The 53701-nt window shown below is 57.6% G+C and carries 48 protein-coding genes and 1 pseudogene; 29 read left to right on the forward strand and 20 right to left on the reverse strand.

Going from position 1 to position 53701, the window contains the following annotated elements; all coding sequences use genetic code 11:
• From ABF824_RS03170 to ABF824_RS03195, 6 genes and pseudogenes are all read right to left on the reverse strand, one after another.
• Positions 1-349, reverse strand: a pseudogene (locus ABF824_RS03170) (hypothetical protein); the annotation flags it as partial.
• 161 nt (positions 350-510) lie between these two features.
• A complete protein-coding gene (locus ABF824_RS03175) occupies positions 511-1308 on the reverse strand; it encodes a CHAP domain-containing protein (RefSeq protein ID WP_415486391.1) in 798 nt (265 codons plus the stop codon).
• A 267-nt stretch (positions 1309-1575) separates the two neighbouring features.
• A complete protein-coding gene (locus tag ABF824_RS03180) occupies positions 1576-2556 on the reverse strand; it encodes an NAD-dependent epimerase/dehydratase family protein (RefSeq protein ID WP_415486392.1) in 981 nt (326 codons plus the stop codon).
• Between the two features lie 50 nt (positions 2557-2606).
• The gene (locus ABF824_RS03185; protein ID WP_415486393.1) at positions 2607-3158 is read right to left on the reverse strand and encodes a DUF192 domain-containing protein; all 552 of its coding nucleotides are present in this window, start codon (positions 3156-3158) and stop codon (positions 2607-2609) included.
• A 48-nt stretch (positions 3159-3206) separates the two neighbouring features.
• A complete protein-coding gene (locus ABF824_RS03190) occupies positions 3207-3872 on the reverse strand; it encodes an MBL fold metallo-hydrolase (RefSeq protein ID WP_415486394.1) in 666 nt (221 codons plus the stop codon).
• Positions 3873-3902: 30 nt separating this feature from the next.
• Positions 3903-4313 (reverse strand): host attachment protein, encoded by a 411-nt coding sequence (locus ABF824_RS03195; RefSeq protein ID WP_415486395.1) that lies wholly within the window; start codon positions 4311-4313, stop codon positions 3903-3905.
• 150 nt (positions 4314-4463) lie between these two features.
• Here ABF824_RS03195 and ABF824_RS03200 point away from each other — a divergent pair, with 150 nt between their 5' ends.
• The 3 genes from ABF824_RS03200 to ABF824_RS03210 all read left to right on the forward strand — a co-directional run bounded on the left by ABF824_RS03200 (position 4464) and on the right by ABF824_RS03210 (position 7737).
• Positions 4464-5579: an XdhC family protein gene (locus ABF824_RS03200; protein WP_415486396.1), complete on the forward strand. Its 1116-nt coding sequence runs from the start codon at positions 4464-4466 to the stop codon at positions 5577-5579.
• Positions 5549-6178: a nucleotidyltransferase family protein gene (locus tag ABF824_RS03205; RefSeq protein ID WP_415486397.1), complete on the forward strand. Its 630-nt coding sequence runs from the start codon at positions 5549-5551 to the stop codon at positions 6176-6178. Before ABF824_RS03200 ends, ABF824_RS03205 begins: the two co-directional genes overlap by 31 nt.
• Positions 6179-6333: 155 nt before the next feature.
• On the forward strand, positions 6334-7737 hold the full coding sequence (locus tag ABF824_RS03210; RefSeq protein ID WP_415486398.1) for a pilus assembly protein TadG-related protein: 1404 nt from the start codon (positions 6334-6336) through the stop codon (positions 7735-7737).
• A gap of 64 nt (positions 7738-7801) precedes the next feature.
• Here the strand turns inward: ABF824_RS03210 and ABF824_RS03215 are convergent, their stop codons facing one another.
• Entirely contained in the window at positions 7802-8470 is a 669-nt protein-coding gene (locus tag ABF824_RS03215) for a glutathione S-transferase family protein (RefSeq protein ID WP_415486399.1), read from the reverse strand.
• A 182-nt stretch (positions 8471-8652) separates the two neighbouring features.
• Here ABF824_RS03215 and minC point away from each other — a divergent pair, with 182 nt between their 5' ends.
• From minC to minE, 3 genes are all read left to right on the forward strand, one after another.
• The gene (gene minC, locus ABF824_RS03220; protein ID WP_415486401.1) at positions 8653-9369 is read left to right on the forward strand and encodes a septum site-determining protein MinC; all 717 of its coding nucleotides are present in this window, start codon (positions 8653-8655) and stop codon (positions 9367-9369) included.
• Positions 9370-9481: 112 nt separating this feature from the next.
• A complete protein-coding gene (gene minD, locus ABF824_RS03225) occupies positions 9482-10297 on the forward strand; it encodes a septum site-determining protein MinD (protein ID WP_415486402.1) in 816 nt (271 codons plus the stop codon).
• Entirely contained in the window at positions 10294-10593 is a 300-nt protein-coding gene (minE, locus tag ABF824_RS03230) for a cell division topological specificity factor MinE (protein WP_415486403.1), read from the forward strand. Before minD ends, minE begins: the two co-directional genes overlap by 4 nt.
• Positions 10594-10666: 73 nt before the next feature.
• Here minE and ABF824_RS03235 read toward each other — a convergent pair whose 3' ends face one another.
• A complete protein-coding gene (locus ABF824_RS03235) occupies positions 10667-12163 on the reverse strand; it encodes a malate:quinone oxidoreductase (RefSeq protein WP_415486404.1) in 1497 nt (498 codons plus the stop codon).
• Positions 12164-12507: 344 nt separating this feature from the next.
• On the opposite strand from ABF824_RS03235, the gene ABF824_RS03240 reads away from it, so the two are divergent.
• Positions 12508-12939 (forward strand): OsmC family protein, encoded by a 432-nt coding sequence (locus tag ABF824_RS03240; protein WP_415486405.1) that lies wholly within the window; start codon positions 12508-12510, stop codon positions 12937-12939.
• A 50-nt stretch (positions 12940-12989) separates the two neighbouring features.
• Here the strand turns inward: ABF824_RS03240 and bioB are convergent, their stop codons facing one another.
• The gene (gene bioB / locus ABF824_RS03245; RefSeq protein WP_415486406.1) at positions 12990-13997 is read right to left on the reverse strand and encodes a biotin synthase BioB; all 1008 of its coding nucleotides are present in this window, start codon (positions 13995-13997) and stop codon (positions 12990-12992) included.
• 230 nt (positions 13998-14227) lie between these two features.
• Between bioB and ABF824_RS03250 the strand changes: the two genes are divergently transcribed.
• From ABF824_RS03250 to ABF824_RS03305, 12 genes are all read left to right on the forward strand, one after another.
• Positions 14228-15964 carry an EAL domain-containing protein gene (locus tag ABF824_RS03250; RefSeq protein WP_415486407.1) on the forward strand — a complete coding sequence of 579 codons (1737 nt, stop codon included), beginning with the start codon at positions 14228-14230 and terminating at the stop codon, positions 15962-15964.
• 116 nt (positions 15965-16080) lie between these two features.
• A complete protein-coding gene (locus ABF824_RS03255) occupies positions 16081-16911 on the forward strand; it encodes an acyl-ACP desaturase (RefSeq protein WP_415486408.1) in 831 nt (276 codons plus the stop codon).
• Between the two features lie 106 nt (positions 16912-17017).
• Positions 17018-19078: a M13 family metallopeptidase gene (locus ABF824_RS03260; RefSeq protein WP_415486409.1), complete on the forward strand. Its 2061-nt coding sequence runs from the start codon at positions 17018-17020 to the stop codon at positions 19076-19078.
• Between the two features lie 64 nt (positions 19079-19142).
• Positions 19143-19898 carry a glycine betaine ABC transporter substrate-binding protein gene (locus tag ABF824_RS03265; RefSeq protein WP_415486410.1) on the forward strand — a complete coding sequence of 252 codons (756 nt, stop codon included), beginning with the start codon at positions 19143-19145 and terminating at the stop codon, positions 19896-19898.
• A gap of 3 nt (positions 19899-19901) precedes the next feature.
• Positions 19902-20210, forward strand: coding sequence for a hypothetical protein (locus ABF824_RS03270; RefSeq protein ID WP_415486411.1), 309 nt, complete (start codon positions 19902-19904; stop codon positions 20208-20210).
• Positions 20211-20217: 7 nt separating this feature from the next.
• Entirely contained in the window at positions 20218-20724 is a 507-nt protein-coding gene (locus tag ABF824_RS03275) for a YdcF family protein (RefSeq protein WP_415486412.1), read from the forward strand.
• A 246-nt stretch (positions 20725-20970) separates the two neighbouring features.
• Positions 20971-21942 (forward strand): ACP S-malonyltransferase, encoded by a 972-nt coding sequence (gene fabD, locus ABF824_RS03280; RefSeq protein ID WP_415486413.1) that lies wholly within the window; start codon positions 20971-20973, stop codon positions 21940-21942.
• Positions 21943-21975: 33 nt separating this feature from the next.
• Positions 21976-22719 (forward strand): 3-oxoacyl-[acyl-carrier-protein] reductase, encoded by a 744-nt coding sequence (gene fabG / locus ABF824_RS03285; protein WP_415486414.1) that lies wholly within the window; start codon positions 21976-21978, stop codon positions 22717-22719.
• 262 nt (positions 22720-22981) lie between these two features.
• Positions 22982-23221, forward strand: coding sequence for an acyl carrier protein (locus tag ABF824_RS03290; RefSeq protein WP_173569948.1), 240 nt, complete (start codon positions 22982-22984; stop codon positions 23219-23221).
• A 101-nt stretch (positions 23222-23322) separates the two neighbouring features.
• On the forward strand, positions 23323-24585 hold the full coding sequence (gene fabF / locus ABF824_RS03295; RefSeq protein WP_415486415.1) for a beta-ketoacyl-ACP synthase II: 1263 nt from the start codon (positions 23323-23325) through the stop codon (positions 24583-24585).
• A gap of 90 nt (positions 24586-24675) precedes the next feature.
• Complete coding sequence (locus ABF824_RS03300) at positions 24676-24921, forward strand: DUF3297 family protein (protein WP_415486416.1); 246 nt, start codon at positions 24676-24678, stop codon at positions 24919-24921.
• Positions 24922-24943: 22 nt separating this feature from the next.
• Positions 24944-25336: a hypothetical protein gene (locus tag ABF824_RS03305; RefSeq protein ID WP_415486417.1), complete on the forward strand. Its 393-nt coding sequence runs from the start codon at positions 24944-24946 to the stop codon at positions 25334-25336.
• A 94-nt stretch (positions 25337-25430) separates the two neighbouring features.
• Here the strand turns inward: ABF824_RS03305 and ABF824_RS03310 are convergent, their stop codons facing one another.
• The 5 genes from ABF824_RS03310 to ABF824_RS03330 are packed head-to-tail and all read right to left on the reverse strand — an operon-like array spanning position 25431 to position 31283.
• Positions 25431-26783 carry a nitrate/sulfonate/bicarbonate ABC transporter ATP-binding protein gene (locus ABF824_RS03310; protein ID WP_415486418.1) on the reverse strand — a complete coding sequence of 451 codons (1353 nt, stop codon included), beginning with the start codon at positions 26781-26783 and terminating at the stop codon, positions 25431-25433.
• A gap of 37 nt (positions 26784-26820) precedes the next feature.
• Complete coding sequence (locus ABF824_RS03315) at positions 26821-28560, reverse strand: ABC transporter permease subunit (protein ID WP_415486419.1); 1740 nt, start codon at positions 28558-28560, stop codon at positions 26821-26823.
• A gap of 57 nt (positions 28561-28617) precedes the next feature.
• Positions 28618-29073, reverse strand: coding sequence for a dUTP diphosphatase (gene dut, locus ABF824_RS03320; protein ID WP_415486420.1), 456 nt, complete (start codon positions 29071-29073; stop codon positions 28618-28620).
• Positions 29070-30458 carry a bifunctional phosphopantothenoylcysteine decarboxylase/phosphopantothenate synthase gene (locus tag ABF824_RS03325; protein WP_415486435.1) on the reverse strand — a complete coding sequence of 463 codons (1389 nt, stop codon included), beginning with the start codon at positions 30456-30458 and terminating at the stop codon, positions 29070-29072. Before ABF824_RS03325 ends, dut begins: the two co-directional genes overlap by 4 nt.
• Positions 30459-30476: 18 nt before the next feature.
• A complete protein-coding gene (locus ABF824_RS03330) occupies positions 30477-31283 on the reverse strand; it encodes a class I SAM-dependent methyltransferase (RefSeq protein WP_415486421.1) in 807 nt (268 codons plus the stop codon).
• A gap of 28 nt (positions 31284-31311) precedes the next feature.
• Here ABF824_RS03330 and mutM point away from each other — a divergent pair, with 28 nt between their 5' ends.
• From mutM to ABF824_RS03365, 7 genes are all read left to right on the forward strand, one after another.
• On the forward strand, positions 31312-32235 hold the full coding sequence (gene mutM, locus ABF824_RS03335; RefSeq protein WP_415486437.1) for a bifunctional DNA-formamidopyrimidine glycosylase/DNA-(apurinic or apyrimidinic site) lyase: 924 nt from the start codon (positions 31312-31314) through the stop codon (positions 32233-32235).
• Between the two features lie 105 nt (positions 32236-32340).
• Complete coding sequence (rpsT, locus tag ABF824_RS03340) at positions 32341-32610, forward strand: 30S ribosomal protein S20 (RefSeq protein ID WP_415486422.1); 270 nt, start codon at positions 32341-32343, stop codon at positions 32608-32610.
• A 356-nt stretch (positions 32611-32966) separates the two neighbouring features.
• Positions 32967-34439, forward strand: coding sequence for a chromosomal replication initiator protein DnaA (dnaA, locus tag ABF824_RS03345; RefSeq protein WP_415486423.1), 1473 nt, complete (start codon positions 32967-32969; stop codon positions 34437-34439).
• Between the two features lie 136 nt (positions 34440-34575).
• Positions 34576-35700 (forward strand): DNA polymerase III subunit beta, encoded by a 1125-nt coding sequence (gene dnaN, locus ABF824_RS03350; protein WP_415486424.1) that lies wholly within the window; start codon positions 34576-34578, stop codon positions 35698-35700.
• A 2-nt stretch (positions 35701-35702) separates the two neighbouring features.
• Positions 35703-36848, forward strand: a complete 1146-nt coding sequence (recF, locus tag ABF824_RS03355; protein WP_415486438.1) for a DNA replication/repair protein RecF — start codon at positions 35703-35705, stop codon at positions 36846-36848.
• Positions 36849-36987: 139 nt separating this feature from the next.
• The gene (gene gyrB / locus ABF824_RS03360; protein ID WP_415486426.1) at positions 36988-39426 is read left to right on the forward strand and encodes a DNA topoisomerase (ATP-hydrolyzing) subunit B; all 2439 of its coding nucleotides are present in this window, start codon (positions 36988-36990) and stop codon (positions 39424-39426) included.
• 45 nt (positions 39427-39471) lie between these two features.
• Complete coding sequence (locus ABF824_RS03365; protein WP_415486439.1) at positions 39472-39813, forward strand: hypothetical protein; 342 nt, start codon at positions 39472-39474, stop codon at positions 39811-39813.
• A gap of 6 nt (positions 39814-39819) precedes the next feature.
• Here ABF824_RS03365 and ABF824_RS03370 read toward each other — a convergent pair whose 3' ends face one another.
• Positions 39820-40809: a glycosyltransferase family 87 protein gene (locus ABF824_RS03370; protein WP_415486427.1), complete on the reverse strand. Its 990-nt coding sequence runs from the start codon at positions 40807-40809 to the stop codon at positions 39820-39822.
• Between the two features lie 408 nt (positions 40810-41217).
• On the opposite strand from ABF824_RS03370, the gene ABF824_RS03375 reads away from it, so the two are divergent.
• Positions 41218-41889, forward strand: coding sequence for a hypothetical protein (locus ABF824_RS03375; RefSeq protein WP_415486428.1), 672 nt, complete (start codon positions 41218-41220; stop codon positions 41887-41889).
• Between the two features lie 54 nt (positions 41890-41943).
• Here the strand turns inward: ABF824_RS03375 and ABF824_RS03380 are convergent, their stop codons facing one another.
• The 5 genes from ABF824_RS03380 to ABF824_RS03400 form a co-directional block, all read right to left on the reverse strand.
• Positions 41944-42885, reverse strand: coding sequence for a hemolysin family protein (locus tag ABF824_RS03380; RefSeq protein WP_415486429.1), 942 nt, complete (start codon positions 42883-42885; stop codon positions 41944-41946).
• The gene (gene ybeY, locus ABF824_RS03385) at positions 42882-43475 is read right to left on the reverse strand and encodes an rRNA maturation RNase YbeY (protein WP_415486430.1); all 594 of its coding nucleotides are present in this window, start codon (positions 43473-43475) and stop codon (positions 42882-42884) included. The genes ABF824_RS03380 and ybeY overlap by 4 nt, the downstream gene beginning before the upstream one ends.
• Complete coding sequence (locus ABF824_RS03390) at positions 43456-44532, reverse strand: PhoH family protein (RefSeq protein ID WP_415486440.1); 1077 nt, start codon at positions 44530-44532, stop codon at positions 43456-43458. The genes ybeY and ABF824_RS03390 overlap by 20 nt, the downstream gene beginning before the upstream one ends.
• Before the next feature lie 68 nt (positions 44533-44600).
• Complete coding sequence (gene miaB / locus ABF824_RS03395) at positions 44601-45941, reverse strand: tRNA (N6-isopentenyl adenosine(37)-C2)-methylthiotransferase MiaB (RefSeq protein ID WP_415486441.1); 1341 nt, start codon at positions 45939-45941, stop codon at positions 44601-44603.
• 287 nt (positions 45942-46228) lie between these two features.
• Entirely contained in the window at positions 46229-47320 is a 1092-nt protein-coding gene (locus ABF824_RS03400; protein ID WP_415486431.1) for a lysophospholipid acyltransferase family protein, read from the reverse strand.
• Between the two features lie 295 nt (positions 47321-47615).
• On the opposite strand from ABF824_RS03400, the gene ABF824_RS03405 reads away from it, so the two are divergent.
• Positions 47616-49547, forward strand: a complete 1932-nt coding sequence (locus ABF824_RS03405; RefSeq protein WP_415486432.1) for an autotransporter assembly complex protein TamA — start codon at positions 47616-47618, stop codon at positions 49545-49547.
• Positions 49547-53701: translocation/assembly module TamB domain-containing protein (locus ABF824_RS03410; protein WP_415486433.1), on the forward strand; the 4155-nt coding region annotated here is incomplete at its 3' end. The genes ABF824_RS03405 and ABF824_RS03410, both read left to right, overlap by 1 nt.

Here is a 53701-nt window from a genome sequence, read left to right on the forward strand (position 1 = left end):
GGATTGTAAAGATATCGTATAACGTATCATCTTCGTAATAATGAGATAGATGGTTTTTTACATATCCAAGAAAACGAGGAGCAGGCATTTCAAGAATGCTTCTTGGGCAGAAGTCAAAACTCCACCATCTCGACATTTTCACAAGATGAAAAGCTAGAGCGTCTCTGAGAGACAAAAGTGTTTCTGGTCGATTGGCATGATCGCAGAGAAACTGCACGTCACGAAATCTGGTGATAAGGCGGTTGATCTGACCAACAAAGGGATGCGCCAGATCGAGATAAGACAACAGACATTCCGGTCGAGAATGTGTGAGGTGCCATTCCGCAGTGAATTCGGTCGTCTTGTTCATGTGGAGGAAAACCTTTGTCAGCCGAAACCGGACGAAAGGTATTGCAAATGAGAATTGTTCGCAAATTAATTATTGGGGAGATTGAAGCCTGTGAAATTTTAGACATAAAAAAAGGAGAGGCCTACCGACCTCTCCTTCTTCAGAACCTGAAACTTGATGCTTTAGCGATGCTTGGGATGTGACACATGTTTTGTGTGTCGGAAAAGATGGTGCGCAGCACGGCGGGGCGCACGATAATTCTGCTCGATCGTCCCGACGTCTTCTGGTGCTTCTGCGACCTGAGATGCGTTGTCAGCATCGATGGTCATACGTTCCGCTGCGGCAGTCATGACAGGGGCGGCATTTTCGGCGCGCGGGTAGATGAATCCGAAGGTTGGATAGATCGAACCAAAAGCTCCCTGCCGACCGTTCAGTTCGACGCGGACCGCAGACCAGTCATTATTGGCTGACACGTCAACCACGCGAACGTTTCTGCTGATTCCGTTCTGCGCCCAGTGAGACTGATCAATGGTGATAACACGATTGTTGACCGAGCCTGTTACAACAGCGACATGGCCAAGGGGCATGCGGCGGATCGGACGGAAATTGAGAACGCTACCCACTTCCGGGGCGGACCCACGTGCATACCGTCCGGCAGCGTTATACCACCAGTCGCGGGCATTGCCGGATAGACCAACAGCTGATTCTGCCTTGGCGAAAGCAACGCACTGGATGACATGTCCGCTGGCGTGGGCGCGACTACGATGGCCCCACTGCGCATAATAGGCGGGAATGAAATGGTTGTGGTAACCGTGCCCGACGACGTTGAATGAAATGCTGTGAACATGAGAACGGTGAGCTTTGTAGCCCGTGTATTTCGTCCGCGCTTCACCTGAGCTGGAGTAGGCGGTGTTCGCTGCAGTAACTGTAAGTGTCGCTAAAAGAAGACGACGGAAACCAGACTTCCGCAGCAGAACCATTGTCTATCACCCTGTTTTGCTTCTCTTTAAAGTGGGTAGCAAGGCCTGTTCCGGTCTGACAAGAGGGTGAACGGCAGTTCATTGGCGAGAAAGTGAGATCGTAACGAAACTGATATTAAGAGTGTGTGTTTTAGGAATAAAATCCTAAACCATTTAACTTCCCAGTCATTTTGTGCCTTATTCCCGCCTGAATTTTACAGCTTTCGACAACAGCCTGTCACGAATCAGCACAACTCGCTGCTGGTGCTTTTCTGGACGCACCAATAATTAAATTGCAGTTACTTTTGTCTCATATTCAAGAAACCAGCGCGTAAAGAGATCGACGCCGGAAGGGAGGTCTGTCCTTGGGGACCAGTCGATCAGAGTCTGCACTTTTTCAATGGAAGCCCATGTGTACTCCACATCGGCTTCTGGACGGGCTGTCAGATGAATGTTGGCTGTTCTGTTAAGCGATTGTTCAAGAAGACCGACCAGGCGCGACACCGATTCCGGGGCATTGTTGCCGATATTGAGAAGGCGAGCTTTTCCAGTAGGCGGAATCTGCATGATCTTGCAGATGGCGTCCACGACATCGGTGATGAATGTAAAGTCACGCGCAAGACAGTTGCCTTCATAAAGCGTCACCGGTTCACCACTCATGATCGCTTTTGCGAATTTGTAATATGCCATGTCCGGTCTTCCCCACGGGCCATATACGGTGAAAAACCGCAGCCCCGTCAGAGGAAGGTCATACAGGTGCTGGTAGCATTCGGCGGCAAGCTCACCAGATCTCTTGGAAACGGCATAAAACGAGCCGGGCTGGTCCACTCGGTCGCTTTCCCGAAAAGGGAGCGCCTGATTGCGACCATACACCGAGGATGATGAGGCATAGACCATGTGCTTCAGAGCAGGCAGATGGCGCGCGAACTCAAGCATCGCTACCTGTCCGCGGACATTGGCATCCGCAAACGCTAGAGGCGCCTCTATGGAGTGCCGGACGCCCGCCTGTGCGGCGAAGTGGAGAATTTCGGTGATCTCCCCGCGCACGGACGCCGGGATAGCCGCTTCCATATCTGTCGTGGCGATATCCAGATAATGGAAGGAGAAATGTGGAAACTGTTGTAATCGGGCAAGACGGGCGCGTTTAAGAGCGGGTTCGTAATAACTGTTCAGCACATCAACGCCGACGATACGCACACCTGCTTCAAGAAGTCTTTCGCACACACTGAAGCCGATGAAGCCCGCGGCGCCTGTTACCAGCACTGTCACAAAAACTCTCCGCTTTCAGCCGATTGAGCCGATGTCATAAACACTTCAGCTCAAGGCGCCTTCACGGACAGATCGGCGGCAGAAGCCGCCTGCTTCGGCTTTTTCGCATCAAGTGAGCTGGACGTCACACGATCGCCCACGACAATGCCGAGCTTCTCTGTAATGCCCGCCTGAAGCTCCAGTGTCGCGAGCACCGGCCCATGACTGCTGATACGGGCAAGGCTCTGCGGGACCGCGTTCTCCGTGATGGAACTGATCCGGCCGTCCGTGCCAATGAACACGATATCCAGTGGAGCGAATGTGTTTTTCATCCACATGTCGCTTTCTTGCGGAGCATTCCAGACGAACAGCATGCCCTGATCCGCCGGGACGCTCGGGCGGAACATTTCCCCTGTGATCTGTTGCGCAGGTGTCTCGGCTTTTTCGACTGTGAACGGATGAGCGCCATTCGCGGACTGTATCGTCAGCTTTTCCTGAGGAAGCGTCGGCTGGGCTGCTGTGGGCTCACTTTCCGCAAAAGCGGGAAGGGCGATTGTTGCGGTCAGGCCACCGGAAGCGACACAGAGTAAAAGAAGAAATTTGCCGATAGTCTGACGTGTCACCGGGATTGAGCCTCTGTTGTTCGTTCTGCGAAAGGATTAAATGGACGTTTACTGAAGAAACTGGTTTCGGGTGCGCTCAATGCCGATTTTGGTGGGTGCGCCGTGACCCGGCAGAACCGTCACATCATCACCGAGCGGGAGCAGTTTTTCACGGATGGCCGTGACCAACTGGCGACTGTTTCCGTAGGAGAAGTCCGTGCGTCCAATGGTACCACGGAAAAGCGTATCTCCTGCGAACAGAACCTGATCTTTCGAATCGAAGAAGACGACATGTCCGGGCGTATGTCCGGGCACATGCAGCACTTCAAAACGATGGCCTAGAAATTCCAACGTCTCTCCATCCGTCGTGAAACGGTCGGGACTCACGCTGTGCAGATCGGTCAAGCCGAAATGCCGACATTGCTCTTCCACCGATTGCAGCAGGAACTCGTCATGCGTTGTCGGTCCGACAATTTCCGGGGCAGCGGCTTGCGTGCGCATTAGCAGTGTGCGCAGTTTCGCCGCGCCGCCCACATGGTCCAGATGACCATGGGTCAGCAGCAGCGCAACGACGTTGAGACCCTCTTCCTGCATCCGGGCGTGAATCGCGTCTGCGTCTCCACCCGGATCGACAACGATCGCCTCATGCGTCGTCGGATTCCAGACGAGCGAACAGTTCTGATGAAACGGCGTGACAGGCATCCGTTCTATGGTCAGGTGTTCTGTATCGCTCATCGGGAAGTCTCCTTATGGGGAGAGTGTGACTCAGGCGGTCTTCCAGCCGGTTTCCGGGATATCGAAGTGGGAAGCAAGCTCAGCCGTCGGGATGTTGATCAGATCTTTGTCGATGGACTTGATCAGCTTGGCCTGGGCGGCTTTCGTCAAGTGCTCACGGATGACGTGCAGAACCTTGGCAGGTGCGGCGAGCACGAAACCGTCCGGCTGGCTGCTGCCCTGAAACTGCGTGTCGATCCATTTGGCGACGTGCTTGCCGAACTCTTCCTTGTGATGGTCGGAAACCGAGAAGTCACCGCGACCATTGTCAGAGGAACCTGCGATTTCGGCAGCTGCGAAATGGGAGGTTTCCTGAATGTGGCCGTCCCTGTGATGCAGGACACGGGCTTTGCCGCCATCGGCGACGATGTAGATGACTTGTCCGTCGAAGCTGTTTGGCATCGGAGTGCTCCATAGCTGGCGCGTTATGTCCGAAAACCCGCAAAAGCCGGATTCGGACCTGATGACGGAGATAGAGCCCTGATTTCGGTCAGGAGCAACCCCCCAATGCATCGCAACGGGCTGGAGTACTGTCTCCTACGCTTTATAGTCATGCATATGTCATCTGTCCCGCCCTCTTCCGAAGCCCGGAATCCTTTTCAACTTGCCGACGACTGGCTTGCGGCAGGCCAGCAGGTGGCTTTTGCGACCGTTGTCGGAACTGGTGGCCGTTCTCCTCGTCCACTCGGCAGCGTCATGGTCATGTCAGGCAGCGGTCGCGTCGAAGGGTCGGTGAGTGGGGGCTGCGTCGAAGGAGACGTGATTTCCACGGCGGGCGATGTTTTCGCGGGCGCCGTTCCCTGTATGCGCAGTTATGGCGGCGAGGACATGGGGCTGTGGTCCGTTGGACTGGCCTGTGGTGGGCGGCTGGACGTGTTTGTCGAAGCAGTAAAGTCTTCGCAGTCACCCTCCGGCACATTTCCTTCCGAATTTCTCCCGCGCATCAATGCCTGTCGCGAGGCGCAGGAACCGGTTGTCATTGCGTTCGCTCTGGACGGCTCCTCCCATGCGCTTCTTCTGCCGAAAGGGGAACTTCTGACGGCAGGAGATCAACCGCCTGCCGAGATCGTTGCCCGCATGAAACAGCACAGGGCGGCGGGAGAAACGGGAGTCGTGGCGCCGGATACAACGCCGGGCTGGTTCGTGCAGACGCTGGCCCCTCCACCGAGGCTGATCATTGTCGGAGCCGTGCATATCGCTCAGGCCCTTTCAGGGATGGCGGCCCGGATCGGTTATGCCGTCACCATCATTGATCCCCGGACCATGCTGGCGACACCGGCCCGTTTTCCCGGGGTGCGCCTGATGGATGGATGGCCAGACGAGGCGCTCATCAGAGAGCAGCCTGATCGCAATACCGCCATCGTCACCCTGACGCATGATAGCAAGCTGGACGATCCGGCGCTTCTGACCGCGCTGGGAACGCCAGCCTTCTATATAGGCGCGCTCGGTTCCAGAAAGACTCATGCTTCCCGCCTTGACCGGTTGCGCGGGGAGGGAGTGGATGAAATGGCGCTGCGGCGGATTCGGGGGCCGGTGGGACTGCCGATCGGTGGGATCGAAGTTGAAGAGATCGCGGTTTCCATCATCGCCGACATTATTGCTGTGAGACGACATGCCCCTCTGGCGCAGGAAATGGCGTGGTGGTCGCGCCCCGTGACGACGGCGTGACAGCGACTGTCATTGCCATTGTCTTGGCGGCAGGTCGTTCGTCACGAACAGGTCTTCAGCATAAGCTGTTGGCAAAGGATGCCGCCGGACGGTCCATGATAGCGCGCACACTGGGGGCGGTGACGGCCAGTAAGGTTTGTTCGGTTGCTGTTATTCTGTCCCCGGATCGGGACGATATTGTTTGTGCCGTGGAGGCCTGTCGCCTGCCGGTTACCCAGCTGTTTTCGCCAGATTTCAAACTCGGTTTATCTGCGTCTTTGCGGGTTGGGCTGGCGTGGGCTGAGGCGCAGAAAGCAGAGGGAGCGCTCATCTGCTTGGGTGATATGCCGTTGGTGAGCACCGATGTCATTAATGCGCTTATTGAAGAATTTTATCGCACGACAGTCGATGTTGTCCTGCCAGAATATCAAGGGCGGATCGGGAATCCGGTTTTGTGGAATTCCCGCTGTTTTGCTGCCCTGAGCACACTATCCGGAGATCGCGGAGGTCGAGCCCTGCTCTCCAGTCCTGCCCTGCAGAAAGCGATGGTGCAGTCGGAAGAAACTGTGTTGGTGGACTTCGATACGCCGGAAATGCTGCAATGGTTCGCAACCCTATAGACAGCAATGAAAGTGGTTACTGGCCGAAAATCAAAGGAAATTTTATAAAAGAAGCGTAGGAAAAATTCCGCAGGTAAATGATTTGAAGTAATTATAAAAATATTCATACATAAAAGTTAACATGAATCCGTGCATCGCTTTGAGTCACTACATAAATGCCGGATAAACACACACACAGAAAAAATCAGTGTCGTGGGCTCTGTTTTCTCGTTTTCAGATTGTTTTCGAGATTTAAAAGGGATCGAGACGGCAATGTTGCAATAATCGTTGCCTTTGCGTCTGTGCCTATACTGATAGGAATCGCTGTTTCCTACAATATAGGGCAGACTATTGCGGCACGTACGGAATTGCAGGATGCCGCCGATGCGGCAGCACTTGCAGCAGCAAAGGGGGTTAATAACGCTCTTGTGGAAGGTGCAGGCACTTCGTCCCAGACTGACATGGAGGCGGTGGCGGGCACATTGGTGCAACAATCCCTTGCCGCAAACAGATCTACATTCACAACAGCTCCGGAAAGCAGTTTTTCCGTAAACACTCTTAGCCAGTATACGGTGAGTGTGACGGTCAATTTGACCACGCAGGTTTCGTCTGTAATGTCTTCTTTTCTTGGGGGTGGAAATAATATCATTTCCGTTGCCTCAACAGCCACCATGTCACCGGGTTCGGCTTATTTCCAGATTTTGTTTGTCGTTGACGTATCAAACTCGATGGGAGTTGGTGGTGATGAGGACAATATCAATCAACTGATAAACTATCAGCAGTGCGCTTTTGCCTGTCATGACCCCAATGGCTATTCACATAAAACAACATCCTGTGTGCCGTCCGGGTCAGGGTGGAAGTCCTGTGACAGACGCACGGTGGCAAAGCAGTATGGAATCAAGCTGAAGATAGATTATGTGAACCAAGCTGTACAATCATTCTTATCCAAACTTCAGGACTATTCCAGTGACACCAGAATGAATTCCACTATTGGAATATATACATTCGGGTACAGTTTTAACCAATTACTACCACCGACGTCCGATCTGACAGCGGCTCTGGCCGCAGCGACTTCCATTGATATAGAAAATGTCACTGACTGGCGTGCCAGCATGGGGCCATCCTATAATTATGGTTATACTTACACGACCAAAAGCCTTACTTCGATCCTGAATGCGTTGTCGGATGTTGGTGATGGTTCATCGACAACGTCGAAGAAGACATTTGTTGTCTTTTTGTCAGATGGTCTTGAGGATGTGCCGGGAAGCAGCGCATGGGGGCGGGCGACTGGCACAGATTACGCCACTGTCTGCACGGCTATCAAAAACGCAGGCGCTCGCGTTTTTTCAATTCTCGCACCTTATTATCCCATCTTGAGTGGCAGCGAGGCACCCCAATATCAGGCTCTCGTCGCGCCATTTGCAAGCACTGGGAGCGGATCGATGCAGTATGCGATGCAGAATTGCGCTTCGAGCGATGGAGACTTTTTTCTGGCCTCTGATGGAGACGATATTCAAAGCGCTTTCCAGCAGGCGCTTGGTGTCATTGTCGCTGATGTCGGTCTGCGTTTACTGAAATAAATATTAAATGCTTCCGACAGGTGCCCACCCTTTCATTAAGCAGAGCACCTGGTGCATGTACGCCTTAAAAATCCAGATTGGCGTAATAGTCTGGTGGGGTCATGCCGGGAATGCGATCGTTCAATAAAGGGCGGAAGCAGGGACGTGATTTGACGCGCGCATACCATTCACGGGCTGCGGGCGCTTTGTTCCAGTCAATGTCCCCGATGAAATCGAGGCAGGAAACGTGAGCAGCTGCAGCGAAATCGGCAAGTGACAGAGTGCCTCCGGCAAGCCACGTACGCGTTTCAGCCAGCTGTCCGATATAATCGAGGTGAGGGCGGATATTTGCGTAGCCTTCCCGAAGAGCGGTTCCGTCGGGGTTGCCGCGACCACTCAGGCGCTTGAAGATTTTCTCGCCAAGCAATTTGCGCGTTACGTCTCGGGCAAAGACATTATCAAACCACGCTACAAGGCGGCGTACCTCCACCCGTTCGGCCAACGTGCGGCCAAGCAGGCACGGGTCTGGATACGCTTCCTCCAGATATTCGCAGATCACGGACGAGTCCGGCACGATCAGTCCGTTGTCCTCGACCAGCACAGGGACTTCCTGCGCTGGATTCAGGCGTGCGAATTCGGGGCGCTTCTCCCACGGCCGCTCCGTAAGCGGCTCGAAAGGAAGGCGCTTTTCGCCCAACATGAGCCGAACCTTGCGGCTGTAAGGCGACAGGGAGAAATGATGAAGGATACGCATGCCACACGATTTAGGCGATCGGTGATCGCTACGCCAGATGCTTCCGCGCGCGCTCTGCCGGGAATTACGTGATAACGCAATCTCGACAGCCGCTTTGCCGCGATGTTACCACGGAAAAACTTTTACGATGTCCGGTGCAAGACCCTGTCCGGACGGTTTTCAGACCAGACGAGCGCCTGATCGTGACTTCGCCCTCAGCTTCCATCGACCCTGCGAGCCTGCCGCGAATCCGCGCGGGTGGACGTTCCTTTCTGGCTCTGGTGTTGACCCCGGAAGCTCCGCTTGATGTGTGGCTGGCCGCTCTGGATCATCAGATCAGCCGGTCGGCGGGATTTTTTGCCGGCAAACCGATCATTCTTGATCTGACGCTCGTACCGCTGGATACGCCGGATCTGTCTGATCTGCTGCCAGCACTTGAAGAACGCAACATTCGTGTCATCGGCATTGAAGGGGCGGATCGGGACGAGCCTGTTTTCGCGGGGTGGAACTGGCCGGAAGGATTGAATGGTGGCCGCTCGACGCCCGCCGAAGAGATTCCGGCCGACGAAACAGAAGAGCCGGAGTTGCCTCCCGGTACGCTGATCGTCGAGGAGCCGGTGCGGTCCGGCCAGCAGATCATCTGGGCGGATGGCGATGTGGTCATCTTGGGATCAGTCGCTTCAGGGGCCGAGGTTTCCGCTGGCGGTTCGATCCATGTTTATGGGACACTGCGGGGGCGTGCGATTGCCGGAATCGTCGGACGCCCTACGGCGCGTATCTTCGCGCGGGTGATGGAGCCGGAGCTTCTGGCCATTGACGGTTTTTACGCAATTGCCGAAGAAATGCCGCAGGCATTGATCGGAAAGACGGCTCAGGCAGTGCTTGTTGACGAAGTGCTTACTCTTAAGCCGCTAACCTGAGCGATATTCAGGTTATACATTCAATGGCCATCCGGCCCTGATTTCGACACACATTCGATCCATTGAGAAAATTCGAAACTGGATCGAAAATAGAGACAAGGACAGAAAGTTTATGGCGCAGGTTCTCGTCGTCACATCCGGCAAGGGCGGCGTCGGTAAGACCACCACCACCGCGGCTCTTGGAGCGGCGCTCGCAAAAACGGGAAAATCCGTTGTGGTGGTCGATTTCGACGTCGGTCTACGGAACCTCGATCTGGTGATGGGGGCTGAACGCCGCGTGGTGTTTGACCTTGTCAATGTGATTCAGGGCGACGCCAAGCTGGCTCAGGCGCTTATCAAGGACAAGCGCCTTGATACACTTTCGCTGCTGCCCGCTTCCCAGACACGGGACAAGGATGCGCTGACGGCGGAAGGCGTGGCCAAGGTCATGGCCGAGCTGAAAGAAAAGTTTGACTGGGTCGTCTGTGACAGCCCGGCGGGTATCGAACGTGGCGCGCAGCTCGCGATGTCGCATGCGGATCAGGCCGTGATCGTCACCAACCCGGAAGTTTCTTCGGTTCGTGACAGTGATCGCATCATCGGCATGCTGGACAGCACGACGGAGAAGGCGAAGGCAGGTGAGAAGATGCCGAAGCATCTGCTCCTGACCCGTTATGACCCGGCTCGTGCCGCGCGCGGTGAAATGCTCAGCGTTGATGACGTTTTGGAAATTCTGTCGATTCCGCTGATCGGCATTATTCCGGAAAGTCAGGATGTGCTACGCTCTTCCAATCTTGGGGCGCCAGTGACGTTGGCAGCGCCGGAAAGCGCGCCAGCCCGCGCGTATTTTGAGGCAGCGCGTCGTCTTGGCGGTGAAAAGGTGGAAATAAGCGTTCCCACCGAAAAGAAAGGCCTGTTTGACTGGCTCTTCAAGCGGGGTGCCGCATGAGTTTTTTGACCAATCTTTTCAGTCGCCGTTCCTCCGCCCCGGTCGCCCGCGACCGTCTTCAGATTCTGCTCGCCCATGAACGCGCGAGTCTGGGAGAGGGAAAGTCCGATCTTCTGGTGCAACTCCAGAAGGAAATCATGGAAGTGATCAGCAGACACGTGGCTGTGGATCAGGACAAGGTGCAGGTGAAGCTGGACCGTGGGTCTGGCTGTTCAATGCTGGAAATCGATATCGAAGTTCCGGGTATCGAGGACGCAAAAACACGTGGGACCCAGCAGCAAGCGCGGCCTGCCTGAGGCCTATGGCTTTCCTGATGAAGCAGATCATGCAAACGGCGGCTTTCAGGCCGCCGTTTGCATATCCGCATTCTCACATTTCCAGATTGAGAACTTCCGTCGTTTCTTTCTGAAGCTGCTCACAGAGCGCTGCGTTGTCAGATAGCTTCTGACCGAAAGAGGGCACCATTTCCTTCAGTTTGGCTTCCCACTGAGGAAGCTGAGACGCGAAACATTTGCGGATGACGTTCAGCATGATGGGGGCAGCAGTCGACGCACCCGGTGATGCGCCAAGCAGAGCCGCGACTGATCCATCCGCCGAACTGATGATTTCCGTGCCAAACTGCAGAACACCGCCCTTTTTCGGGTCTGCCTTGATGACCTGCACACGCTGCCCGGCAACGATCAGTTCCCAGTCCTCATCGCGTGCATCCGGAACGAACTCGCGGAGTGCCTTCATACGGTCGGCATTGCTCTGAAGAACCTGCTGGATGAGATATTTCGTCAGGGGCCAGTTGTCCCGCGCGACAGCCAGTATCGCGCCGATATTATTGCCGCGAATGGACCGGGGTAGGTCGAGCAGAGAGCCTTTTTTCAGGAAGCGCGTTGAGAAGCCCGCATAGGGACCAAAGAGCAGGGATGCCTTGCCATCGATCATACGCGTGTCGAGATGAGGCACCGACATGGGCGGTGCTCCCACGGATGCCTTGCCATAGACCTTGGCGCGATGGGCGGCAATCACATCCGGGTTCTTGCAGCGCAGGAACTGGCCGCTCACGGGGAACCCACCCACACCGTGAGATTCAGGAATTCCGGTTTTCTGTAGCAGCGGCAACGCCGCGCCGCCGGCACCGATGAACAGAAAACGGGTGTTTACGATGTGGGATTGTCCCGTGCGCAACGATTTTACATGCACGTTCCACGTTTTGTCTGCGCAGCGCTTGATACCTTCCACTTCCTGACCGGTATGGATGCCGACACCGGGCTTTTCTTCCAGTGCCTTGAACAGCAGGCGCGACAATGCACCGAAGTTCACATCCGTGCCGGTGGCGATCCACGTGGCAGCCATCTTCTGCCCAGCGGGACGATTGTTCATCACCAGCGGCATCCACTGACGAAGCTGCTCCGGATCTTCCGAGTAGCGCATGCCCGCGAAGAGAGGGTGATCTTTCAGGGTAGCGTAACGACGACGGAGAAAATCGACATTGATGTCCCCCCACACAAAACTCATGTGTGGGACCGGCGTAATGAAATCGCGGGGATTGCTGATCTGTCCCGATTTGACCAGATAGCTCCAGAACTGACGGGAGACCTGAAACTGTTCGTTGACGTTCAGGGCTTTGCTGATGTCGATGCTGCCATCGGCATTCTCTGACGTGTAGTTCAGCTCACAGAGCGCCGAATGACCTGTCCCGGCGTTGTTCCAGGCATTGGAACTTTCCAGCGCGACATTGTCCAGACGCTCGAAAATGCCGATCGTCCAGTCTGGCTGCAACGTGTTGAGAAAAGTGCCGAGCGTTGCGCTCATGACACCGCCACCAATCAGGAGAACATCCGTGGAGGTACGGATTTCAGTTGTTGCAGCACTCATAAAACTCTCCGGCAGATGATGCGGGATACCCCGCAGGATACGCTCCTGGCGCGCCAAGGATGGCGCGATTGGAGCCGCATGGAAAGGCGCGCACGCGCGAAAAAGCCTTCGGACAACCGTCCGGGGCCATAAGACGCGAGGCATGGTTGATCCAAGACATGGATTTTCTATGCACGGGATTTCGTCAGGAACAGCATCATCTCTTTGCGAGCATGGCTGCCCGGCATGGAGAAACCGGCTCGCCACTGAATGCGTTGGGGTAGTCTGAAGACGTAGTCACGACGTTGCCAGCGGCTCTGCTGATGTCGCCGCGTCGTCTGCTCATATCGGGAAGGATAGAACTCATGGCCATCAAAAAATATGGAACCGCGCATTGGGAAGGCGGCATCAAGGACGGCAAGGGCCTGATATCGACGGAAAGTGGTGCGCTGAAAGATCAGCCATACGGTTTCAATACCCGCTTTGAAGACAAGCCTGGATCAAATCCCGAGGAACTGATTGGCGCAGCCCATGCTTCCTGTTTCACGATGGCGCTTTCCCTGATTCTGGGAGAGGCGGGTTACACTGCAACCGGGCTCGACACGAAAGCCGTTGTTTCGCTTGAGAAGCAGGGAGATGGGTTCGCTATTACCACCATCCAGTTGACGCTTGAGGGGAATGTTCCGGGCATCGAGCAGGCGGAATTTGTCGAACTGGCAGAGAAGGCGAAAGCAAACTGTCCGGTGTCGAAGCTCTTTACCGCCAACATCACGTTGGATGCGTCCCTTAAGGCGTAAGCTGATGGATAGGATAGGGCGCTCAGTCGAGAACGCCCTGTCCAGTTTGCTCAGTTGGACGTGACGCTGGTGCGCATACCGAGACGATCAAGCAGCTGACGGTCCCGCGTTGCCGCCGGATTGGGGGTCGTCAGCAGGCGCTCGCCATAGAAAATGGAATTTGCGCCAGCAAGGAAACACAGCGCCTGCGTCTCTTCCGACATGTTTTCACGTCCAGCGGCCAGACGTACATGGCTTGAGGGCATCGTCACCCGCGCAGCGGCAATCACCCGGACAAAGTCGAGAGGATCGACATCTTCCGCGGTTGAAAGCGGCGTCCCGGCCACTTTCACCAGCAGATTGATCGGCACGCTTTCCGGGTGCTTCGGCATGCTGGCGAGAGCGGCGATCATGCCTGCGCGATCCGATTCGCCTTCGCCCATCCCGACAATGCCACCACAACAGACATTAATGCCCGCTTCGCGCACGTTGGACAGCGTATCAAGCCGGTCCTGATAGGTGCGGGTTGAAATGATCTCGCCATAGAATTCGGGCGAGGTGTCGATATTGTGATTGTAATAATCGAGGCCGGCTGCCTTGAGCTTGTGGGCCTGTGTATCGTCGAGCATGCCGAGTGTTACGCATGTCTCAAGGCCAAGGCCTTTGACGCCTTCGATCATGGCGCAGACCGTTTCGAGATCATGATCTTTCGGCGAACGCCACGCCGCGCCCATGCAGAAACGGGCCGCACCAGCTTCTTTCGCACGCTTTGCCTCGGCAATCACACCATCGACCGCCATCAATTTTTCGGCCTTCACCCGTTCTTCATGGCGTGAACTCTGTGGGCAATAGGCGCAATCTTCCGGACAGCCACCTGTCTTGATCGACAGCAGGGTGGAAATCTGGATTTCCGTTGGGTCGAAAAACTGACGGTGCAGTGTCTGGGCCCGATAAAGCAGTTCGGGGAAAGGCAGGTCGAGGAGTTCCTGAACCTCGGCGCGCGTCCAGTCATGCCGTAGCGGCGACGCGAGGGGCGAAGAGGGGATGGTGGATGGGCTGATGGAACTGCCGTCGGCCATGTGCGGGCTGCTTCTTTATGCTGTGGCTGCTGATCGTAGCGTTTCTGACACGAAACCTTATCCGTGTTCAACGGATTGCAGACGCCAGCCGAAGCAGAACAGGGCGTTCTTATCGTTAAATCAGAATATTAATCACTTTTTTAACATGCGCCCTCATTCTGAAAGCCGACAGAACATAGAGTGTGCTGAGATCAATGGGGCTCCCCGAACGAAATAAAGCTGGAGCATCCGTGGATCGCCGCCTCGAACAACTGGCGGCGCTGGCTTTTGCGGCCGCCGATGTCCTTTTCGAAGTGGATCGGGCGCTGAGGGTGCGCCATGTAGGCGGAGCGATCCAGAAACTGACGGGGCACGGGGCAACAGCCGTCCGCAATCTCTCGCTTTTTGAACTGATTGTTCCTGCGGACCGTGTCTTTCTGCGACGTGTGGTGGAGGCATTCAATCAGGACAAGACCGTAGAACGGATCACGGTCCGCTTCCTTCAGGGTGCAGAAAATACGGTCCCGGCCATTCTTGGCATTACGTCGATGCCGGGAGTGGACAGCGAACGTCTGGTGACCGCCACGATTCTCGATCGTGGGTTTGTTGCATGTCCCGATTCGGATGGTTTTCTCGATCGGTCTTCATTCATTGATCTCGCACGCAGGATGACGCCTCCAGTCGGGGAACCAACCCGCTTCAAGGTGGTCATGCTCGCGTTGCCGCAGTTGGTACGAAACGCTGCGCTCAGAAACACGGTGCTGGGAACAGCCTTTCTCGCTGAAGTCGAAGCCATCCTTCGGATCAGCAGCGAGGGTGGCGTTGTGACCCGTCTCAGCGATGATGCCTTTGCCTACCTCCAGCCTGTCGGTGACGATTCGAAGGTGGTGGAAAGCAAGATTGAAGCAGCGACAGATGCGCTTCTTGCAAAGCCCTGCATCCGAAGCCTTGCTCTTGATGCTTCTCTTCTGGAGCAGGGTGAGATTGAGACGGCGCTGAATTATGCGCTGGAGAATTTTGCGGGAGAGCAGACACGCGACAAAATCGTTCTCGAAAATTTGCCCGACTGTCTGGCGGCCTCCACAAACCGCAACCGTAATCTCGTTACCGCCTGTCGTAGCATCATAGAGGATGGAACATTTTTTCAGGTGCTGCAGCCGATCATGGCGCTGAAGACAGGGGCCATACAGCATTACGAAGTCCTGACGCGCTTTGCGGAAGGCGTGACGCGCGGCATTTCCAACACAGGAGAATTCATCGAGATTGCCGAGCAGATCGGTATGATCAACACATTCGATCTGATCAATTGCGTGAAAACGATCAAACTTCTCCAGACACTGCCGGCCGGAATCCGGCTGGCCCTGAATGTGTCAGGGCGATCGGTGCAGTCGGCGGAATTTTCGACGCGCCTATTGAACATGCTGGATGCGCCAGACATGCAGGTCGCCCCCTCACGCTTGTTGATCGAGATTACGGAAACGCGCGGCATCACTGATTTCGAGGGGCCTACGGCGCTCCTGCAGCATCTTGTCAAACGCGGCCATCGAATCTGCCTCGATGATTTCGGTGCCGGGGCAATGAGCTTCGAGTATCTCCGGCGTTTTCCGGTCAATTACGTCAAGATTGACGGACCTTTTTTTCGCAATGCAATGGTCAGCAGTCGCGACCGCATTCTCATCCGCGCGATTGCCCGATGCTCCTTTGAATTGGGGTGTCGGACTGTTGTGGAAATGATCGAGACCGAGGCGCAGGCCGCGCTTGCCCGCGAGCTTGGTGTGGAGTGCGGACAGGGGTGGCTGTTTGGCAAACCCATGACAGTTGATGCGCTTTTTGCGTCTCTCAAGCTTTCACCTCCCAGGCCGGCAGGCCGATCGCGGTCTACGGTCAAGCGTGCCGCGCCTCCCAGACCAGCAGAAAAAGCCGAGGTTTCTCGGGCTTCCGTGCAACCATCACCTGCAAAGCTCGCTATACCCGGGAACGCTGTCTGATCGTATCCTCTGCTTTTATGGCTCTGGCTTGACGTGGCGGTTTTTTGAGCGCAGGCGAACGCAAAATGTAAGAATGGGCGTTCTCGAACTGATGCGTCACTACTCGCGGGGGAGGCATGAAACACTGGCATTTAGACCAGCTCGACTGGGACAGTTTTGATCCGTCTCGTGTCGATCCGGATATTCTCGCCGTCGTGAAAGCGGCATCTGTTGTTGAGCGGAACGGCGTTGATTACGCAGTCTATCTCAACCACGTCTTTTCCGACGACGCGGATTTTCAGGAAGCTGCCGACAACTGGGCCATTGAAGAGGTGCAGCATGGCGACGCTCTCGGTCGCTGGAGCATGTTGGCCGATCCGAAGTGGGATTACCCCGAGGCTTTTGAGCGGTATCGTTCAACATTCCATATTGATCTCAACACCACGCATTCCGTGCGCGGTTCCCGCACCGGCGAACTGATCGCGCGCTGCATGGTCGAAACGGGCACCTCATCCTTCTATTCGTCATTGGCCGATGCGACGGATGAGCCACTGCTGAAGACGATCTGCAAGCTGATCGCGGCCGATGAATATCGTCATTTCAAGCTGTTTTATGACCATATGCACCGCTACCTGAAGCGGGAGAAGCTCGGGCCGTGGACGCGCACGCGTATTGCGCTCGGGCGCATCACGGAAAGCGAGGATGATGAACTCGCTTCTGCTTTTTACACGACGAATGAACCTGCTTCCCTGCAATATGATCGTAAGCGATGCATTGCCGGTTACATGTCGCGCGCGATGAAAGCCTACCGTCAGAAGCATATCGACCGCGTTACGGGCATGGTGTTCAAGACGATCGGCTTTAAACCACACAGCCGGCTGCACGCATGGGTCTCGAAAGGCGTTTATGCGCTGATCCGCCAGCGTCAGCGCAGTTTCGCGAAAACCGCGATCAGGCTCGGGGCATAAAGTCAGCGCGCTTTTGACGCCCCGCGCGGTTGCGTCTTACGATGCAAAGCTGTCGATATCGCAGAATTATTTGGTACCATTCATTTTAAGAGGATTTTGTTCACGCATGCCGCGTTCAAAGATTGCCACTCATATGCGCGCGTCCCTCACGGGGCTGCTGCTCGGTTCAGCCTGTGTCTCCTCGGCGTTTGCCGCTTCTGCGGCCATCAAGCCGTGGGGATTTGATCTGGAAGGCCGCGATACGCATGTGACGCCCGGCAACGATTTTTTCGAATACGCGAATGGCACTGCGGTCAAGAAAATCCAGATCCCACAGGATCGCACGTCGTTTGGTGCATTTGATGCCCTGCGTGATCTCTCGCAGCGTCGGGTGCGGGATATTCTCACGCAACTGGGGAAACAGCACAGCGATAAGGTTGAAACGACCGAACAGAAACTGGCTGCCTATTACAGCAGCTATATGGATGAAAAACACGTTGAAGCGCTTGGAGCGGGACCACTGGCGGATGATCTCGCTGCCATTCGGAACTTGAAGACTCCAACTGAGATGGCCCGCCTTATTGGCACAGGTCAGACCGGTTTCCAGTTTTCGGCGTTCTCTCTGTCCATCCAGCCTGACGCCAAAGATCCGATGCGTTTCGCCCTGAGTCTCGATCAGGGCGGTCTCGGCATGCCGGACCGTGACTACTACCTGAAAGAGCAGTTCGCCGCGAAAAAGCAGGCATACGGCGTTTACGTCGCCAAGATGCTGCACCTTGTTGGCTGGGAAGATGCGGACAAGAGGGCGCAGGACATTGTCGCGTTTGAGACGAAAATTGCGGACAAGAACTGGGCGCGTGCCGACATGCGCGATCCCGACAAGACCTATAATCCTCGCACAGTATCCACTCTGAGTCAGGAAGCGCCCGGCTTCGACTGGAGTGAGTGGCTGAAGGGTGCGGGCGTGACCGTGCAGCAGGCGGACGCCGCGAAAATCATTGTCGGTGAGCCATCAGCCGTCACCAATGCCGCCAGGGTGATCGGTGAGACGCCCATGCCTGTGTTGCAGGCGTGGCTGGCTTTCCATCTGGCCAACAACGCTGCGTTCACCCTGTCGTCGCCCTTCGTGAATGCCTCCTACGATTTCAATCGCAAGACCATCGCGGGTCAGCCGCATCTGGCTGCACGGTGGAAACGCGCGACGGACTCTACTGATGACGCCATGGGCTGGGCCATCGGCAAGATTTATGTGGACAAATACTTCCCCGCCGAAAGCAAGGCGAAAATGGAAGCGCTGACCACGCGGTTGAAGGCCGTTTTCCGGGCGCGCCTTCAGACCAACAGCTGGATGTCCGACGCGACGAAACAGCATGCGCTGGTCAAGCTGGATCATTTCGACATTCAGGTGGGGTATCCCAAGAAGTGGCGGGATTACAGCGATTTTCGTGTTGTTCCGGGTGATGTCTATGGCAACGCGCAGCGGGCTATCGCTTTTGAGTGGAACTACTGGGTTGGCCATCTCGGAAAGCCGGTGGACCGTGACGACTGGGACATGACCCCGCAGACGGTGAACGCCTACAACAACCCGGTATTCAACGAGGTTGTGTTCCCTGCATCGATCCTTCAGCCGCCATTCTTTGATCCGAATGCTGATCCGGCGATCAACTACGGCGCGATTGGCGGCGTGATCGGTCATGAAATGACGCATGGCTTTGATGACGAAGGCCGCAAGTTCGACGAAAACGGTCGTCTCAGCGACTGGTGGACGAAAGAAGATGCCGAGCGCTTCGAGAAGCTCGGCGCGCGTCTTGGTGCGCAGTATGATGCGTTTGAAGTGCTGCCAGGCGTGCATCTCAACGGCAAGCTGACGATGGGTGAGAATATCGCCGATCTCGGAGGCCTGACACTTGCGCTGGACGCTTACCGTGCGTCCCTCACGGGCAAGGAAGCGCCTGTGCTGAATGGCATGACGGGCGTTCAGCGTGTGTTCCTCGGCTGGGCGCAGGTCTGGCGTATGAAAGTGCGCGAAGAGCGGGCGCGGCAGCTTGCTGTGATTGATCCTCATTCGGCTCCAGCCGCCCGCGTCAACCTGCCGGCGCATAACATCGACGCGTGGTACAAGGCGTGGAATGTGCAGCCCGGTCAGAAATTCTATCTTGCACCGGACGAACGCGTAAAAATCTGGTAAGCCGCACAGCGCTCCGGCGGAAATGCCGCCGGAGAGACGATGATATGGAAAAGAACGCCTCCCGATGACGACATTCACGCTCGCCTACCGCAACTCACCTCTGCATGCCGCCGTGGCGGCTGCGGTCGCGCGCGTGCTGGAAGCGTATGAAATCGAGCCTGATTACATCTCGGGCGATGACGATGCGCTGGCTCGCATGTTGGCTGATGGTGAAATCGACATGTTCGCCACGGCATGGTTGCCCGCACAGGACAAGGCGTTCCTCTCCCCTGCGGTGGAGGAACTCGGCAATCTGTATCGCCCGTCATTCGGCTTTTTCGTAGTGAACGGTTCTGACGCAACGCTTTCCAATCTGTCTTCGCTGGAAAAGCTGGCATCCTCTTCTGCCGCGCGAAACCTGATCACGCCTGAAAGTCTTTTGCCGCAGGTGCGACAGGTTGTGGCGGGATACGGTTTGACGGAAGCCGGTTTCACCATCGAGACGCATCCGGACGATGAGGCTTACGACGCGATGGCTGCCGCCGTGCAGGCTGGAGAGCCGGTGGTCCTGCCGCTGTGTAATCCCTGTTATCTCATGCACACGCTTGACCTGCGTCCACTGGCCGATCCGAAAGGTGCGTGTGGGCAAGAACTGTCGGCCCGTCTGCTGATCAACAGCCAGACGCGTGGGAGCGCCGATAGCGACATGCTGGACGAACTCGACGAACTGACCTTTGGAAACAAGGTTGTCAGCGCGCTTGATAATGCCCTGCGCCATCTTGGCATGACGGCAGACGAGGCTGCGGAAGAGTGGCAGCGCGGCAAGCTACTGCCGCGCTGACCGATGGTGGCGACCACTCCCGATCCGATGGCGCCTGAGACAGTGCCTTCGCTGAATGGAGTGGATGGCATACGCCTTGCCATGGCGATGAGTGACACGCATCAGCTTCAGGTCGGGGAGGCAACGGTTCAGCTTCCGCCCCAGGCGCGGGGAATTTTCCCTTTGATCGATGGACGAAACGCGGTGGCGGCTCTCGCAGAGCGGCTCGAAGCGCGTGGCGTCGAGGCAGAGCAGTTTGAGCGGGTCTGGCGGCAGACGGTCGAGGCGCTGGCGCCCTTCGGGCTACTGACGTTCAGCAATCCGGTCGTCTGATTTTCCCATGCTTCCGGTGATTGTTTTCGGTGCGGCTCTTTATCCCGACGGTTCGCCCAGTCCGGCGCTGATCGCGCGAATTCATGCCGCATTCCGATTCGGACAGCAGCATGACGACGTCATGTATGTCGTGACAGGCGGCGTGCCTCAGGCCGGGAAGACGGAAGCCGCCGTGATGGCGCAGATGTTGCGGGAACAGGGCGTGGCAGAGGAAGCCATTCTTCCCGAGGCAGAATCTGGCGATACATGCGATTCGGTGATTGCCTGCACCAGACTTCTCCGGGCGCGCGGCTATGTCGGACCTGTGGTCGCCGTGACGAGCGATTTCCATTGCATGCGCTGCGTTGCGATGCTGCGAGCCCTTGGTTGGGTCGTCCTTCCCGTAGCGGCGCCGTCCCGAACAGATATTGCGCCATTCCGTCGCTGGTGGATTCGGACGAGGGAATATCCTGCGACTGTCTGGGATGTGTTTCTGGTCATGCTCTGGCGGATCACGAAAGGACGCCACCTCTGAGCGGGGGCTATTCGTGGCACTGTCTGTCCGGCGATGCTGGCAGCACGACGTAGCACGCGGCTCATCGGTTTTATGGGGGATCAGGCCTCAGCGGCGTAGTGGGCGTGTTGCGGTGGCCTGAGCCGCCAACATTGACATTCTTCGGTAATTTCCTTTCATCACCCGCTCTATCGCTGGATTTTTGCGTGCGATCAGACAACCGTACCGCGGTTTCAGGTTGCGCCACCACTTGCTCAGGAGCGGCTGATGTCTGTCTATGCCTTCGTTTTTCCGGGTCAGGGAAGTCAGTCTCCCGGCATGGGGCAGGATCTTGCCGACGCTTTTTCTGCCGCGCGTGAGGTTTTTCAGGAAGTCGATGACGCGCTGGGTGAACATCTGTCGAAGATCATCTTCGAAGGTCCGGTGGAAACCTTGACCAGCACCGAGAATACGCAGCCCGCGCTGATGGCGGTGTCAATGGCTGTGGTGCGTGTGCTGGAGCGCGAAGGCGGCGTGGATTTCAGTCAGAAAGCCACGCTCATGGCAGGTCATTCACTGGGTGAATATTCCGCTCTTGCGGCGGCGCGCTCGTTCGGCATTGCGGAAACCGCGCGTCTGCTGCGTCTGCGCGGGCAAGCCATGCAGCGCGCCGTTCCTGCCGGAGAAGGCGGAATGGCGGCCCTCATTGGCGTGACGCCTGAGCAGGCGAAGGAAGTTTGCGAAGAAGCCGCAGTCCTGAAGGTTGAAGGGCAGCCGGACCGCCGTGAAATCATTGAGATCGCCAATGACAATGGCGGTGGGCAGATCGTTATCTCCGGTCAGATGGGGGCGATCGACCGTGCAATTGTGATCGCCAAGGAAAAGGGCATCAAACGTGCGGTGAAGTTGCCGGTATCTGCACCTTTCCACAGTTCGCTGATGCGTCCGGCTGCTGACGAAATGGCGGAAGCCCTAGCGACGGCTTCGGTAAAAGCGCCCATAGTGCCTATCGTTGCGAATGTGACCGCCGAAAAGGTTACGTCACCCGATGTGATTCGCGATCTTCTTGTTCGTCAGGTCACCGGAACGGTCCGCTGGCGCGAAAGCGTGGATGCGATGGTCGGTATGGGAATCGATCATTTTGTCGAACTGGGTGCCGGAAAAGTGCTGTCCGGCCTGATTCGCCGCATTGCCCCCGATGCAAAAGCGGAGTCGGTTGGCACGCTCGACACCATCGACGGTTTTCTCAAGACCCTCTGACGGTCTGCTCACTTACAGTCAGGACAGGATTTCATGTTCAGCCTTACCAACAAGGTCGCTCTCGTCACCGGCGCAACCGGTGGCATCGGAGCGGCGATTGCCCGTCAGCTGCATCGTCAGGGCGCTACGGTCGTGCTTTCCGGTACCCGCGAATCCGTGCTTGCCGAACGCGCGGCGGAACTGGGGGGAGAGCGCGTCCATGTCGTTGCTGCCGATCTTTCCGACCCGGCAGCGGCGGAACAGCTTGTCGCACGTGCTGAGGAAGCCGCAGGTGCACCCCTCGATATCCTCGTCAACAATGCTGGGCTGACACGCGACACGCTGGCCATTCGCATGAAGGACGAAGACTGGTCGAAGGTCATGGAAGTCGATCTGGCTGCGCCATTCCGCCTGTGCCGCGCTACCCTGAAAGGCATGCTGCGTCGTCGTGCGGGCCGTATCATCAATATCGCATCCGTGGTTGGCGCGACGGGCAACGCGGGTCAGGCCAACTATTCCGCTGCCAAGGCGGGCATGGTCGGAATGACGAAATCGCTGGCTCAGGAAGCCGGTTCGCGTGGTGTGACGCTGAATGTCGTGGCACCGGGTTTCATTGCCACACCGATGACCGACGTGCTGCCGGAAGCGCAGAAGGAAAAGCTGGTAGGGTCGATTCCTCTGGGCCGCATGGGTACGCCGGATGACGTGGCGGCTGCTGTCGTTTATCTGGCCTCGGATGAGGCTGCATGGGTGACAGGCGCCACGCTGCACGTAAATGGCGGTATGGCGATGATTTGAGGCCTGAGGAAGGCTGAACCCTGTTTTTTCTTCGTGACATATAGCATGGAGAAAGGCAGCTTTGAGCGTTGGTGCGGTGGGGGAAAAAGAACCATTTCGCACATCCGCTTGGCGACGGCAGGATTTCCGTGCTAATCGCCCCGCAGCCTCGTTGGGCATACCTCGGTTGCCCCGTTCGAATGCCCTGCTCCGGCGAGTGGCCGGAATGGGGTGAGCACCAATCATTCGCCCAGGTGCTTGGGCATACAGGAAGCAGAGACAGATGAGCGAAATCGCTGACAAGGTTAAGAAGATCGTAGTCGAGCACCTTGGTGTCGAAGAGAGTAAGGTAACGCCGGAAGCGTCTTTCATTGACGATCTGGGCGCAGACAGCCTCGACACGGTTGAGCTGGTTATGGCGTTTGAAGAAGCTTTCAACGTTGAGATCCCGGAAGACGCTGCTGAGAAGATCACCACCGTCAAGGACGCGATCGATTACATCGAAGCTCAGAAAGCTGCCTGAGGCAGTTTTGTATCTGAGAGGGTCTGTCGTGATGCACGCGGACCCGATTTGTTTTGAATAAACAGGAGCAGGCGGGCTTGCTGCAGTCGGGCGGATCAGGTTTGGGTCAAAGACGCGTAGTCGTCACTGGCATGGGGATGGTGACGCCCCTCGGGCTTGGCACCGAAAACGTCTGGAAGCGTCTTGTCGCGGGCGAGAGCGGTATTGACCGCATTCACGCCTTCGATCCAAGCGAGCTTGCGGCTCATATCGGTGGTGAAGTGCCGGAAGGCCCGACCGCTGATGGAAAGCTGACCATCGCTGACTGGATTCCTGTGAAGGACCAGAAGAAGATGGATCGCTTCATCCAGCTCGGGATGATCGCGGCAGCTGAAGCCGTCGAGGATTCGGGCTGGAAACCGGAGTCGGAAGAAGATCGGTGTGCCACCGGCGTGCAGATCGGTTCCGGTATCGGTGGCCTTCAGACCATCTACGATGCCTCGATCACGGTGTATGAAGGTCGTGCGAAGCGTCTTTCGCCGTTCTTTATCCCATCGGCACTGGGCAACCTCGTGTCCGGTAATGTGTCGATCAAATACGGTTTCAAAGGCCCCAACCATTCGGCCGTCACAGCTTGCGCGACTGGCGTTCATGCGATTGGTGACGCCTCCCGTCTCATTATGTTCGGCGATGCCGACGTGATGGTCGCGGGTGGTGCTGAAGCCACGGTCTGCAAGCTTGGCATTGCCGGGTTCTGCTCCGCGCGGGCGCTTTCAACGGGTTTCAATGACCGTCCGAAGGAAGCATCGCGTCCGTGGGATCGTGATCGTGATGGCTTCGTCATGGGTGAAGGTGCCGGCATTGTCGTGCTCGAGGAATACGAGCACGCCAAGAAGCGTGGCGCCAAGATCTATGGCGAGATCGTTGGTTACGGTATGTCCGGCGATGCTCACCACATCACGGCGCCCGCCGAAGGGCATGAAGGTGCCTATCGTGCCATGATGGCTGCCGTTCGCAGCGCTGGCATCACGCCGGGTGAGATTGGTTACGTCAACGCGCACGGCACCTCGACCATGGCGGACGATCTGGAGCTTGAGGCTGTGGAGCGTCTATTCGGCGATGCTGGCCGTCATCTCGCCATGTCGTCGACCAAGTCAGCTATCGGGCATCTGCTCGGAGCGGCTGGTGCGGTCGAAGCCATGTTCTCGTTGCTGGCCATTCGGGATGGCGTCGTTCCGCCAACTCTGAATCTTGAGAATCCTTCCCGTGAAAGCATCATTGATCGGGTGGCGAAAGAAGCGCAGCAGCGTAAGGTGAATATCGCGCTATCCAACAGCTTCGGCTTTGGCGGCACGAATGCCAGCGTGATTGTGCGCGGCATCTGAGTCCCGAATAGTGGACGATGAATGCTTTTCAGACAGGCCATCTTCGGATGGCCTGTTTCATGTTTGATCCCCTAAAAACAGGTGTTTCCCATGAGCGATACCCCTCCTGACCGTCTTTCCGTCGATCCAGATAGCGCGTTCTTCAATGAAGCTCTGCTTGCTCGTGGAATAGGCATTCGCTTCAAGGGCGTGGAAAAAACCAACGTCGAAGAATACTGCATCAGCGAAGGCTGGGTGCGGGTGGCCGTGGGCAAGACGCTCAATCGGCAGGGCAAGCCGATGACGATGAAACTGCAGGGTCCCGTGGAGGCATGGTTCAAAGACGACGGCAAATGATCAGTCAGACGATAAAGATTTGATGATGGATATCCAGACGATCGACAATGCCTATGGCCAGCTTCAACAGGAGGCTCAGCAGTCCAATCAGGCTGTGCAGTCGCTTGCTGAGAAGCTTCAGGCAGCCGTCAATGCAGGCGACACGCAGGCACGTGAATGGCTGCTGGATCTGCGGGAAGTAGCACTTTCGATTCAGGGAGAGCGGCAGCAGATGGCCGCTCTGCTTCAGTCCCTGCACGCGGCGGTAACGAACGAAGCACAGCAGCAGACAGCTGCGCCGTCTGAGCCAACGGGCAGCTTCCTGAACGGGATTCTGAATTCCAGCTTTGGTCAGGCGGTTGCGACTGGTGCAGGGTTCGGCATTGGGAATGATGTGGCGCGCGCAGGAGACAATCTTCTCAAGGATATTTTCTGAGAGGTATTTCTTCTTGGTGGTATTGCGTCAGAAACAGAAGGGCAGGCTCTTCGCCGCATGATGAAAGAGCCTGCTATTTTCTGAAATTCTCTGCTTATTCCTTGGAAAACAGCTGATCTGTTTCGTCGTTGAAGTCGAACAACTCAGTGTAGCGGGCCCATGTGATCACGGTTTGCAGAGCCTGCTGCGCGTAATCGGCTGACATGCTCCCGCGCAACTCTTCTCGAAACCGCTCAGCCCCTGCGGAATGCGAGGGGCGCTCATCAAGAACCGCGCAGATCGTCTTGACCAGAGGAATGGTGTGTAAAAGCGCGTGCCGCAGAATGGTTTTTCGTTCTTCGAAATCGCTTTCGACAAATCGTCGCGCCTCTTCCGTCAGAATGATGTCGCCGTCCTCAAGTTCGGCCAGACCCAAGGTTTGCAAAGTCTCGATGAGAGGGAAAAGATCATCAAGTTCAAGTTGCGCCTTGGAGGCCAGAAGCGGGAGATCGGCACGCCCATCAATCGGTTGGGCTGCAAGAACCTCCACGAGCCCGATCATGCTGCCGACCGTCACCGGTGGAATCGGCATATGCATTGGCGGCGGTGGCATATCCAGTGATGTGCTTTCCGGCAGTTCAGCCTCGGAAATGACGGGTGAGCGTCGCGTCATCAGCGAATAGATATGGTCGACCAGATTCACGAAGGCAGGATCGTCTCGGTCCCGCGGGTGGGGAAGGGTAACAGGCACCTCATTCTCGATGCGTCCCGGATTGGCTGCGAATACGAGAATGCGATCACACATCAGCACGGCTTCTTCGATACTGTGTGTCACCATCAGGATCGATTTGATGGGTAATTTGTGCTCGCACCAGAGTTCAATCAGGTCGGTCCGGAGGTTTTCCGCCGTCAGCACGTCGAGGGACGAAAAGGGTTCATCCATCAGCAGAAGGTCAGGCTCAAGCGCCAATGCGCGGGCCAGTCCAGCCCGCTGTGCCAATCCTCCAGACAGTTCGTGAGGGCGAGCATTTTCGTAGCCACCCAGTCCGATCAGATCGAGTGTCTCACGCGCCCGGACAGCACGCTCCTTGGCACGCATGCGCTGTGCTTCCAGCACAAGTTCCACATTGTCCTGCACACTGAGCCAAGGAAACAGGGAAGGCGTCTGGAACACCATGGCCTGCTTAGGTGTCGGCCCCATGAGGGGAGCATGACGCCACAAAACCTGTCCGCTTGTGGGCGTAAGCAGCCCTGCCATAGTACGCAACAGCATGGACTTGCCGGATCCCGAACGCCCGAGCAGACCCACCACTTCGCTTGTTCTTACATCCAGTGAGATATCTTCAAGAACCTGAACGTCTGTAGCCGCATCCCGATGATAGGATTGGGATACGTTCTTCAGAGACAACAGAATATCGTCGTTTTTCGACGGAGCGGCAGGTATCTCCGCAACGGTGGAGGATGGCATGTTTGTCATCGTTTCCGCTTGAATTCTGGAGCGGCTTTCACGCGCTGCCCGACATGGTTTTTCCATTTATACGCCGATGAACGTAGCCCGAAAGAGGCTCCCAGACGAGAAAATCCATACCAATCGCCAGTAATGTCATCACGAGGCACCCAAAGACAGCATAAGCAATACCGTCCTGACGGGCACCTTTCATGATTTCCGGACCAATGAAACCATGCAGGGAAAACTGATTACCCCAGAATATGACGTCAGCAGCAATGGTGACATTCCAGGCCCAGACAAATGCTCTGCGAACGCCTTGCAGCCAGGATTCGGCAAGCCCGGGAAGCAGTATCGTTTTCCATCGGAGCCAGCCTCTGATTTCATAACTTGAGGCGACTTCAAGAAGCCTGTTTGGAAAATTCCGTGCGCCAGTCAGGACGTACATTGCGACGAAAAACGGCAGTCCGACAAAAAGAATTGGTGACACGATACTGTTCGAACCTGTCAGATCGACGAAAAACGGGAAGAGCAGAACTGCTGGAAACAATGTGAAAAAACGCAGATAGAGCATCAATCTGTTGGAATAAGGTCTTAGATGGACCGCTAGCGGCAGAAGAAGCACGGAATAGAGCAGAATGGGGATGAGCAGGCTGAAAAGTTCGGCAAAACCGAGCAGAAGCATGCGAAGCGAAGTCGCGGCATTTGGCAGTCCATAAGGGGAAAATGCGCAAAACAGGAGGCCAATCACTCCCAGAACAGGCATCGCATATAATGCGATTTTTGTAGTGCTCTCAGGAGCATCCAGAATTTCTGAACGAATGGGGCGGCCAATTCGTAAGTTGCCAATCGCCCGCAAACCCCGTGTGAGTGCCGAAAAAAATTCAGTCAGGATAGAAATATTTTTCCAGAATCCTGAAATGCAGCGATGGGAAGCAGAAGTTTTTGCTTCAAAACGCGATGACCATCCCATTAAGGGCGCCATGATCATCTGATTGAAAAAGATGACAAGCACAGCTGCGACTAAAGCAATGGAAGCAGCTTCCGGAATGGACTCGCGTATGGCCGCGAAGGCGGTCTGGGTACCGAGTCCGGGAAGAAGGGAAATGCCCAAGGCCGTGCTGCAGAATTCTGTAAATGCCAGAACACACCACGCATCTTTCATGGCGCGATTAGCCGCGTGGGCCATGGAAGGCACGCTGAATGGAGCATAAAGACGCCAGAAGCGGGACCAGCCGTACAGGCCAAAGCTTCGACTGGCGAGAACGAGATCGTCTGGTACCTTCTGGTGTGCTTCGATGGCTGCCATCGTGAGAGGAATGGCAAAGGCCGCGAAAACTGGCGCGCAGATCAGAGCTTCACCAGCCAGCATTCCTACGGATGGCCTGTGCAGAAGGACAGCACAGAACGGCAAGGCCAGAAAATAAAAAGTGGGAAGGGGCGCGGCGCGTAAAACGCGAAGAAGAGTCAGTAAAGTCGCGCTGGCATTCTTTCTCCCAAACACCAGACCGGCACTCGCGAATGCCGCAGCGCAGGCAAGCGCCATGCAGCCAACCATCCGGATCGCCGATACGACACCAGCGAGCAACATGCTGGTGATGGTGAAATCTGGGATGGTCTGCAACGCCTGACCGACATGCGCCACCGTTGAAAGGGGAGGCGCATTGCTGCTCAGTCCGAGCATGATACCGGCCACACAGAGGATGGCCGCGCACAGCGGTTGTAGCATCCGGGAATGGCTATTGGGCCACGAAATGTTTTCTGCCCGCCTCAGACTGAAGAAAGCAGGCAGATTCATGGTGCTACGTCGCCGTCAGAACATGTTGGTCGAGCCGGATAGCTGCCTTCCGACGACTCAGATTCCCGTGCTGCCGAAGCCGCCGGTTCCGCGTTCAGTCGCGTCAAGATCATTTACCTCGTTCCATGCGACATGAAAGACGGGCGCGATGACAGCCTGCGCGATCCTTGTGCCACGCTCCACCGTAAAGCTTTCTTCGCCAGTATTCAGCACAATAACGCACAGTTCTCCTCGATAATCTTCATCAATCGTGCCCGGAGAATTAGGTAAGGTGATGCCATGCTTCAGGGCTAGACCGGATCTTGGACGGATCTGAAGTTCGTAACCGGGAGGGAGAGCAATACAGAGCCCGGTTGGCACCAGTGCGCGACCGCCGGGAGGAATGGTCAGGAAACCATTGACCGCTGCGAGCAGATCCATGCCTGCGGCGCCCGCTGTGGCATAGGACGGGAGAGGAAGACCTTCAGAGTGGGGCAGGCGACGGACGGCTACCTGAACGATCGGTGCGCTCATGGACGCACGACCTCATTTCTGGAGGATATAAGGGCCGGTGCTCCAAAACGCTGGGCGATGCGGCGTGCCAGTTGCATGGCGATATCGGTCTTTGTCATTTGTGGCCAGTGCTCCACGCCGTCTTCGGTGATGAGAATGATGGTATTGCTCGTGCCCCCCATGACATTCGTACCTTCCGAAACGTCATTGGCGATAATCCAGTCACAGCCTTTGCGTTTGCGCTTGGCGATAGCGTTGATTTCGATATTGTCGGTTTCTGCCGCAAAACCGACAACCAGAGCGGGACGATCCGGTGACGGAGCCGAAAGCCGGGCAAGAATGTCGGGGTTGGGTTCAAGGGACAGGGCCGGGGGCGGCGAGCCGGGTTGTTTCTTGATTTTGGATGTCACAGCGTTCGCCACGCGCCAGTCAGCGACGGCTGCCGCGCAGATGGCGATATCGGCAGGGAGTGAGTCGGTGACAGCCTGTTCCATTTCCACGCCTGTTTCAACGCGGATAAGGGACACGTTGGAAGGCGCCAGAATGGAGGTGGGGCCGCTGATCAGCGTGACATTGGCGCCCAGGTCCGCCAGTGCCCCGGCGATTGCATAACCCTGTAGGCCTGAAGAGCGATTGCCGATGTAACGCACCGGGTCGATCGGTTCGTGCGTTGGACCAGCGGTGATGATGGCATGTCGCCCGAGAAGAGGCAGCCAGTTCTGTATGGAGGAGGGTATGCGGGTAACCGACCCCGCCTTGAATGGCTCTTCACGGGAAGGGACCACATATCCGGATTCCTTATTTCCGGCTGGCGCGCTTCGTGTGACTGACTGGTCCTTATCAGGTGAAGTGGACTGTCCACGGAGCCAGGAAAGAATGGCATCGCGTAGGGCGGCAGGTTCGACCAGCCTGCCCGGACCGTGCTCTCCGCAGGCCATTTCCCCTTCATCCGGTCCGACAAACATCACGCCACGCTGTTGCAGTGTAGCGACATTGGCGCGGGTGGCGGGGTGCTCCCACATGCGGACGTTCATCGCAGGAGCGACCATCACGGGGGTGTCGGTCGCGAGAAGGAGCGTCGCGGCCAGATCGTCAGCCAATCCGGCTGCCATTTTTGCGAGAATATCGGCGCTGGCGGGCGCGACGACCACGAGATCGGCCGAGCGGGAGAGGGCGATATGGCCCATTTCCTGTTCCGATGTCAGAGAAAACAGATCTTCATGAACTGGTTCGCCGCTCAACGCCTGAAGCGAAAGCGGGGTTACGAATTCAGCGCCTGCTTTCGTCAGCACGCACCGGACGTCGATCTGGGCGGCCTTCAGCAGCCGTATGAGTTCCAGACTTTTGTAAGCAGCAATTCCGCCGCTGACGATGAGAAGGACACGTTTGCGGGTATCTTCTGGAATCGTTGCGGCAGACACGGATTACAGCCTCCAACCTGAATGAATGGCAGCGATGCCGCCTGACAGTGACTGGTAGCGCACATGCGACAGCCCAGCCTCACGGAACATATCCGCCAGTGTCTCCTGATCGGGGAACATGCGGATGCTTTCGGCAAGATATTGATAGCTCTCGCGGTCCTTGGCGATCAATGACCCCATCGTAGGCAGTACCTTGAACGACCATGCGTCATAGACAGGCGCAAGAGCAGCAACCTGCACGCGGGAAAATTCCAGACAGAGAAAACGACCGCCCGGCTTCAGAACCCGGCGCGCTTCGCGGATGACGGCCATTTTGTCGGTGCAGTTGCGCAGACCAAAGGAGATCGTGACACGATCAACACTGCGGTCGGGCAGCGGAATCTGCTCCGCATCGACCACACAGAAATCCAGATCGGTGATGTAGCCCCGTGCAATGGCGCGATCACGTCCCACCGCCAGCATTTTCTCGTTGATATCCGTCATCAGGGCCGGTCCACCGCCGCCAGCCAGCCAGCCGAAGGTAACGTCGCCGGTGCCCCCTGCCAGGTCGAGCAGCTTGAGGCCGGGCTGAGGCGCCAGTTCGGCGTTGAAGATTCGTTTCCATACGCGATGAATGCCGAGCGACATCAGGTCGTTCATCACGTCATAGCGACTCGCTACGCTGTCAAAGACGGCGCGGACGAGTGGTTTCTTCTCTTCCTTCGGGACGGCACGGTAGCCGAAGTCGGTCGTATCCTCACCCGCAGGCCCGCTGGAAGGCGGTATGGCGTGCGGTGCGGGATCTGGGTCATGGAGAGCATTGTCGGTCATGGTTGCACTCTATAGCGTGTTTAATGTCATGCCTGAACTCCCCGAAGTAGAAACCGTCATGCGCGGTATGAAGAAGCGCCTTCTGGGCGAGCATATTCATGCTGTCGCCGTCCGTCGCCCCGACCTGCGCTGGCCGCTTCCGCCCGGGCTGGCTGAAAAACTCAAGGGCCAGCAGATCACCGGGTTTCGTAGGCGGGGTAAATATATTTTTGTTCGTCTGTCGGGAGGACAGTCCCTTCTTCTGCATCTCGGGATGTCGGGGCGGGTCATGCTGGATGATGCCCCGCCGACTCTGGAAGTGGGGGAGGGTAAGCTGGCTCACGAACATGTGGCCTTCACGACAAAGGGTGGTCACCGTTTCGGTCTGGTTGATCCCCGGCGGTTCGGCGCGCTCGATCTGGTGCCGACAGACGCCGAGGATTCCCATTCTCTCGTCAGTGCGATGGGTCCCGAGCCATTCGATGCGAATTTTACGGCGGACTGGCTGGCCGCAGCGTTTGCGGGAAAGAAAAGTCCCGTAAAGACCGCGCTGCTCGATCAGCGCGTTATCGCGGGGCTCGGCAATATTTATGTGTGTGAGGCACTTTATCGGGCGCGCATTCATCCCGAAACGCCGGTGGGATTGATCGGTAGACCTGCTTTGAAGCGACTGGTGGCGTCCATCAAGGTTGTTCTTCAGGAGGCCATCGACGCCGGAGGCTCCAGCCTGCGTGATTATGTGCAGCCTGACGGAGAGTTGGGATATTTCCAACATGCCTGGCGCGTTTATGGCCGCGAGGGGGAGGCCTGTCCTGATTGTCCGGGCGGCGATGCCTGTCCCGGCGTCGCCCGCATCGTTCAGGGTGGCCGTTCCACGTTTTTCTGTCCCCGTTTGCAGCCCGCATTCGTTGAAACAAACGCCATGTCAGGGAGTCGTGGCAGAAAAGCCGGGAAAAGCCGCAACTCTTCTTGACGTATCGGGTTTCGTTGGCTTAGAGAACGCCACCTCATTTGGTGCGACCGCTTTTCCAGCGGGACGCACATTAACCTTATCGACCTGCTGGATCATACAGAAACAATGGCGAACATCGCATCTGCCCGTAAGCGCATCCGTCAGACGGAACGCCGCACTGCCCGCAACACAGCTCGCATGTCCCGCATGCGGACCTTCCTCAAGAAGGTCGAGACGGCGATTGCAAGTGGCAACAAGGACGAGGCGAATGCAGCGCTGAAGCTGGCTCAGCCGGAAATCCAGCGCGCTGCGACGAAGGGCGTCATTCACCGCAACCTCGTCGCCCGCAAGATTTCCCGCCTTTCCGCCCGTATCAAGGCTCTTGCTGCGGCTTGAAGCTTAGTTAAGGCAGCGGCTCTGAAAGAAGCCGGTTTCCTGTAAGGGAAACCGGCTTCTTTATCTGAAAAATCAGATATTTGGCTTCAGGATGGGCAATTCTCTCTCCCTTTGATCGCGGGTGTGGATGTCTTTCTCCCTGCGGGAGAAACCCGTTGCGTTCAGGGGCCGCCTTCTCTAGCTTTTATCGCCTGTGATACTGATTCCGGGCGCGTTCTTCGTTGTGTGCCAGCTTCATTGCTGGGCCGGATTATAGACAGAACGCGGCCTGCCGGGGCTTGCGGGATTTGACCAAAGGTGGCCGAGAGGTGCTGGCGGCATACTGTAAACTCCGGGAAAGTGAGTGTGCTTAGAAGATGCCATTGCCACCATCTCCCGAAATGCCAGAGAACGCTGCTGAAGAGTCTGTGACGCAGTCGGCGGCGGGAGGCGTGTCCGGGCTTCTGGCGGACGCATGGGCGCGGATTGCAGGCCGCATGCGTGTCGAAGTCGGTGACGTGGAATACCGCACATGGCTTCAGCAGATCGTCCTCGGTCCCGTCGAGGATGATGAAGTCACCCTCATGCTTCCCACGCGCTTTCTGCGTGACTGGGTTCGCAGTCAGTATGGTGATCGTCTGAGCGCGCTGTGGAATCAGGAAATTCCCGCGATCCGTCGCGTGGAGCTTCAGGTCATGCGGGCAGGGGATGCGCCGTCTGCTCCCGTTTCCCCGCCGGTTGACCATGTTGCCGCACGGCCGCTGGAAACGGTTGCTGCGCCCGTCAGCGCGCCGGCTGCGGTTGAGCGGAATGATGCGCGTGCCGATCTGGCTGCGCCCCTTGATCCGCGCTTCACCTTCGACACATTCATTGTCGGCAAGCCGAACGAGTTTGCTTATGCCTGCGCCCGTCGTGTGGCAGAGAAGCCCTCGAGCGTGGGCTTCAACCCGTTGTTTCTTTATGGTGGCGTTGGTCTCGGCAAGACGCATCTGATGCATTCCATCGGGGCCGAGTTGCTGAGGAACGGTGGAATTTCGGTGGCTTACATGTCCGCCGAAAAATTCATGTACCGGTTCATTTCGGCCATCCGTTCGCAGTCAACGGTCGAATTCAAGGACCATCTGCGTTCCGTCGATGTGCTGATGATTGACGATCTTCAGTTCCTGATCGGCAAGGACAATACGCAGGAAGAGTTCTTCCATACGTTTAACGCGCTCGTGGATGCAGGGCGGCAGATCGTCGTGTCCGCTGACAAGTCGCCGTCCGATCTTTCCGGGCTGGAAGATCGCCTCCGTACGCGGCTTGGCTGCGGCATGGTAGCGGATATTCACGCTACGACATTCGAACTCCGCATCTCCATTCTCGAAGCGAAAGCCACGGCATCGGGCGTGGTCGTTCCGGGGAAAGTGCTTGAGTTTCTTGCTCACAAGATCACCACCAACGTCCGTGAACTTGAAGGCGCACTTAACCGTCTGATCGCGCACGCCAATCTGTTCGGGCGTCCCGTCACGCTCGAATCGACGCAGGATGTGCTGCACGACATCCTCAAGGCACATGATCGGCGGGTGACGATCGAGGAAATTCAGCGGAAAGTAGCGGAACACTGGAATATCCGCCTTACCGACATGTCCTCGGCGCGGCGTGCCCGCGCAGTGGCGCGTCCCCGTCAGGTGGCGATGTATCTCGCCAAGCAATTGACCAGTCGCTCACTCCCCGAGATCGGGCGCAAGTTCGGCAATCGTGACCATACGACCGTGATGCATGCCGTTTCGCGCGTGCAGGAATTGATGGAACGGGACGCAGCTTTCGCGGAGGATGTCGAACTGCTGCGCCGGATGCTCGAAAGCTGACAGAGACTGTAAAAAACCCCTCTGTTCCCCCTATGCCCCTGTGCTCCTGCCTGCTAGATTGCGCCCCTTGAATTTGACCCGGCGGTAACGTCGGTTGCGGAGAAAATGTCTCCGCCGGACAAGGGAAAAGGTGTCGATGAAGTTTACGGCCGATCGCGCCACGCTGCTCAAGGCTCTTGCGCACATTCAGAGCGTCGCCGAGAAACGGAACACCATCCCCATTCTCGCCAATGTATTGATTGACGCCAATAACGGTCGGCTGAGTCTGACCGCCACTGACATGGAAATAGCCATCGTCGAAGATGTCGCCGCTGACATCCACACACCGGGTGCCGTCACGGCGCCAGCTTCCGTTCTGTATGACATCGTGCGCAAACTGCCTGACGGCGTGGATGTGGAACTGAGCCATCCGGGCGGCGAAGCCCAGCTTGATCTTCGTGCGGGACGTTACACCACGCGGATGAACGCGCTGCCGGTTGACGATTTCCCATCGATGGTCGCAGGGGATCTGCCGCACCAGTTTCGTCTGAACAGCGGCGTTCTCAAGTCACTGATCGATCGGTCACGTTTCGCGATTTCCACGGAAGAGACGCGTTACTACCTGAACGGCATCTATCTACATGTGACGGAAGGCGAGGCTGGCGGTCTGCTGCGCGCCGTGGCGACAGACGGTCACCGCCTTGCGCGTGTGGAAACGGAAGTGCCATCGGGTGCGTCCGGCATGCCGGGCGTCATTATCCCTCGCAAGACGATCGCTGAAATACGCAAGCTGCTGGATGAAGCTCCTGAAGAAGTGGATGTCGCGGTCTCTGACACGCGAATCCAGTTCACGGTGGGCTCCATTACGCTGACGTCAAAACTGATTGACGGCACCTTTCCGGAATACGAGCGCGTCATTCCGAAGGCCAACGACCGCACCCTGCGTGTCGGCAAGAAGGATTTTGCCGAAGCCGTGGCGCGTGTGGCCGCCATCAGTCAGGAGCGTTCGCGTCCGGTCAAGCTGGTGCTCTCTCGTGATCTGCTGATCCTCTCCGCGACGAGCGCCGATCAGGGCACCGCGAAGGAAGAGCTGGACGATACCCGTGTCTCCTATGATGGAGAAGACATGGAGGTGGGCTTTCAGGCCCGCTACCTGAACGACATCACCGATCAGGTGGCGAAGGATGTTGAGTTCGTGTTTGCGGACAGTTCGGCTCCGACGATCGTGCGGGATGTGGACAGCCCGTCTGCTCTCTATGTCCTGATGCCGATGCGGGTCTGATCCTGACGGAACTCAGGCTCGACCGGCTGGTTCTCTCCAGCTTCAGAAACTATCGCCGCCTTGTCTGGGAACCGCAGGGTTCCCCTCTGGTCATCACTGGGGACAATGGATCGGGTAAAACCAACCTGCTCGAAGCCCTGTCACTGCTGGTACCGGGGCGCGGATTGCGGGGCGCCCGAAACAGTGAATTTCCGCGTCGTGACCAGCTGACAGGCGAGACGAACCCGGCTGGATGGGGCGTTGTCGCCCAATTTAGTGACACGCGCGGATCATTTGAACTGTCCACCGGTATGGAGGCAGAGCAGGGCGGTACACGCAAATTCCTCCTCGATGGACAGCCGATGAAAGGCCGCGATGCGGTCGCCGATTATCTTTCGGCCGTCTGGCTGACGCCGCAGATGGACCGACTGTTCGGGGAAAGCGCCAGTGGTCGCCGCCGTTTCCTTGATCGGCTCGTGGTGGCTCTGACACCGCATCACGCACGGGAACTTGCTGCATGTGAGCGCGCAACGGCGCAAAGAAACCGATTTCTGGCCGAAGGGCGGACGGACGATGTCTGGCTGGCGGGCATCGAGGATGCGATGGCCCGTCATGGCGTGGCCGTTGTCGCTGCCCGGCGTGATCTTGTTGCGAGACTGAATGCTGTTGGCGTGGATAAACAGAATGCGTTTCCTGCTGCCAGCTTGTCCCTGATCTGTCCCATTTCGGACCGTCTGGAAGATGAACCGGCATTGGCGGTGGAGGAGTGGCTGAGAAATGCCCTTCGAAATGCGCGCCCGGTTGATCGGCAACGGGGGATGGCGACATTTGGTGCGCAGCGGAGCGATTTCGCGCTGCAGGATGTGGAAACGGGGCGTTCCGCCAGCGAAGCCAGCACGGGCCAGCAGAAAGCTCTGCTGATTGGCGTGATTCTCGCACATGCCCGTTTGCTTGGAAGCGCCGGTGGTGTGCCGCCGATGCTGCTGCTCGATGAGCCGCTGGTGCATCTCGATCAGCGGCGTCGAGAGGCGCTTCTTGAGACTCTTCTCGATTTCAGGACGCCGGTTCTCCTGACCGGCACTGACCGCGCGCCATTCGAGGCGCTCTCGGGAAAAGGGTTCTTCATGCATTTATGTGACGGGATTCCGCAGGAGACCGTCACCCTCTGAGAGCGCATGCCACAAAACACGAAAAACAGCGCCAGACAGGGGCTGGAAACGTGGGTTGCGCTGGTCGTGAGGCGGATAAGCGGCTATAAACACAACACGCTCAAGACACGTTAGAAAATCCCGGAGCACCTATCCAGTTATGACCGATTCTTCCAGTTCTGTTGCCGCCGAGAATGACGATTACGGCGCGTCTTCCATTTCGGTGCTCAGGGGGCTGGACGCGGTTCGTAAACGTCCGGGTATGTATATTGGTGACACCGATGATGGCTCCGGCCTTCATCACATGGCGTTCGAGATCATCGACAACGCGGTGGATGAGGCGCAGGCAGGTTTCGCCAATCATTGTGAAGTGACGCTGAACCCCGATGGCAGTGTGACTGTGCGGGACAATGGACGTGGCATCCCGACCGATCTGCACGAAGAAGAAGGTGTCAGCGCCGCCGAAGTGGTACTGACCAAACTGCACGCGGGCGGCAAGTTCAATCAGAACTCCTACAAAGTGTCGGGCGGTCTGCACGGCGTGGGTGCTGCTGTCGTGAATGCGCTTTCGGACTGGATGGAAGTCCGTATCTGGCGCAACGGGCTGGAGCACATGATCCGCTTCGCCCGTGGCGAACGCGTCGAGGCGCTGCGCGTGGTTGGCAAGTCCGATGCGGAGCGTGGCACGCAGGTCACCTTCCTGCCCAGCAGCGAGACCTTCACGAAGACGGTCTTCGAGTTCCCGATTCTGGAACGTCGCCTGCGGGAACTGGCGTTTCTCAATTCCGGCATGAAGATCACACTGCGTGATGCGCGCACTGATCCTGTTCGAGAAGAGGTGTTTCACTATGATGGCGGCCTGATCGCCTTCGTGGAGTGGCTGGACCGGTCACGCACGCCGATCATCGCACCGCCCATCTATGGCAGTCTGGAAAACCCGGACAACGGCATCAAGGTCGAGTTCGCTCTGAGCTGGAACGACAGCTATCACGAGACGATGCTGTGCTTCACAAACAACATCCCACAGCGGGATGGCGGTTCGCATCTGGCCGGTTTCCGTCAGGCACTGACACGTATCGTTGGCAAATATGCCGAGAGCATTGCCAAGAAGGACGCTGCGGCTCTTGTCGGTGACGATATGCGCGAAGGGCTGACAGCGGTTCTTTCGGTCAAGGTGCCGGACCCGAAATTCTCTTCCCAGACCAAGGACAAGCTGGTTTCTTCGGAAGTTCAGCCAGTCGTTCACACAGCAGCCGCCGACATGATCGGCCACTGGTTTGAGACGCATCCCAAAGAAGCGAAAACTGTTGTCGCGAAGGTGCTCGACGCCGCGTCCGCGCGTGAGGCAGCGCGCCGCGCCCGTGAACTGACACGACGCAAAGGCGTGCTCGATATTTCCTCGCTGCCGGGCAAGCTGGCGGACTGTCAGGAGCGCGACGCCTCCAAGGCCGAACTTTTTATCGTCGAGGGTGATTCCGCAGGTGGAACGGCAAAACAGGGCCGTGACAGGCGTTTTCAAGCCATCCTGCCGCTGAAAGGCAAGATCCTGAACGTCGAGCGTGCCCGTTTCGATCGGATGCTGGGATCTGCCGAAATCGGCACACTGATCACGGCGCTCGGAACCGGCATTGGTCGTGGTGAGGTTGATCAGGGCGGTTTCAACATCGAGAAGCTGCGTTACCACCGCATTGTCATCATGACTGACGCTGACGTCGACGGTTCGCATATCCGCACATTGCTGCTGACGTTCTTCTTCCGTCAGATGCCGGAACTGATAGAGCATGGCCATCTCTACATCGCGCAGCCGCCGCTCTATCGCGCGAAGCGCGGCAACGAAGAGCGTTATCTGAAAGACGATGCCGCGCTGGAGCAGTATCTGCTCGACAAGGCGCTGGGGAATGCGGTGCTGACGCTGGGTTCCGGGCGTGTTCTGGAAGGGAGCGAACGTGATCAGGAAATCCTGTTCATGCGTGATGCTTCCCGCGTGATGAACCGGCTTTCAACGCGCGTTCCGCTGTGGATTATCGAAGAAGCCGCTCTTTCCGGTCTGTTCGATGCTGACCGTGAGGTGGCGCAATCCCGTGTTCCGGAGTTGCAGCGGCGTCTGGATGCTGCCTCGCGTGAATCCGAGCGTGGCTGGAAAGTCTCGTTGAACGATGCAGGGCTGGAAATGGGCCGCAGCGTCCGCGGTGTTGGAGAGACCTATCGCCTTGATGCGAACATGCTATCAGGTCCTGATGCACGCTGGCTGGCCGCCAATGTCGAGCGTCTGACGCGCGATTACAGTCAGGGTCTGCACCTCAGACTGGATGGTAACACGGAGGTTTCCGTCGCCGGTCCGGCCTCTGCTTTTGCCCGTCTGCTGGCACAGGGACGGAAGGGACTGGCGATCAATCGCTTCAAAGGTCTTGGCGAGATGAACGACGAGCAGTTGTGGGACACCACGCTGGACCCGGCGACGCGCACTCTGTTGCAGGTGCGTGTGTCTGATCTTGAGGAAGCGGGCGAAGTATTCTCCACTCTGATGGGCGATGTTGTGGAGCCCCGGCGTGACTTCATCGTTGGCAATGCGCTCAAGGTTGCTAATCTCGACGTGTAAGGTTGTTGAGACGTGATCGTTCAGGATCATTCATGGTTCTGCGACATGCCCGAGAGCTTGCGCTACATGAAGGTCGAGGAGTTTCCTCGGCCTTTCATCGAGAAGGGCATCGTTTTCATCCTGCCCGATAAGTTAAGGCATTTTCGCAGGAATCTTTATCATGTCCGCCGACGCGACGGTGAGGATTCAGCGACCTATGCGCCGTTGTTTCGGGCTAAATGTATTCTGGAAAGCGAGCCACGGCCCGAAGGCATGTTGGGACCGTTTGATGTCTATCCGTTCTATACAAAAGTTGCCCGGAACAGACGTCATTATCTCGATTATTACATGCTGTTCCTGTTCGACAGTCAGCCGGATTTTGCCCGTTTTCGAAGTCTTGTGGACTGAAAAGCTTTAGGCTGCTCTCTGAACGAGAGTTGTATTTGGGCCACTAAACAGTATTTTTCTCGCGAACCAGAGATACACTCCCCACAATAAGAGCGCCGTCAGAGGCACGCCGGTGCCGCGTGCAATGGCGGCGGCCGTTATGGGGACAAGAGCAGAGATACTGAGCGCCAATCTGTCATGGGAGTTGGCTGTTGACCAAAGCCATGCACAGGGAAAGGCGAGCATGACGCAGTCATAGTCGCTGACATACGGTGTGGTGGTGAGGATGGCATAGATCAGGGCTGTTGCTTTCCATTGGAAGGCGACAGATTTGTGCCATATCAGAACAAGAAGCGTGGCACCGATGACGGTTGCAATCGTCTGGGCTTCATAGGCTGTGATGACACTCATGCCCGCATGACGCACAAGGACGAAAATCGATATCATCCGATGCATGACGCCAGTTCCGTCTTCCAGAATGACCTGTCTTAGAATGGCAAGTCTGTCATGCCAGGCGAGCCATGGTTTGAGGCCGGAAACAAGAAGACTGGTAAGAAGAAGGCCAGCACTTCCAGCAGCCATGGCTCCTAATGCTTTCCATTCCCGACTGCTTAACAGAGCAAGGGGAATGATCCATCCCAATTGGGGCTTGATAACCATCAGAGAGAAAAGCAGTCCTGCGCGGATACTGTGCCTCTCCGACAACTCCAGAAGAGCCCAGCCAATAATGGCCGCAATCCAGCAACCGTTCTGCCCACCAATGGCATTTACGAACACGGCAGGCCAAGCCAGCGCAAGGAGGCACCATTGAGGTGCGCCGATACGACGGAGCGCGAGAGCAAAGGCAAGCCAGCCTCCTGTTTGCCAGACGAACCACGCGAGAGGGTAGGGGAGAAGACCGAACGGGATGCACACCAGTGCGGTGACTGGCGGATAACTGTAATGATAGAGGCTGATCTCGTGGTGGACGGTTGACACCTCAAATTGATGAAACGTCATGAAATTGTAGGCGGTCATCAGACTCTGATGGAGAGCGAGAAAACCGCCGCTCCAGAAGTTCAGAAAATCCTCACCGAATGGATGGCCGTACTTATCGGTCCATCCGAATTTAAGTTCGCCAGAAAAATATTGAATGAGAATAAGCGCTGAAAATCCTGTCCATATCCAGGCTATGAATGTGAGCCGGCTGGGCGCGAACCGTCGAGGGCGAGGAGCGGGAGAAGTCGTCATTATGCGTATTATTTTCGTATAAGATGAAGGAAATACTATCGCTTTTCATGAGTCAGACATTCCCGTGTCTTCTCAAAGGATTGACCGCACAGGGAGCGAGCGTTACGCAGAACAACAGAATGTTCCGCCGTCTGAAGCCAGAGTGGCAGCGAATTCCGCAGTTTTCTGATTTCGGGCGCTATTGCGAGTTGAACGATGAAATCTGCTTTTCCTGTGGGCCTGGCTCTTTTGCTGGCAGGCTGCTCTTACACCCCTGATCCCCTGAAAAATTATTGTGCGGAACCGGAGGTGGGGCAGTCTATCGTGGCGATCGCCAATGCGCCGACCCCCATACCGGATGTTGTTACACATCCGTCCAGCAGTCCTGCGGTCAGTTTCACTGATGGCACGATCAAGGGCCATCTCTTTGGATCTCATTATCAGGTCATGGCGTGTCATGGGACATTGACGCGGGCTGATGGAACAAAGGAAGTGGGCGTGGCCGTAACCCGCGTTCATGGGGAACCCATGTCGTGGCGGGATCTGTGGCGGCTTGAACCAGCAACTGCGTCAGCAGACACACTGCGTCTGTGGGCATCGGATAGCGATATCGCGGCATATCGTCAGCAACAGATCGCCAACAAGCTGGCGCATACACCGGCTCCGTGCATGCCCTATGCGCAGGATCTGTTTCAGGGAACGCACGCCACAGGCCTTCCGGCGGATACACTCCGCAGCACGCTTTACAGTTGCCTGGTCAGCCATGGGGTAAAGCCAGCCGTCTCGCCCACGGGTGTGGAGCATGTCGGCACAACAAGTTACCCAGAAATCTTCGTACCGTATTATCTGCAACCTGAAGCGGAGATCAGTGGATATCTGCTCTACTGAGCTGGCCGTTCTGGTCAGGCGTCCTGAATGAGTATCTTCAGGATGCCTGATATATTATTCGCGGCGTTCGCCAGCCTCAGAGGGACTGTTCTCTGAACCCGGCGCGGGCATGACCATCACAGGTTTTCGCACACGGACCTTCCGGATATGACGCGCATCGGCGTCGAGAATACGGAAGACGAAACCGCTTTCGTGATTCAGCACCTCGCCTCGGGTCGGCACATGACCGGCCAGACGGAACACCAGACCACCAATAGTCTCGATTTCAGCCTCGCGTTCCGTTTCAGTCAGGATCGGACCGATCTGCTCCTCGAATGTCTCGATCGGACAGCGTGCATCGACATCGAAAGTGCCATCGGGCCGTTCGACGATCAGTGTGGCTGTCGGCTCGTCGTGCTCATCGGAAATATCTCCGACGATCGTTTCAATCAGATCCTCAATCGTCACAAGTCCGTCGATACCGCCATATTCATCGATCACGAGTGCCAGATGCACCTGCCGTTGCCGCATCATCAGCAATAGGTCGAGCACCGGAATCTGCGGCGCGATCATCAGGGGCTGACGAAGCAGGGTCTCCAGATTGAACGCATCGCTGGTGCCAACATAGGCGATCAGATCCTTTACATGGATCATGCCCACCGTATCGTCGAGCTGCCCGCGATAGACCGGCATGCGGGAGTGATTTTCCCGTCGCATCATGGCGAGCGCGTCATCAAGGCTGATATCGACCGGCATGGCGACAATATCGGCACGCGGCACCATCACATCGTCGGCACTCGTTTCGCGCAGGCGCAGAATGTTGGCGATCAGCGCGCGTTCCTGACGATCCAGCTCAGGGGCTTCACTGCCTTCTTCTCCCGCTTCCGCCGCTTCCTGAACGAGAGCGGCGATGGAGTGGCGGACCCCCTGATCCTTCTTCCGATGCAGGAAGGAGAACAGCCCGCGTTTCGATTTATGAGCGCCGTTCGAGCCGTTTGTGTTGTCCATCTCGCTCATGACCGTGGCTTCCATGGATTGGGGATGCCCATCATGGCGAGCACCCGCGCCTCTTCCATTTCCATGCGTCGGGCCTCTCCTGCCTGATGGTGATCATGTCCACCCAGATGCAGAACGCCGTGCGCAATGAGATGCGCCAGATGATCAGCGACCGATTTGCGGGCGGCATGCGCTTCGCGCTGCACCACGCCGAGGGCGAGGATGATCTCACCGCCCGGACAGCCAGGAAGCGGATCGAATGTCAGAACATTGGTAGGCTTATTGCGTCCTCGATGACGGGCGTTCAGACGTTTGACCACCCTGTCTGACGACAGGACGATCGTCTCGGGCCAGAGTTGGCCCTCGTCATCAGAATGCCGGGCTACCCATGCGACGCTGGCCGCGCAGGCGCGACGTACAAGACGCTCGACTGAAGGGACACTCGCCCTCCAGCCACGGTCTTCGACAATGATCTCAGGACCATTGTCGCTTTCTTCCGAATCATTTTCCCATCCAGATGGAGGGAAGAAAGGGAGCCTTTCCTCAAAAGAAGAAGGCTCGCAATCTGCCTCGCTATGACCAGCGCGGCTATCAGTACTTGGCGGTTCCATCGTGCTCCCGGCGGAACCTGTTGTTGCGGGAGGGTTCCCGTTCCGCCGTCTTCTTTTCATCATACGCTTCGACAATGCGCGAGACCAGTCTGTGCCTCACCACGTCGCCCGCGTCAAAACGATTGATGGCTATGCCCTGCACACCTTCCAGTGTGTCAAGTGCGTCCTGAAGGCCCGACACCGTGCCGCGCGGCAGATCGACCTGACTGAGATCTCCCGTCACCACCATGCGGGTGCCATTGCCCATGCGGGTGAGGAACATCTTCATCTGGGCCGGAGTGGTGTTCTGGGCTTCGTCCAGAATGACGTAGGCATGGGCCAGAGTCCGTCCGCGCATGAAGGCCAGAGGCGCGACTTCGATGTCCCCTGTCGCAATCCGACGAGAGACCTGATCGCCGGGCATCATGTCGTAGAGCGCGTCATACAGAGGGCGCAGATACGGGTCGATCTTGTCCTTCATGTCGCCGGGTAGGAAGCCGAGCCGTTCGCCTGCTTCGACTGCAGGGCGGGACAGAACGATCCGGTCCACCTGACCGGACTGCAACATGGCGACGGCCTGCGCCACGGCAAGGTAGGTCTTGCCGGTTCCGGCGGGTCCGATGCCGAAGACCATCTCGTTGTGAGCCAGTTTCTCCATGTAGGTGGCCTGCCCCGGCGAGCGTGGCTCAATGGCGCCGCGCCGCGTGCGGATGGCCGGAAGATCGTTGATCAGCAGGCGGGGGCCATTTTTCTCTGGCAGTTGCTCCTGAACATTCTCGTCCTTCTGCCCGGGTGCATGATCGCGGAGGGCAGCATGGATGTCGGACAGGCGGATGGCCGCGTCGATTTCGCCCGTGTTGACCGGCGAACCGCGTTCAAGCTTGCGATAAAGCGTGGTCAGGGCGGAGTGGGCGAGGGCGGTGCGCCCCGGCTCGCCAGTGATCGCAATCTTGTTGCCGCGTCTCGCAAACTGGGTGCCGAGAGCTTCCTCCATGTACCGCAGATGTCGGTCATGGTCGCCGACCAGCTGTGCCAGCAGGGCGTTATCCCCGAATTGCAGCGTTGTCGTTTTCGACAGCGCCGATCGGGAGGAGGAATGGGACCCCGGGTGGCGGGGCTTGGCGGTTCCGGTTGCGAAGGGCTGGGTCAAGCGGGCACACACTCCTTGACAAGGTTTCCGGCCAGTGAATTACTGAGCCGTTCTGTGATCAGCACGGGGTGGATCGTGCCGACCAGATCATCCGATCCATTGACATGGACCGGCTGAAGCCAGGGGGATCGCCCGACCATCTGGCCCGGCTTGCGACCCCGCCCGGTAAACAGCACAGGTGCGGTGAGGGAAACGACCGACTGGTTGAAGGCATCCTGCTGCTCACGCAGAAGCGCCTGCAGGGCCTGAAGTCGTTCGTCTTTCACGTTTTCCGCGACCTGTAACGGCGCTCCAGCCGCCGGCGTGCCGGGGCGGATGGAGTATTTGAACGAATAGGCCAATGCGAATCCGACATCACGGATCAGGCGCATGGTCTCTTCGAAATCGGCATCGGTTTCGCCCGGATGGCCGACGATGAAATCGGAAGACAACGCAAGGTCCGGGCGCATTGCGCGCAGCCGGTCCACCAGACGACGATATTCATCAGCCGTGTGCCCCCGGTTCATGGCCCGCAGAATATTGTCGGACCCTGACTGGACCGGCAGATGCAGGAACGGCATCAGTGCGGGCAGATCACGATGGGCTGCGATCAGATCGTCGCCCATGTCCCGTGGGTGCGAGGTCATGTAACGAATGCGCTCCAGCCCCGGAATGTCCGCGAGGGCATAGGCCAGCCGTGCGAGACTCCATGTTCCGCCGTCCGGCCCTTCCCCGTGATAGGCGTTGACGTTTTGGCCGAGCAGGGTCAGTTCGCGCACGCCACTGGCCACCATGCGGCGCGCTTCGGCCAGAACGGAGGCCACGGGACGGCTTGCTTCCGCGCCACGTGTGTAAGGCACCACGCAGAAGGAGCAGAATTTGTCGCATCCTTCCTGCACGGTGAGGAAGGCCGTGACGTTACCGGCAGTCTGCGGCCCTTCGCTGTCGGGCAGGAAGTCGAATTTCTGTTCCGCAGGAAAGTCCGTGTCGATCACGGAACCACCGGCACGGGCCGCTTTCGCCACCATCTCTGGCAGACGATGATAGGTCTGTGGGCCAAGTACGATATCCACAAACGGCGCGCGCTTGAGAATCTGTTCGCCTTCCGCCTGCGCCACACAGCCAGCGACCGCCAGAACAGTTTTCCGGCCTTCGGTGCTCCGTTCCTCCTTGATGAGACGCAGGCGCCCAAGTTCGGAGAAGACCTTTTCCGCTGCCCGGTCACGGATGTGACAGGTGTTGAGGATGATCATGTCCGCCTGCGTGGGATCGTCCACGGGCGCATAGCCGAGAGGGCGCAGCACATCGGTCATACGGGCGCTGTCATAGACATTCATCTGACAGCCCCATGTGATCATGTGCAGGCCACGGGTATTGGTCCGGGCTTCCTGCGAAGACGGGGTATGGGGGCGAGGGGAGAGATCGATCGTCACAACTCAGGCTCGTTCCGACATGCCGCCGGACCATTCCGTGCGACGGAGTGGGGAGGAATCCTGTTTGCAGGCGTCGCGGTCAAGACTTACAGACGCTGTGGCCGCAAAAACTGTGCGACCACGAGAGAAATGAGCCGGACATATCCAAGCCAGTGACCTTTCTCCTGCTGAAACGATGACCAGACGGAAGATTTGGTCAGGTTTCTGTTACATCAGGCAAAAGAATGATCCGTCTTGTCAAGCGAACCCTTGGTGACGGTTTCATCACGGTGCTGTGAGGGGAGCGGTGGGCCCATCAGGCGCACTTCCCATTCAGGGGGCGCAGGTTCCCTGTTCTGTCGCAATTCCGCAGCGCCATTTGTGACAGCGCGCCATGTCGCCATGGCAAGGGCCTTGCGACTCGGAAAATCATCCGGGTCGAGGGGCGGGTGGAGGAGCACGGTCGCCCGCATCGAGCGCCATTGCAGGAGCTGCCATACGTGCGGGCCGAGGTCCATGTCGCCATACCAGGCGAAAACGGAGCGGCGTGCCTTGCCGATATTGAAGCCGTCGAGCTGGTCATAGACGAGCGAGACGGGCTGGATGAGCGGCGTCATACCCGGCCGGAACTGCGGTATGGACTCGGCTTCAGGCCCGCGGATGCGGGGCGGCTTGGCAATGGCGAAGAAGGCGGACAGGAACGGCAGCACCCGCGAGCCGTCCGATGACGTGCCTTCCGGGAACAGCACCAGATTGTCCCCTTCCGCCAGCCGATTGATCATCTGATCCCGCTCGCGTCCTGTCGTGTTGCGCTGACGGCTGACGAAGATGGTACGACCAATCTTCGAGATCAGTCCCATGATCGGCCAGTGTTCGATATCGCCCTTGGCCACGAAAACCGAAGGCAGGATCGTTCCGAGCACCGGCACATCAAGCCAGCTGGAATGATTTGAAATATAGATGACGGGACGCTCACCGCGTGCACGTTGCTTCGGGCCCGTCGTGCCACCGGCGCGCCGTCCGATGGTTCTGATCTTCAGCGCCATCAGTTTGCACAGGACGCCCCAGATCACACGCGTCCAGCGTATCTTCACATTGCCGGGCACCAGCAGCAGCAGCGCTTCGAAACCGACGGAAGAAGGCACCCAGACGACGATGCCCGCCAGTTTCAGCATGGCGCGAATACGGCGGAAAATACCTTTTTCTGCCTGCTCACGCTCGCGGGTATCGATTCTGTCCAGTTCGTCAGGATCGATCCGGAAAGGAGGGATACGTCGTTTCAATAACGGCGTGGCGGACGCGATTGTCTTAACGGCGGCGGCCATGTGCCTCTCCGTCGAGTGGGGATAAAGTCGGAACCGGGTGCATGCGCACTTCATAGCCTCAAATTGGAAAATCCGACAATGCGGGGCATGAACCACCAAACAATCGACACACATCGTTATAAATAAACGACGGTCAGCACCTCGTCTGTCGCCGGAAATGTTGCCATTAAAGGACTTGATGACTGAGACTGCCGTTATACGTGCTTCCCTTTTAGAAGCAGCATCACGTGTGTGGATAAGGCCAGCCCACGCGAGGACGGGAGCCACGCATCGAAAAGGCTGGTGGCATGTCCTCATGGGGATGCTGCTGCTTGGGGTCGCGGGAACGCCTGCCTTCGCCGCCAAGAAAGCGGACAAGAAGCAGGAAGATCACACTCCCACTCCGGTTGGCCCCACTGTTCCTTACACGGCAAAGGTCGAATCGAGCGGTAACGCGGATCTGGATGCCGCCCTCAACTCATCATCGGATCTGCTGAATCTTCAGAAGACACACGCGGTCGGCCCCTTTGCGCTCGCAGGGCGAATCCGCAACGATTATGATCGTCTGAAAACGGCGCTAGAGAGCTTCGGCTACTATGAAGGTCAGGTGGTCGTAACCGTAGAGCGTCCTGACAAGGCGCCCGTTCCGCCGCAGAAATCAATGGACGGGAAAGACGTCGGTCTGCCCCTCTGGCTGGCCTCTCTGCCTTCTGGCGAAAAGCTGTCGATCAAGATCACCACCAAGACCGGGCCTCTCTATCATGTAGGCTCGGTACAGCTGGTCGATCCCGGCACCAAGAAACCAGTGACGCTGAAGCCCGAACAGTTGAAGGCGCTCGGCATCAAATCCGGCGATCCCGCCGCGGCCTCTCCCGTTTTGCAGGCAGCAGCCTCCCTGACGGACGAGCTGAAGGAAGAAGGGCATCCGCTGGCCAACGCGGATGTGCCGACGGCCTATCTTCGTCCCACCACGCGCACCCTCGACCTGATCTATCCTGTTACGGTGGGGCCTCTGGCCAATATCGGCAAGATCAGTCTGGATGGGCTGGATTACACCAATCCCCGCTTCGTGCGGAGGCGCCTGGAAATCGCGCCGGGGCAACGGTATCAACCCTCGAAAATCGAGGATACCCGGCAGGATCTGGCCTCTCTCGGGATTTTCTCTACGGTGAGTGCAAAGAACGCACCCAAGCTCGCGCCCGATGGATCGATGCCGCTGACATTCAGTTTCACTGAAGCCAAGCGGCGCAGCGTGGGCGCGGAAGTTGGCTATTCAACGGATCTTGGTGGACGTGTGGGTGGGTCGTGGACGCACTACAACCTGTTCGGCAATGCGGAGCGGTTGAAGCTGACGGCTCTCATTACCGGCGTAGGTGGCACGGCGCAGCAGGGGCTGGGCTATGACGTTTACGCCGATCTTTTCAAACCGGACTTTCCCGGCAGGCGGCAGAACGCCAGCTTCCGTGTCGAAGGCATACGGCAGCTTTTCTACTCCTACCGCCAGACGGCAATCATTCTTCGCGCCGGTATCGTTCGGCAGCTCAGCCGTCGCTGGAACATCTCTTACGGACTGGCGGCGGAACAGGAAAAGATCGAGCAGTTCAACGTGACACGCGATTACACGCTCGTCTTTGCGCCGATCAGCGCCAACTATGACAGCACCGATCTGCCGTCGCCTCTGATGCCGGCAACGCATGGTGTGCGCGTGTCCGTCAGTGCCACACCATCGGCGTCATTCAATCACGGCACCCGTTTTTTTGCGCTGCTGCAGGCCAATGCCTCAACTTACTTCGATCTGGCGAAACTCGGCATCTCCGACCCGGGGCGCAGCGTATTCGCGTTCCGTGGCATTGTCGGCAGCGTGCAGGGTGCTTCCACCTATGACATTCCACCTGACCAGCGTCTCTATGGAGGCGGCACGGCGACCATTCGTGGCTTCCGCTATCAGGGCGTCGGACCGCAGTTCCCCAATTCCAAATATGCTGTCGGCGGCACGTCGCTGGATGCTGGAACGATTGAATTCCGGCAGCGCTTCTTCAAGAACTGGGGAAGTGCCGCGTTCATAGATGCCGGTCAGGTGGGGTCCGGAAGTGCGCCATTTACGGGAAAGGTGCGTGCGGGCGTTGGCGCAGGTGCACGCTATTTCACGCCGATCGGCCCAATTCGTGTTGATATCGCCGTTCCCCTCAATCGTCCGCCGCGTGGCGACAAGTGGGAACTCTATATCGGCCTGGGAGAAACTTTCTGATGTCCGGGACCAGCCCAGAAAAACTTTCCCCACCTCCTCCTGCGCCCCGTCGCCCGCTTGGGCGGCGCATTGCAAAAGGAGCGGGGATTGGCGTCGCGTCGATCGGCGGACTGGTCGTGCTGGTGGTCGGAGTGGTTCTGGTCGGCGCCAATATCGATCCGGGGCGTCATTTCATCGAGCGGGAAGTTTCCTCCCTGACAGGGAACACCGTCGTGGCGTCGGGATTGAGTGGCCGTTTCCCCGATGCGCTGAAACTCGCGAAGATCGAGTTGCGCGACAAGAAAGGCGCGTGGCTAACCATAGAGAATTTGAAACTCGACTGGTCACCTCTCCGTATGGTCGGCAGGACCGTGCAGGTCGATCTCCTGCAGTTCGACCGTTTGGCCATCCCGCGTCTGCCTGAATCGGACGGGACAAAATCATCCTCCAGTGGCCCGACCAAAACGGGTCTGGGCATCAACATCAAAGCCGTGGATGCAAAGCGGATCGAAATTGGCGCTCCGGTCGCAGGGTTGCCGGCTGTTTTTGCCTTGCAGGGACATGCCGTCGCCCCGCAGCTTGACCCATTGATCAACGGGGTGTCGTTCAGGACCCTGCCGAAAGCGGATATCGCCGTCGATCTGAAACGTCTCGACGCACAGGGAGCCATCAAGGTTGCAGCTCAAACCGATGCACATGACCTTGCGCTCGATCTGACGGCGCAGGAAGGCGCTGACGGCATCATTGCCAGCATGAGCAAGATGCCGGAACTCACGCCGGTGGCGCTCACATTCCATATGGCGGGTCCGACCAATGCGGCGGCACTCGATTTCAAGGCGAATCTTGGCAAGATCACCAGTGCGATCAACGGGCGGCTTGATCTGCTTGCCAACACAGCCGACGTGACTGCCAAATTCGACGCACCCGCCATGTCGCTCAATGACAGTATCGGCTGGCAATCCGTCGCGCTCGATACGCATCTGAAAGGCGCTTACACCGCACCGTCGGGAACTGGCACGCTGGCCGTGAAAGGACTTGCGGCTGGCGCGACTCAGATCGGGTCTCTCAATGCCAATTTTGAGGGCATGGAAACCGGGGGGCAGAATGATCAGCTACATCTTCGCGCGCTTGCGTCTGGTGTGCGTATCCCCGGCAGCAGTCCGACCCTACTGGCCGAAGCACCGCTGCAACTGGATGCCACTTACGCCCCAAATAACAGCAGTCAGCCTGCGACGCTGGTTTTGTCCCACCCGCTCATCCAGCTTAACGCGCAGGCGGATACGAAACCCGGCGTAAAAGGAAAAGCAACGCTCGTCCTGCGCGACCTTGCGCCGTTTGCTGCTGCGGGTGGACAGAAGCTTGGCGGCCATGCCGATCTTGCCGCCGACTTCGCACTGCCGGTGACAAATGGCGATACGACCACCGTCAATCTCACCGGGAATATCGCTGCGCTCAAAGGTCTGGAGCAGGCAGTAGGGTTGATTGGTCCAGATGGGAAACTGGCCGCGCACGCCACGCTCAAAAAGACAGGAGATGGACAGGATATCCATCTCGATACGTTCACGCTGGATGGGAAGACCCTGCATCTGGCGGCAAATGCGGCTGCGACGACAAAAGACAACAAGACGAGTTTGGACAACGCGCAGGCCAGCCTAACGCTGACCGATCTGGCTACCGCCGCAAAGATGCTGCGCGGCAAGGCGAAACTCGATCTTACCGCATCGGGGCCGCTGGATGATCTCGCGGCGAAAGCCCATCTCGACAGTGATTTCGGCACCGCCACAATGCCGCGTGGGCCTGTCACACTGGATCTTGATGCCACCCATTTGCCGACCGCCCCGGAAGCGCATCTCACAGCCGGCGGTTCGCTGGACCGCGCGCCGCTCGCCGTCGATCTCAAGGCTGCGCAGGACAAGAACGGCAACCGGAAACTGGAAATCGCCAAGCTGGAATGGAACAGTATTCATGGCACGGGTGCATTGGATATTCCGGGCGGACGTAAGCTGCCGCTTGGGACGATCGACCTGAAAGCGACACGGCTTGCAGATCTGAAGAACCTGATCGGCCAGCCGATCAGTGGGGCATTCGATGCATCGCTGAAAAGCACGGCGGCTGGGCAGGACGGCCCACTGAAAGCTACCGTCAATGTGACGGGGGATGTGGCTGTTGCACCCTATCGTGTCGGCGCGCTGAAGCTGACTGGCTTTGTGCTTGATCCGGAGGGATCGCCCCGCGCGGATCTCTCGCTGCTGCTCGATCGGCTGTCCGCCCCTTCTGTTGCTGGCAGTCTGAAAGCCACGGTGAAAGGCCCGCAAACGGCACTGGCCGTGGATGCAAACGGACGTTTTCCCCAGCTTTATGGGGCGCCGGGAGCATTGGATGTGTCCGCCGTGGCTGATATCCCCGGACAGAGCGTGCGGATCAGCAGGCTGATCGCCAACGCACGCGGTGAAGCCCTGAAACTGGAAGCGCCGGTCAAGGTATCTTACGGCAAGACGCTTGGGGTCGATCGCCTGCGTGCCACCCTTGCGCCGCCGGGCGTGTCGCCTGCGAACATCGATATCGCGGGAACAGTCAAACCCGCACTGAACATGACGGCCTCGTTGAAGAACGTGACACCCGCGTTGGCCAAGCCATTTGCGCCTACATTACGTGCTGCCGGAACTCTTGCTGCCGACGCCAAACTGAGTGGAACGCTTGAAGCGCCCCGAGGCCATGTTCAGCTCAATGGCCGTGGACTGAAAATGTTGACCGGCGATGCGGCATCGCTGCCCCCGGCGCAGATTGACGCCACTGCGGATCTGGCGGGGACGACAGCCCGACTGAATGCGCGGGCCAGCGCGGGGCCGAAACTGAGTCTGTCGGCGGACGGAACAGTCCCGACTTCGAAAACGGGTCCAATCAATTTGAGGACGGCAGGAAAGCTCGATCTGTCTCTGGCTGACGCCATTCTTGGGGCAAGTGGACGGCAGGCGCTTGGACTAGCCAATTTCGATATCACGGTCAGTGGCACTGCGGCGCATCCAGCGGCACGTGGCACGGTGACGCTTCATAAAGGGGACATTCAGGACTTCGCGCAGGGCCTACATCTTTCCAACATTGAAGCCAGCATTATCGGGGAGGGCGATCGGCTGGTCATCCAGTCCTTCACGGCGGATGCCGGTAAAGGAACGATCGGATTGACGGGATATGTTGGCGCTTTTGCTCCCGGTATGCCGCTCGACCTGCATCTGACGGCCAACAAGGCGCAGCCAGTGGCCAGCGATCTGCTGACCGCGATCATGGATGCGGACGTGACGGTGAGAGGACAGGCCGAGACGCGGATCGACGTAGCGGGAAACATCAAACTTCCCCACGTGGAAATCAATATTCCCAACTCCATGCCCAGTTCGGTTGCGACCCTGAACGTGGTGCGTCCCGGCGACAAACCGCCTGAGGCGAGTGAGAAAGTCAGCCAGCGCGTGATCGGCCTCGATCTGAGACTGACGTCTCCGGGCGAGTTCTATGTGCGCGGGCATGGTCTGGATGCGGAAATGGCGGGCTCGTTGGGAGTCAAGGGAACGGCAGCGCAACCGTCAGTCACTGGTGGCTTCAACATGCGGCGCGGCCTGTTCAGTCTGGGCGGTATCACTCTGAACTTTACGCGGGGCCGCGTGGGTTTCGACGGCACGGGCGTATCGCACAAACTTGACCCGACGCTGGATTTCGCTGCCGAGCGCAACGTCAATGGTCAGACCGCCATGCTCAAGGTCGGCGGCTATGCCAGTGATCCGAAAATCTCCTTCGAGTCCGTTCCAGCCCTTCCACAGGATCAGGTTCTGGCGATGCTTCTGTTCGGAACGGACTCCCATTCTCTCTCCACCACGCAGATGGCGGAACTGGGGGCGGCGCTGGCGACGATTGCCGGTGGCGCGGGCTTTGATCCGCTCGGCACCGTGCGCAAGACGCTGGGGCTGGATCGTCTGGCTGTCGGCGGCGGATCAGGTGTCGGCAATGGCGGGGCCAGTATCGAAGCGGGCAAGTATGTGATGAAGGGCGTCTATGTCGGCTCAAAGCAGGCAACGTCCGGAAGTGGCACGCAGGCGCATGTGCAGGTCGATCTGACAAAGCACCTCAAGCTGAACACGACAGTCGGTACGGGCGGCAACGTGACCGGGTTTACGACACCTGAGAAC

The sequence above is a fragment of the Acetobacter sp. genome (genome assembly GCF_047721705.1).
Taxonomy (GTDB): Bacteria; Pseudomonadota; Alphaproteobacteria; order Acetobacterales; family Acetobacteraceae; genus Acetobacter.

Excerpts from the sequence above, each read along its gene's own strand:
- ABF824_RS03175 (WP_415486391.1), bottom strand. The coding sequence starts at position 1,308 with ATGGTTCTGCTGCGGAAGTCTGGTTTCCGTCGTCTTCTTTTAGCGACA.
- ABF824_RS03190 (WP_415486394.1), bottom strand. The coding sequence starts at position 3,872 with ATGAGCGATACAGAACACCTGACCATAGAACGGATGCCTGTCACGCCG.
- ABF824_RS03195 (WP_415486395.1), bottom strand. The coding sequence starts at position 4,313 with ATGCCAAACAGCTTCGACGGACAAGTCATCTACATCGTCGCCGATGGC.
- ABF824_RS03200 (WP_415486396.1), top strand. The coding sequence starts at position 4,464 with ATGCATATGTCATCTGTCCCGCCCTCTTCCGAAGCCCGGAATCCTTTT.
- ABF824_RS03210 (WP_415486398.1), top strand. The coding sequence starts at position 6,334 with ATGCCGGATAAACACACACACAGAAAAAATCAGTGTCGTGGGCTCTGT.
- ABF824_RS03215 (WP_415486399.1), bottom strand. The coding sequence starts at position 8,470 with ATGCGTATCCTTCATCATTTCTCCCTGTCGCCTTACAGCCGCAAGGTT.
- minD (WP_415486402.1), top strand. The coding sequence starts at position 9,482 with ATGGCGCAGGTTCTCGTCGTCACATCCGGCAAGGGCGGCGTCGGTAAG.
- minE (WP_415486403.1), top strand. The coding sequence starts at position 10,294 with ATGAGTTTTTTGACCAATCTTTTCAGTCGCCGTTCCTCCGCCCCGGTC.
- ABF824_RS03235 (WP_415486404.1), bottom strand. The coding sequence starts at position 12,163 with ATGAGTGCTGCAACAACTGAAATCCGTACCTCCACGGATGTTCTCCTG.
- ABF824_RS03240 (WP_415486405.1), top strand. The coding sequence starts at position 12,508 with ATGGCCATCAAAAAATATGGAACCGCGCATTGGGAAGGCGGCATCAAG.
- bioB (WP_415486406.1), bottom strand. The coding sequence starts at position 13,997 with ATGGCCGACGGCAGTTCCATCAGCCCATCCACCATCCCCTCTTCGCCC.
- ABF824_RS03255 (WP_415486408.1), top strand. The coding sequence starts at position 16,081 with ATGAAACACTGGCATTTAGACCAGCTCGACTGGGACAGTTTTGATCCG.
- ABF824_RS03260 (WP_415486409.1), top strand. The coding sequence starts at position 17,018 with ATGCCGCGTTCAAAGATTGCCACTCATATGCGCGCGTCCCTCACGGGG.
- ABF824_RS03265 (WP_415486410.1), top strand. The coding sequence starts at position 19,143 with ATGACGACATTCACGCTCGCCTACCGCAACTCACCTCTGCATGCCGCC.
- ABF824_RS03270 (WP_415486411.1), top strand. The coding sequence starts at position 19,902 with ATGGTGGCGACCACTCCCGATCCGATGGCGCCTGAGACAGTGCCTTCG.
- ABF824_RS03275 (WP_415486412.1), top strand. The coding sequence starts at position 20,218 with ATGCTTCCGGTGATTGTTTTCGGTGCGGCTCTTTATCCCGACGGTTCG.
- fabD (WP_415486413.1), top strand. The coding sequence starts at position 20,971 with ATGTCTGTCTATGCCTTCGTTTTTCCGGGTCAGGGAAGTCAGTCTCCC.
- fabG (WP_415486414.1), top strand. The coding sequence starts at position 21,976 with ATGTTCAGCCTTACCAACAAGGTCGCTCTCGTCACCGGCGCAACCGGT.
- ABF824_RS03290 (WP_173569948.1), top strand. The coding sequence starts at position 22,982 with ATGAGCGAAATCGCTGACAAGGTTAAGAAGATCGTAGTCGAGCACCTT.
- ABF824_RS03300 (WP_415486416.1), top strand. The coding sequence starts at position 24,676 with ATGAGCGATACCCCTCCTGACCGTCTTTCCGTCGATCCAGATAGCGCG.
- ABF824_RS03305 (WP_415486417.1), top strand. The coding sequence starts at position 24,944 with ATGATGGATATCCAGACGATCGACAATGCCTATGGCCAGCTTCAACAG.
- ABF824_RS03310 (WP_415486418.1), bottom strand. The coding sequence starts at position 26,783 with ATGCCATCCTCCACCGTTGCGGAGATACCTGCCGCTCCGTCGAAAAAC.
- ABF824_RS03315 (WP_415486419.1), bottom strand. The coding sequence starts at position 28,560 with ATGAATCTGCCTGCTTTCTTCAGTCTGAGGCGGGCAGAAAACATTTCG.
- dut (WP_415486420.1), bottom strand. The coding sequence starts at position 29,073 with ATGAGCGCACCGATCGTTCAGGTAGCCGTCCGTCGCCTGCCCCACTCT.
- ABF824_RS03330 (WP_415486421.1), bottom strand. The coding sequence starts at position 31,283 with ATGACCGACAATGCTCTCCATGACCCAGATCCCGCACCGCACGCCATA.
- mutM (WP_415486437.1), top strand. The coding sequence starts at position 31,312 with ATGCCTGAACTCCCCGAAGTAGAAACCGTCATGCGCGGTATGAAGAAG.
- rpsT (WP_415486422.1), top strand. The coding sequence starts at position 32,341 with ATGGCGAACATCGCATCTGCCCGTAAGCGCATCCGTCAGACGGAACGC.
- dnaA (WP_415486423.1), top strand. The coding sequence starts at position 32,967 with ATGCCATTGCCACCATCTCCCGAAATGCCAGAGAACGCTGCTGAAGAG.
- dnaN (WP_415486424.1), top strand. The coding sequence starts at position 34,576 with ATGAAGTTTACGGCCGATCGCGCCACGCTGCTCAAGGCTCTTGCGCAC.
- gyrB (WP_415486426.1), top strand. The coding sequence starts at position 36,988 with ATGACCGATTCTTCCAGTTCTGTTGCCGCCGAGAATGACGATTACGGC.
- ABF824_RS03365 (WP_415486439.1), top strand. The coding sequence starts at position 39,472 with ATGCCCGAGAGCTTGCGCTACATGAAGGTCGAGGAGTTTCCTCGGCCT.
- ABF824_RS03370 (WP_415486427.1), bottom strand. The coding sequence starts at position 40,809 with ATGACCGCCTACAATTTCATGACGTTTCATCAATTTGAGGTGTCAACC.
- ABF824_RS03375 (WP_415486428.1), top strand. The coding sequence starts at position 41,218 with ATGAAATCTGCTTTTCCTGTGGGCCTGGCTCTTTTGCTGGCAGGCTGC.
- ABF824_RS03380 (WP_415486429.1), bottom strand. The coding sequence starts at position 42,885 with ATGAGCGAGATGGACAACACAAACGGCTCGAACGGCGCTCATAAATCG.
- ybeY (WP_415486430.1), bottom strand. The coding sequence starts at position 43,475 with ATGGAACCGCCAAGTACTGATAGCCGCGCTGGTCATAGCGAGGCAGAT.
- miaB (WP_415486441.1), bottom strand. The coding sequence starts at position 45,941 with ATGATCACATGGGGCTGTCAGATGAATGTCTATGACAGCGCCCGTATG.
- ABF824_RS03400 (WP_415486431.1), bottom strand. The coding sequence starts at position 47,320 with ATGGCCGCCGCCGTTAAGACAATCGCGTCCGCCACGCCGTTATTGAAA.
- ABF824_RS03405 (WP_415486432.1), top strand. The coding sequence starts at position 47,616 with ATGGGGATGCTGCTGCTTGGGGTCGCGGGAACGCCTGCCTTCGCCGCC.